This window comes from Nitrospirota bacterium, assembly GCA_040752355.1.
Lineage (GTDB): Bacteria > Nitrospirota > Thermodesulfovibrionia > Thermodesulfovibrionales > Dissulfurispiraceae > JBFMCP01.
Map to the genome: position 1 here is coordinate 115,344 of JBFMHE010000006.1, position 45,409 is coordinate 160,752.

Consider the following 45,409-nt stretch of genomic DNA (forward strand, 5'->3'; position numbering starts at 1 on the left):
GACCGCGAAATAACCGAAAAAGAGCTTAGGCAGCATTGCTCATCCCCCCTTGCGTCGTTTCATTGCCTTCCGGCCCGCCGGGACCGCCCGGCTCGGCATTCTTCGGTGAAGCCTCCCGGGGAGCGCTCCCGGCTCTCCTGAGCACCGGCTGATCCTCGTGGGACTGGAAGTCCTCGGACAGGGGGCGCCAGAAGTGCCTGAAGTACTCCTTACCCTTGTCGCCTGCCATGAACTTATCCCAGTTGGCGAGCAGTTTTTCCTTTGTCATATAGAGCGCTTCACGGGTGGTATCGCAGTATTCATAATGCGGGGTCATCACCACGGCCCCGAAGGGGCAGGCCTCGACGCAGAACCCGCAGTAGACGCACCGGAGCACCTCGATCTCATAGCGGTCGACGATCTTCGAGTGGTCCGAGCCCTCGCTGGTGTAAATCGAGATGCATTTCGAGGGACAGACGGCTGCACACAGGCCGCAGCCGACGCATTTCGCCTCGCCCGCATCGGTCCGCACGAGGGCGTGCAGCCCCCGGAATCCCGGGAAGGGCTCGCGCTTCTCCTCGGGGTACTGGCGGGTCACCGGCCGGGTCAGCATCATCTTGAAGGTGAGCGCCATACCCTTCAGTATCTCGAGCATGAAGACCTTTTTCGCTATATCCTTTAATCTCATTCTCCTCTTACCTCTCTGGGGGCGATAGAGTTTACTTACGCTTCAGCCTAACTGAAATAGTACACGAGCGACGTGACCACTATGTTTACCAGCGCCAGCGGAATCAGGACCTTCCAGCCCAGCGACATCAATTGATCGTAGCGGTAGCGGGGCACCGTCGCCCTTACCCAGTAGAACAGGAAGATATGGAGATAGACCTTGCCGAGGAACCAGACGATGCCCGGCACCGCTGCGAGCGCGGGGACGGCGTTCGTGAGCACCGGCGGGAGGGTCCAGCCGCCCCAGAAGCAGACCACGGCGATGCTCGACATCACGATCATGCCGATATACTCCGCCGCATAGTAGAGCGCGAACCGCATGCCGCTGTACTCGGTAAAGTAGCCCGCCACCAGCTCGCTCTCCGCTTCGGGCAGATCGAAGGGGGTCCGGTTCGTCTCGGCGAACATCGAGACGAGGAAGACGAAGTAGCCGAGGATCTGCGGGAAGAGATACATGCCGAACCAGTACTGCTGCTGCGCCTTGACGATATCGGTGAGGTTCAGGGAGCCGGAGAGTATCATGACGCCGACGAGGCTCAGCCCCATGGAGACTTCATAGCTGATGACCTGGGCCGATGACCTGAGGCCGCCCAGGAAGGAGTACTTGGAGTTGGACGCCCACCCCGCCATGACCACGCCGTACGCGGCGAGCGACGACATCGCGAAGAGATAGAGCAGCCCCACATTGATGTTGGCGATGACGAAGCCGTCGAAGAAGGGGATCACCGCGGTCGAGCTGAGCGCGGCGAAGATGATGATGACCGGAGCGAACCAGAAGACCGGCTTGTCCGCGTTCGCCGGGATGATATCCTCTTTGAAGAAGAGCTTGACCATATCCGCGACCGGCTGGAGGATGCCGTGGGGACCGACCCGCATAGGGCCGAGCCGCACCTGCATGTGGCCGATGACCTTGCGCTCGAAATAGGTTGCATACATAACGTGGAAAAAGACCGCGGCAACGACGACCATCATCTTGACTACCATAAGTACCATAGTGATGATGAAGTCGTAGCCTCCCCCGGCGATACCGGCTGATGCGAATGTCTCGACTATGTTCACGCTGCCACCTCCGCGGTCATCCGTTCACTCTTCTTGACGGCAGCTTCGACGCCGTCCAGCGCCGGAGCCTTGAGCGCCGTGTTCATGCGCCACGGCAGAATCCTGAAGAGCCCGCTCCCTTCGAAATTGTTCGGCGCCATCACCAGAGTCTCCGGCACATCGATAAAGGCCATCACCGGCAGGTCGAGCGTCCCTATCTCGGTCGCGATGGTCACGTAGTCGCCGTCGGCGACTCCGAGCTTCTGCGCCAGCTTCGTCCCTATCTTCACGTACGGTTTCGAAGATATGCTGTTCAGCGCCGCCGAATGCCTGCTCTGGCTCGCCGAATGGAAGAGGGGCTTGTCGAGGGCGAGATACACCTTGTTCGCCTCCGGCTTTTTCAGCAGCGTCTTGCCCTCGGGAAGCGCGATCCCCTGAATGCCCACATCGTGCCTGAGCGGCTCGCCCTTGTAGGGCCACATGCCGGCGCCCTGGTCCATGTCTTCGTAGGTGACGCCCTTGTGGAGCGGGGATATCTTCGCGATCTCTCCCAGTATATCCGATGCGCCTTTATAGCTCATGTCGACGCCGAGGAGCCTGCTTATCTCGGCGAGGATCCTCCAGTCCTCCATGGCGACGCTGTCCTGGGGTCCGTCGACCGCTTTATTGAGGTGCTGCATTCTCCGCTCGAGATTGGTATAGGAGCCTTCCTTTTCAGCCCAGGAGAGCGCCGGGAGAACGACATGCGCGAGCTGGGCGGTTTCGGAGAGGAAGATGTCCTGCACCACGAGAAGCTCCAGCCCGGAGAGCGCCTCCCTCACTACCTTCTGTCCCGGGACCGTGAAGGCGATATTCTCGCCCATTACATAGAGCGCTTTCACGTTCTTCGCCTGCGCCGCCTCGATCATCTCCATGAGGCTCAGGCCGGGAGCGGCCGGGACCGTGACGTTGAAGAACTCCTCGTACCGCTTCCTGAAGCTCTCGACCGCGAGCGGTCTTCCGCCGGGGAGCATGTCGGGCAGGCAGCCCATATCGACGAGCCCCTGCTCGTTCGGCAGCTCTGCGGAGAGATAGATGCGGCCGTTGAGGAGATGCACCAGGGCAGCGAGGAGGAGGAGGTTGGTATGCCCCTCCTTCCGCTGAATGATGTCCCTTCCTATGATTATTGCCGGGTTGGCGACGCCTGCAAGGCGCTCGACCGCAGCCGCGAGCGCCTCGACCGGAACGCCGCAGGTCTCTGAGGCCTCGCCGAGCGTTACAGGCTGGAGTTTCTTGATCATCTCCTCGAAGGCGGACCGCTCGCCGGAAAGCTGCTTCTTCTTCAGGAGCTCGGTCACCAGCGCCGCCAGCAGCGCCGTCTCGGTGTAGGGAGCGGGCACGAGGCTGTCGGTGCTGAACCGCTTCAGTCCCGCGGCAAACCCGACGGTGATGACCGGGACCTCTTTCTGCGCCGCCGCCCGTATCTGGAGGCCCAGAACCGGGTTGACGGCCGCAGGGTCGCCGCCGACCACGAAGACGCCGTCGGCATGCGTGATACCGCTGAGGGGGTTTGCGGTAACGCCCTGCCCGAATATCTGCTCGAAGAACTTCTGGGCAGGGGCAAAGGCGAAGCCCGCTGCAGAGTCGATATTATTGCTGCCGAGAGCGACGCGCATGAACTTCTGGAATACGTAGTTGTCCTCGTTCGTACACCGCGCCGAGGCGACGCCGGCGATCGCCCCGCCGCCGTGCTTTTCCTTTATATCCTTCAGCCGCTGGCTGATCACGGTGAAGGCCTCGCTCCAGGTCGCCTCCCGCAGCTCGCCCTCCTTGCGGATGAGCGGCGCCTTGAGCCTGCGGGGGCTGGCAATGTAGTCATAGCCGAAACGGCCCCTGTTGCAGAGGAGCCCTCTGTTGACCCCTTTTTCAACCTCGGGGACGACCCGTACGAGGGCATTCCCCCTCACCTGGGCGGTGACCGAACAGCCGACGCCGCAGAAGGAGCAGACGGTGTCCACATTCTTTTCTATGAACCACTGGCGGTAGGTATGCTTGTGCAGCCGCGACATGATGGCGCCCACAGGGCAGACGGTGAGGCAGTTCCCGCAGTACTCGCAGTTGTAGCGGCCGCCGGAGAAGGGCTCGACGAAGGTCTTGCTCGTCCTGTTCACCATGGCGATCGCAGAAGCGCCCTGCACCTGGCTGCACATCCGGACGCAGCGCGTACAGGAGATGCAGCGCTCCATGTTGCGCACGATGATCGGGTCGTCATAGCTCTCGGGATGGCGGCGCTTGCCTTCATCGAAACGGCCCGCCGTGGGGCCGTACTTCATTACCAGGTCCTGCAGGTCGCACTCGCCCGCCTTATCGCAGTAGGGACAATCGAGGGCGTGGTTGATGAGAAGGAACTCGAGCATCCCTTTCCGCGCCTCGACGACCTTTTCGGTCTCGGTGCGGACGACCATGCCGTCGGTGATGTTCAGGGTGCAGGCGGTCTGGAGCCGCGGCATCTTCTCGATCTCGACGAGGCAGAGCCTGCAGCCGCCGTAGGGATTGAGCATCTCGTGGTGGCAGAGGGTGGGGATCTTTATCCCTGCTATCTTTGCCGCCTCGAGGATCGTGACCGGCTTCTCGAGCTTGATCTGCTTATCGTTTATGGTTACCGTTATCATTACGCGACACCCGCCGTTCTCTTGGTAGTGGTAATTTTTGATTCGAACTCTCCCCTGAAATGCTTGATGAAGCTCTGGACCACGCCGGCAGCGCCGTCGCCGAGGGGGCAGAAGGTCCTGCCGAAGATGTTTTTCGCAATCTCGAGGAGGAGCTCGATGTCGCCCTCCCTCCCCGCGCCGCGGTCGATCCTGCCGAGAATGCTCCGCAGCCACCCCACGCCCTCCCTGCAGGGAGTGCATTTGCCGCAGGACTCGTGCTCGAAGAACTTTATAGCCCGGTAGCAGACCTTGACGAGGTCGACGGTCTCGTCGAAGACCATCACGGCGCCCGAGCCGAGCATGCTGCCGTGCTTGAGCATGGCCGAGAAGTCCATCGGGCAGTCGATCTGGTCGGCGGGAAGAATGGGGGTGGAGATGCCGCCCGGGATCACCGCTTTGAGCTTCTTGCCGCCGCGGATGCCGCCGCAGTGGGTATAGATGATGTCCCTGAGCGTCGTTCCCATGGGGAGCTCATAGACTCCCGGCTTGTTCACATGACCGCTGACCGAATAAAGCTTGGGACCGGGGCAATCGACGCTTCCGATCTGGGCGTAGGCATCGGCGCCGATCTCGATGATGAGCGGGAGGTTCGCCAGGGTCTCGACATTGTTGACCACAGTAGGCTTCGCCAGGAAGCCCTCGTTCACCGGGAAGGGAGGCTTGATGCGGGGCTGGCCCCGCTTGCCCTCGAGCGACTCGATCAGCGCGGTCTCCTCGCCGCAGATGTACGCGCCGGCGCCCTGGTGCACGGCGAGGTGGAAGCGCGTCCCCGTGCCGAGGATGTCGTCACCGAGATACCCTTTATCGTACGCCTGCCGTATTGCCCCGTCGAGTATGTCCTTCGCCCCGGGATACTCGCCGCGGAGATAGATATAGCCGTACTCAGCGTCGAGCGCGTGGCCCGAGATGACCATCCCTTCGATGAGCAGGTGCGGGTTCTTCTCGAGGATCGGCCTGTCCTTGAAGGTGCCCGGCTCTCCCTCGTCGGCATTGCAGACGACGTATTTCGGTTTCTTGGGATCGGCTGCGGCGAACGACCACTTCATTCCGGTCGGGAACCCTGCGCCGCCCCTCCCCCTGAGCCCCGCCTTCTTCACCGAATCGATGATTGCAGCGGGCTCCATGGCGAGGGCCTTGGCGAGGGCCTTGTAGCCGCCTGCCTTTGCATATTCATTGAGGTCCGCCGAGTTCGGGTTATCGATGTTGCGCAATAGATATTTTTCCATGGCCGGTCCCTATGTATAGCTTTCCAGGATTTTGGTAATGCTCTCTTCTGTCAGGTTCTCGTGGAAGTCGGTGTCCACGAGCATCGCCGGCGCCGTGCCGCAGGCGCCAATGCACTCCATGATGACCAGGGAAAACCTGCCGTCCGCCGTAGTCCCGTTGGGATCGAGTCCATACCTGGTCTTGAGCATCTCGACGAGCCGCTCCGCTCCCATGACCGTGCAGGCCACGTTCGTGCAGAGCTGGATGAGGTGCCGGCCCATGGGGCGGTGGATGAACATCGAATAGAAGGTAGCGACGCCCTTGATCGTCGCCTTGGGAACATTGAGCAGCTCGCCGATCGCCGCCATCGCCTCGGGGGCTATCCAGCCGTTCTCCCGCTGCACTACATAGAGGCTCGGCAGAAGACAGGACCGCGGGTCCTGGTACTTTTCTTTTATCCTGTTGATCTCCGCTACCGCGCTGTCGCTTAGCATATGAGCCCCCATCACCTCGTAATTTATACTCCTAGCGATCGCACTCCCCGAGCACGATATCGATGGTTCCTATGTTGGTAATCACGTCGGCCACGTACGCATCCTCGCAGAGCTTCGGCAGCACCGATACATGGATAAAGGAGGGGGCTCTCAGCCTCATGCGATAGGGTCTTCCGCTCCCATCGCTGATGATATAGAACCCGAGCTCGCCCTTCGGCACCTCGGTCGCCGCGTAGATCTCGCCCTCGGGAGCGGCGATGGGTCCTTTGGTGATGAGCACGAACTGGTGGATCAGCGACTCCATATCGCTCAACACCCGGTCCTTCGGCGGGAGCGTGAACTTCGGGGCGTCGGGCGCCATGATAGGCCCTTTCGGCATCTGCTCCAGGCACTGCCTGATGATCCGGTTGGACTGCTTCAGCTCTTCCATCCTGCAGAGATACCGGTCGTAGGCGTCGCCGTTCTTGCCGACCGGCACATCGAACTCGACCCTGTCATAGGCATCATAGGGGGCCGCCTTCCGCACGTCATACGGCACGCCGGAGCCGCGGAGGGTCGGGCCGGACAAGCCCCAGTTGATGGCGTCTTCGGCGCTGATGACGCCGATCCCCTTGGTCCGCTCGTGCCAGATCCTGTTTTCGTTCAGCAGGGTCTCGTACTGCTCTTCGATGATCTGGGGATAGGTCTCGGTAAACGCATACAGCTTGTCGATGAACTCCTGGCTCACATCGTTCCGCACGCCCCCGATTCTCGGATAGCTCACGGTGAGCCGCGCGCCGCAGGTCATCTCGAAGAGGTCGATCAGCAGTTCCCTGTCCCTGAAGGAGTAGAGGAAGAGGGTCATGGCACCGATGTCGAGGGCATGGGTCGAGACGCCGATGATATGGCTGCTGATCCTCGTCATCTCGGCCATGATGGTCCGTATGTACTTCGCCCGCTCGGGCACCTCGATGCCGAAGAGCCGCTCGACGGCGACGCAGTACCCCACGTTGTTCGACATGCTCGAGATATAATCGAGACGATCGGTAAGGGGGAGCGCCGAGAGGTAGGTCCTGTTCTCGGCAAGCTTCTCGACCCCCCGATGGAGGTAGCCCACATAGGGCGTCACCTTTACGACATTCTCTCCATCGAGATCCAGGACAAGCCGCAGCACGCCGTGCGTGGCAGGATGCTGGGGCCCCATATTGACGGTGAGCTCTCTCGTTTTCAGTTCTCGTACCGGAGCTGACATTATCTGACCTCGTATCCTTTGTTCTTTTCCGCTATCGCGATGACCTCTTTGAGGCCCTTCCACTCCCGGTCGCCGAGATCGCTCTTCAGGGGATAATCCTTGCGCAGGGGATACCCCTCCCAATCCTCGGGGAGCAGGATGCGCCTCATATCCGGATGACCCTTGAAGACGACCCCGAACAGGTCATAGCACTCCCGCTCGTGCCAGTTCGCCCCGGCCCAGATATCGACCACGCTGTCGATGACGCAATCCTCTTCGGGCACCTCGGCTTTCATCCGTATCATATGCTTATGCCGCAAGGAGTACAGGTGATACACCACCTCGAAGCGCGGCTCCTTCTTCCCTAAATAATCCACGCCGCAAAGGTCTTCCAGGTAATTGAAGTAGAGCTCCGGGGCATCGTGCAGGTAGCGCAGCATCTCCTTGATGCGGTCTCTCTTCACCACCACCGATACCTGCCCGCGGAATTCCTTGATCTCTTTCACCTCCGTGGGATACCGGTCCTTTATCAGCTCTGCGATATCTTTTGGATCCATTTTACCTCCGTGACGCCCTCCGGAAGGCGCGCGACGATGTTATCTCCACCTGCTCCACTTGAAATGCTCTTTGCGGATCTTCTCCTGCAGCTTGAGAATACCCTCCAGCAGCGCTTCGGGCCGCGGCGGGCATCCCGGGATGTAGATATCGACAGGCAGGAACGTATCAACCCCCTGAACAGTGCTGTAGGAATTGAATATGCCGCCGCTGCAGGCGCAGCTTCCCATGGAGAGGACGTAGCGCGGCTCGGGCATCTGGTCGTAGACCCTCCGCACGATAGGCGCCATTTTCTTGGTCACCGTGCCGGCGATGATGACAAAGTCTGCCTGTCTCGGCGATCCCCTGAAGATCGAGCCGAGCCGGTCCAAATCATAGTGTGACGATCCCGTCGTCATCATTTCAATGGCGCATCAGGCAAGGCCGAAGGTCATCGGCCAGAGCGACGACAGCCTGCCCCAGTTGACGAGCTTGTCGAAGCTGGCGATGATCGTATTGGCGCCGGGGATGATCCTCAATCCCTTTTCTATCTCGACCACTTCCGAGTCCGTGGTGGTCGGCGTTACGATATCCGTAGTAGCCATCCGCTGTTCACCTCCTTATTCTTGCGTTTATCGCGTCTATAGCGTTTATCGCGTTATAGCGCAAAGACGATTTCCGCAACGCGACAAACGCTATAACGCTATAAAGGTTTTTCAGTCCCACTTGAATGCCTCTTTCCGCCATGCGTAGATAAAGCCGACAGCCAGCACGACGATAAAGAGCATCATTTCCACGAGGGCGTACAAGCCGATCTTGCCGAAGACGAGCGCCCAGGGATAGAGGAAGACCGCTTCCACATCGAAGACCACGAAAAGCATGGCGATGATATAGAATTTGATGCTGAACCGGTGGCGCGGCTCGCTGACCGGCGGGTTGCCCGACTCATAGGGCATGAGCTTCTCCCGGTAGGGCCGCTTCAGCCTGAAGATTTCGCCCATGATCAACGCTCCTGTGCCTATGGCCAGGGCTATTATCATGAAGACCATTACGGGGAAATATTCGGTGGGTATATAGCTGCCGGGAGTTATCGGGTTCATAAACTACCTCATTATAATGTTTTTTTATAAGCCCAATCCTTTTATTTATAACTCAAGGTAAAGAGACTTGTCAAGAAAACTTTATAATGACTTTACAGCTGAGCGAAAACAGCCGGTTACAAACATTGCTGGCAAAAAGAATCAGCGACTTTTTTTATAACCAAAATTAGCAAGTCTTTTCAAATTAAAATATAAAATACCCCCTATAAACGGTTATGCTTGTCTTGAGGCAGGGCATTGCATTACAATCATCGTTCATGAGCATTCTCGCCGCCATAGTCTCGAGAAAGAGGGAGCGCCTTGCGGAGGCAAAACGGACGACTCCGTTTGCCGCGCTGAAAGGCATGGTCCGGGATGCCGAGCGGTCCCGGGACTTCAGAGCCGCGATAGCAGGAGAGCCCGGCGCCATACGGCTCATCGCCGAGCTCAAGAAGGCTTCACCTTCGAAAGGCCTGATCAGGAAGGATTTCGATCCTGCGCGCATCGCTTCCGTCTATGAAAGCGGGCCGGTTGCCGCGATATCCGTTCTGACCGAAGAGGACTTCTTCCAGGGGCAGCTCTCGTTCATTCCCCTGGTGAGGCAGAAGACGACGAAACCGCTCCTGCGGAAGGATTTCCTCTTCGACGAGTACCAGCTCTACGAGGCGCGGGCGTACGGCGCCGATGCCGTTCTACTCATCGCAGCCCTTCTCGAAAGAGGCCAGGCAGCGGAGTACTTGCAGCTCGCCGGCGAGCTGGGCCTGTCGGTGCTCTTCGAAGTGCACGACGAAGAGGAGCTCGAACAGGCGCTCTCTATCGACGCCCCCCTCATCGGCATCAACAACCGCAATCTGAGGACGCTCAGGATCGACCTCGCCACAACGTTCAGACTGAAGCGGGAGATACCTGCAGGCAAGATCGTCGTCTGCGAGAGCGGCATCAGGACCAGGGATGAGGTGCAGCGATTGATCGACGCGGGCATCGACGCGATGCTCATCGGTACCTCACTGATGGAGGCGCAGGACATAGGAAAGAGGATCGACGAGCTGATGCCCCCCGCCTGACCGGAGCGGCGCGTGCCGCCACCCCCGCTAGAGCTCTTCCGTCTGCCTCACGGGCAGGGTGATCGTGAACCGCGCCCCCCCGCTGGCAGCGTCATCGACCGCTATCGTACCGCCGTGCTGCTCGACCAGCCGCTTGCTTATGGCGAGCCCCAGCCCGGTGCCCTTCGCCTTGGTGGTAAAGAAGGGCTGAAATATCTTCGCCTTGATCTCTTCACTGACCCCCTTGCCGGTGTCGGCGATCTCCACCAGGATCATCTCGCCGGCAGGGACATACGAGGTGCGCACCGTAAGCGTTCCGCCTTCGGGCATGGCATCGGCGGCATTGAGCAGGAGGTTCAGGAAGACCTGTTTCAGCTGCATGGAGTCGGCCAGGGTCTCGGGGACGAGGGGATCGAGCTCCTTGACGATCCGTATGGAGGGGACGCCGCTCTTCGAAAAGGAAGGGCTCTTCATCGAGAACGTTATGGTGGTATCGAGAAGAGCATTGATGTCCGAGCTCATCAAGTGGGGCTTGGGCGGCTTCGCGAAGTTGAGCAGGTCTTTCAGGAGCAGCTCGATACGCCTGATCTCCTCCACCACCTTCAGGAGCACGTCGCGGTCCGCCTCGGCGACCGTCGGCTCCTCGGCAAGGACCTCCATCGAGACCTTGATCCCGGCAAGGGGATTCTTGATCTCGTGGGCAAGACCTGCGGCGAACTCCCCGCATGCCTTCATCTGCTCGGCGCGCTGCAGGCGCTCTTCGGCCTGCTTGCGCACGGTGATATCGCGGTCAAAGGCGAGGACATACTTGTGGTCCTTGAGCTCGAGGAGGCCGGCGCTCACCTCCACGGGGAACAGGGAGCCGTCCTTCTTCCGGTGCATGATCTCGTCCTTGATCCACTCTCCTCCGAGGATGCGCCCTATCCTTCTCTCGACCATTCCCGCATCGTCCGGCCCGTCGAGGTCGGCAATCGTGAGCGCGAGCAGCTCATCGACCGAATAGCCGTGCATTTCAGCGGCCGCCCTGTTCGCGGCAACGATCTGTCCCGGCCGTTCCCCTTCCGCCTCGAGGATGAAGATGGCGTCGCCGGCGCTTTCGAAGAGCATCCGGTACCGCTTCTCGCTCTCCTCGATCGTCTCCATGTTCCCTTTCAGCGTACCGGCCATGTCGTTGAACGAGGTCGCCACCTTGCCGAACTCGTCCTTCAGCCCCTCGATGCGGTAATCGAGGTCTCCTGCCTCGAGCCTCCTGGTCGCCTCGAGAAGCACCTTCACCGGCTCGGTGAGCCCCCTGACAAAGATAAAGGCGAGCCCCGCGGCGAGGAAGGGCCCGATGGCGATGAGAACATAAAGGATGCCCTTCGTACTGGCGATCTTGCTGAGCGTGGCCTGCGTCTTCTCTTCGAGCTTGGTGCTCGCCATGGTGATCATCGTGTTCGTCTTTGCAATGAGCGCCTCCCCGGTCGCGAAGGCGTGGTCCTCCTCGGCCTGGAGCCTGCTGTTGTTCGCCCGCATCGTGAACACCCTGCTCAAGGCGGCCTTGTACTGTTCGACCTGATCCTCCAGCTCCCGCAGCCGCGTATTCACCTCTTCGGTGTGATGGCAGCTGAAGCACATCCGCGCAACCCCCTCCATGCCCCGCACATGACTCACGATCGTATCGATACCCCGGGCGTGGCGCGTATTCTTGAGGGTCAGGTCCGCCTGCACCTTCTTGACCTGTATCAGGAGGTGCTCGCGCAGGATCTCGACCTGGTGGAGCTTTATGAGGTTGTCGAGCGTGGTGGTCGCTTTTTCGATCGTCACGACGATGTACATGCCGCCGATAAGGAAGAGGAGAGAGAAGAGGCTCAATCCTATGACGATCTTCTTTTTCACTACCGGTTCACATAGTCGTAGCTGGCGAGGTCAAGGCCGATCGATGCTGCGTAGGCATAGACCGCCTGGTAATCGCCATTGGAGGTCGCGATGAAGCGGCGCGCGCCGAACTTCTGGAGCACCTCTTTTCCCTGCGGATCGTAGTGCATGGTGAGGAAGACTTCCTTGAGCTTGGCCTTCAGCGAGGCATCGAGCCCCTTTCTCACGGCCAGGCCGTTTTCGGGGACATCGGGAGACTTCTCGAGGATGGTGAGCTCGGCGGCGATGCGGGGGTCTTCCTGCGCGAGCCGGGCAAACACCGTATTTTTTGCGACGCCGATATCGGCCTTCTTATTAAGAACGTCGTAGATGGTATCGTCGTGGGTGCCGGTGAAATAGGTTTCCTTGAAATAGGTGTGGTATTCCTTTATGGCGTTCTTCTTGAAGTACTCCAGCGGCAGGAGGTAACCGGCGGTGGTCGCCTTGTCGACAAAGGCGAACCGCTTCCCCCTCATGTCGCGGGCGGACCTGATGCCGCTGTCCTTCCTCACAAAGATGAGCCCGTGGTAGGTCGAGGAGCCGTCATTGCTCTCCGGCCTCACGAGGACCTGCACGCCGAGCTTGGCGTGCGCCAGGGCATAGGTGAAGCTCCCGAAAAAAGCGCCGTCCAGGCGTGCTGCGATAAAATTATCGATGATATTGCCGTAGCGGGGGAGTACGGTAAGCTTGATCTTTATGCCGACCTTGGACGAAAGATAGGCGGCAAGGGGCTCGTAGCGTTCCATCTGCTTGAAGATGTTCTGTTCGGGGATGAGCCCGATGAGAAGAACGCGCTCCTGGGCAGCCTTTTTAGTCTTCCCCTCCCGGGCTTCTGACACCGCTGCCCCGCCGCTGCCTGTAACGATTCCTAAAACCAGGAGTACAACGATGAGATTCCGCTTCATCTGCAATGAGCCCCTCTCGAAAAAGCGACCCGGTCCTCGTGGAACCGATGCCCTCCCGCCGCGTTGCCGGACCGCCTCACGCCGCCCCTCCCAGGCCCCGACGGCGTTTTTGTAATCGCGGAGGTCGGAACGGTGGGCGTCTTATAAGCTTAAAATACTTGCCTGCGTAAAGTAAATACATCCTTACCACGGCCGCCGCGCTGTTTCACGGCGGGGTGCTCTGAAGACAGCTGCGGCAGCGCTACGACAGGCGGGACCTACTCTGCAGCATCCAGGCGGGCGAGATACTCTTCCCATTCGACGGGGAGCAGGTATTTCTTGTTGCTGTTGCACTCCTTGCAGGCAGTGACGATATTGCTCTTCACCGACCTGCCGCCCCTGACCAGCGGGACGAGGTGGTCCATGGTGAGCTCCTTGGCAGGTACTCTGGAGTGGCAATAGAAGCACCTGCCCTCCGCGCACTTCCGCTTCCACCAGCCGCTCTTGCGAAGCTCCCGCGCGGCGCTCTTCTCCCGCTTCATATCCTGTTCGCTGACTTCCGGTACAAACATCACACGTTCTCTCTATTTCCTGCCCCGGCGGGTCTCTTCCTCTTCGAAATACTTCGTGTAGAGCACGTCCCACTCAGGGCTGCCCTCGACCGGCTTCTTCGAGAGGGTCTGTATCTTCTTCCGGACCGCGGCGTCCATGTCCTCTCCCACCTTGAGCTCGTTCATCACGGTCCTCTTGATCTCTCTCCGGAGCAGGCTGTCATCCTCCTTGAGGATAATCAGCTTCCGCTCCATGAGCCCTTTGAGGAGCACATGGGTCATATGGGTTATCTTGTCGTCCGAAAGCATCATAGTACAATATTCCGCTCCCTTACCAGCTTCTGCTTCGTCATGTCGAAGAGCCTTCTGAAGTCGAGCCGCCCTTTCTCTATTTCCGATTCATACTTTCTCAACAGCTGGCGCACCTCGTCGTTGAGCCGGTCCTCGACCATGAGCTCCTCGAGGAGCAGCTCCTCCGCTGCCGCCACGAGCTCTTCGACGGGAACCGCAGGCTCGATAAGGGCCTTGCTCGTCAGGTTGTCGACGATCTTTTTCGCGAGGAGCGGCACCCAGCTCTTCGGTATCCGCATACGGGCTTACTTCTCCATGAACGGCAGCAGGGCGATATGCCGGGCCCTCTTGATCGCCCCGGTCAGCTCCCGCTGGTGCTCGGAGCAGGTGCCGGTCATCTTCCTGGTCAGGATCTTCCCCCGCTCGGTCATGTAGCTCCGCAGCGTCTTGAGGTCCTTGTAATCTATAAAGGCCACCTTATCTGCACAGAACCTGCAGAACTTTCTTCTCTGAAATCTCTTTTGCGGCATTCCCATGATAGCTCCTTACCCGCATTACGCGTTATAAAAAATTGTATTATCTCTGCTCGCCACCGCTCAAGCGCACTGCGCCGAGCGCCGGAGCGCACTAAAACGGTTCCAGATCGGTAATCTCTTCCGGCGGCGCAGACTCGCCGAAATCGGTGCCCTCGCTCCGCGCCGGCCGCTGCTGCTGGTCCCTCCGGGGCAGGAACCGCACCGTATTGGCGATGACCTCCACCTTGCTCCGCTGTACGCCGTCGGACTCCCACTTCCGCTCGCGGAGGCGCCCCTCTACCAGCGCCGGGCTCCCCTTGCTCAGGTAATGCCCGCAGCTCTCCGCCTGCTTGCCGAAGACCACGGCGTCGATGAAGAGGGTATCGTCCTTCACGTCATCGCCCTGCTTGTACTTGGAGGTGACCGCCAGCCGCATGGTCGCTACCGGCGTCCCTCCGGGCGTGTACCGCACTTCCGGGTCCTTGGTCAGGTTGCCTATGAGGATAACGCGGTTGAACATCAGGCTTCCGTCTTCTGCTCGGTACCGGCTGCCGCAGCCGGCGCCGCAGCGCCTCCGGCAGCCTCTTTCGGGAGCGCCGCCAGCTGCCGTTTATCCAGCCTGACCACCATGAATTTTATCACCGGATCGAAGACCTTGAAGTAGCCCTCGAGCTTGCCGATCGCAGCAGAGGGGGCCTTGAACAGGAAGAGGACATAGATGCCCATCTTCTGCTTGTTGAGCTCGTAGGAGAGCTTCCTCCTCCCCCAGTTTTCGGCCTTCAGGACTTCGCCGCCCGCGTTGGTGACCACGCCGGAGATCTTGTCGATGGCTGCTTTGATTTCGTCTTCGTTGAGGGACGCGTTGAGGATAACCATGTTTTCGTAAAAATTCACGAAACACCTCCATCTGGATATATAGCCCCTTCAAAGAAGGGCATGGAGGATACACCGCTTTTCGATGAAAAATGGGGCACCCGAAGAATACTACTATATCACACTATCATCTTGCACTTCAAATCAATTTATATTCTCTCATCTTCTTGTTGAGCGTGTTTCTATTGATGCCGAGTATCCTTGCCGCCCTCACCTGGTTGCCGCCGGTCTCCTTGAGCACGATACTGAAGAGCGCCTTCTCGACCTCGGAGATGACATGCTCGTGGAGGTTGGAATTTTCTATGGCGGTCATTTTATCGATGAACCCGTTGAGCTTGCCCTCCAGAAACTCTTTAACGGAGAACGAATGGTAATCGCCGGCAAAAAGGTCCCTCCTCTCGATGAGGCTCCCCTTCGAGAGGATCGAGGCGCGCTTGATCGTATTTTCGAGCTCCCGCACATTGCCGGGCCAGTCATGGGCCAGGAGGGCCTTTTCAGCGTCCTTCGAGTAGTCCTTCGGCGGAAGCTCGAAGGCCCTGATCGATTCCTTGAGAAAGTGCCGGCTGAGGGGAATGATATCCTCCCTGCGCTCTCTCAGGGGCGGGAGCTTGATCTCGATCACGTTGAAACGGTAGTAGAGGTCCTCGCGGAAAAGACCGTTCCTGACGCACTCCCTGAGGTTCTTGTTGGTCGCCCCGATGATCCTGACGTCGGCCTTGACGACCTTGCTGCTCCCCAGCGGGCTGTACTCCCGCTCCTGGAGGAACCGCAGCAGTTTTGCCTGGAGGTCGATGTTGAGCTCCGCGATCTCGTCGAGGAAGAGCGTGCCGCCGTCGGCAGCCTGGATCTTTCCCGCGGTCTTCTCCACCGCGCCGGTAAAGGCCCCCTTCTCCCATCCGAAGAGCTCCGCCTCGAGCAGCTCGGCAGGAATGGAGGCTGCACTGATCGCGACAAAGGGGCCGAACTTTCTCCTGCTGTTGCTGTGGATCGCCCGAGCAACGAGCTCCTTGCCGGTGCCGCTCTCGCCCGAGACGAGCACGGTCACGTCCTTGGGCGCGACCCGGCCTATCTCCTTGAAGACCTTCAGGATGCTCCGGGACTTTCCGATGATCTGGAAAGGCCGCGCATCCTCCTTGCTCTGCCGCAGCGAGAGCAGCTCCTCCCGCATCGAGATATCCCTGAAGGCCCTCTCGACGACGATCTTGAGCTCCTCGATATCGAACGGCTTTTCCAGGTAATCGTAGGCGCCTTCCTTCATGGCATCGATGGCGCTCTCCATCCTCCCGTGAGCGGTCACAATGACCACCAGGGCATCGGGGTTGAATACCCTGATTTCCTTCAGGGCATCGATACCGTTGCCGTCGGGAAGCATGAGGTCGAGCAGGATCAGCTTGTAGGCATCGACGAGCTTGACGCCCCCCTTGATGGTCGATCTCGCCTCGACCTCGTAGCCGAGGGGCTCGAGCGCCTTCCGGACGACCCAGACGACGCTCTCGTCATCATCGATAATCAGGAGCCGTTTACCCATGTCCGTTGCCTCTCCCCTCCCCTTCAGCACGGCCTGCGGAAGGCAGGAGGGGAAGGTAGACGCTGACCGTGGTCCCGGAGCCTACCGTGCTCTTCACCTTGATGATGCCGCCGTGATCTTTTATGATCTTTTTCGAGAGGGCGAGCCCGAGCCCGCTGCCTCCCGCCTTCCTGGTGTAAAAGGGCAGAAAGATTCTCTTCATCTCTTCCGCGGAGATACCGGCGCCGGTGTCCTGGATGGTGATGACCACCCACCGCTGCTTCTTATACGCGGTCCTCTGTCCCGCTCTTTCCCCGTTATAGATAACCATATACTCGTTCGAGGGCCGCGTCGATATCACCAGCATCCCGGAGGCCGCCTCTGCTGCCGGCGCGGTCGCGACAGCAGCCCGCCCGCCCCGGCGTCCCCGGGCCACAGGACCCTTCGCTACGTGCGTCGTCTCCATGGCTTCAAGGGCGTTCTTGAGCAGGTTGATGAAGACCTGCAGGAGCTTGCTTTCATCGCCCCTGATCAGGGGGAGACTCGGGTCATAGGACTTGCTGATAGTGATACTCCGCTCCCTGAGCCCCGGCTCCATGACCCGCACCGCATGCTCGATCACCTCGTGGACGTTCAGCTGGTTGAAGACCGGTGTCCTCGTCATCGTCAGGTAGCTCTGGAGCACATGGTTCAGGCGGTCCGCTTCCTTGAGGATGAGATTGACGCACTCGACCGCCTCATCGTTTCGCGCGCTTCCCCGCAATATCTGGGCCGCCCCCTTTATGCCGCTCAAGGGGTTCTTTATCTCATGGGCGATCGAGCCGATGAGATAGAGCAGCGTATCGAAGTGGTAATCCTCCCTGCTCGCGATCGAGAGGTTTTCACGGATGCAGAGCAGCGCGCCCTCGAGCGTGCCGGCTGCATAGAACGGCGCTATATTCACGGTGACGTTCGCTGCCCGGCCCAGGTCGATTTCCATGTCGTTACAATTGAACGAGCGCCCCTCTCTGATCGCCTTCTGCACGAGCGGCGCGATATCGTGCGCGCCCGCAAACAGGTCCTTGCATTGGCGCCGCTCTATCTCCTTGAGGCTCTTTCCGAAGAACTCCTCGCCCGCCTTATTCGCAAAGGCCAGCCTGCCCTTCCTGTCAAAGAGAAAGATCGCCTCGTCGAGATTATTGATTACTGCTTCGAATACGATCATCGCCTTGCGTCACCGCATACAGGACCTCGTGCACCTTACCGGTAGAGGCCGTGTCTGTGTATATACGCCTCGACTGCTTCCGGCACCAGGTATCTGATGCTCTTCCCCTCCCTGAGGAGCCTCCTTATTTCTGTCGACGATACAGCGAGCTGCGTCACCTCGAGGAGGATAACGCTTTTTCCGGACTTCAGCATCCGGATGCCGGGGGCTGTCCCCTCTCCCACCGATTCCCCCCTAGAGGCGATATAGGGCGACGTTGCGATATCCGCAAAAGTGAACCCGGGCCTGAGCACCACGATAAAATCGGTCAGCTCGATAAGGCTTTCAGGCTGCCACCAGTGGGGGAGGTCCAGAAAGGCATCGATGCCGAGAATGAAGAAGAGCTCATCATCAGGATAGTGTTCGCGGAGCCGCCGGAAGGTTACCGCGGTATAGGACTTCCCGGTCTGGCGCAGCTCGATGTCGGAAACCAGAAATCTTGCATTTCCCCCTGCTGCGAGCGCCACCATCTCATACCGGTGGGCCGCATCGACCAGATCGGTCGCCTTGAGGGGAGGGCTTCCCGAGGGAATGAATACCACCCGGTCGAGCCCTGCAGCCTCCCGGACCTCCTCGGCAGTGCGCAGGTGTCCGAAATGGACAGGATTGAAGGTCCCGCCGAATATGCCGAGCCTCACCCCGCGCCCCGGGCACCTGAAGACGCAGCCCGGACCCGGACTCTAGCCCAGCCCCATCTTCTTGAGCGCTTCATCGGCCTGGCCTTTCGCCGCAGGCGCGTCCTCGGGCAGGTAGAGCATAACCCCGCCCTTGACCGGCCTGATGACGATCTTTCCTTCTGCTGCGAGCTGGTTCGTCACTTTGATGGGGTCCTCTCCCTCGAAGTACTTCTTGAACGCCTCGTTGAAGCCGGAATACACGGTATGGATCCCCTTATACCCGTCCTTCCTTAATGTGACGATAGCCTTCTTGACGAACTCCTCATAGCTCAATCTCTCTGACATGGTACCCCCTCCTTTATTCCCGTAATTGTCCGCTTCCCAGGACTATGAATTTGGTGCAGGTGAGCTCCTCGAGCCCCATGGGTCCCCGTGCGTGGATCTTGTCGGTCGAGATGCCGATCTCGGCGCCGAGGCCGAATTGATAGCCGTCGTTCAGGCGGGTCGAGGCATTCACCAGGACCGCCGAGGAGTCGACCTCCTTCAGGAACCGCATCGCCTTCGCATACGACTTCGTAACAACGGCATCGGAATGCGCCGAGCCGTACTGCGCGATATGGCTCATCGCCTCGTCCATATCGCGAACCACCTTGATATTGAGGACGAGATCGAGATACTCGTTGGAGAAATCCTCATCCAGGACCGCTTCCGCACCGGGGACGATCGCCTGCGTCTTCGGGCACCCCTTGAGCGCTACCCCTGCAGCCTTGAAGCGCTCCGTCATCCGGGGCAGAAATGCTGCGGCAACAGGCTCATCGACCAGCATCGTCTCCATGGCATTGCAGGTGCCCGGACGCTGCACCTTGGCATTGAGACAGATATCCTCGGCCATCGCCAGGTCGGCGTCCCTGTCCACGAATACATGACAGACGCCCTTGTAATGCTTGAGCACGGGGATCCGGGAGTTCTCCGTTACCGCCCTGATGAGCCCCTCTCCGCCGCGGGGGATAATGAGATCGATGAGGCCCTCGAGCTTCAGCATCTCCATGACCGCCTCACGGTCGGTACTGTCGATAAAGGTGATCGCCCCCTCGTGCAGCCCTTCGCTCCGCGCTGCATCGCGCAGCAAGGCGACGATCGCCCTGTTCGAATGCACCGCCTCGGAGCCGCCCCGCAGTATCACCGCGTTCCCGGCCTTGAGGCAGAGGGACGTGGCATCGGCCGTGACATTGGGCCGGGCTTCGTAAATAATGCCGATAACGCCGATGGGTACCCTCATTTTGCCCACGGTCATGCCGTTGGGGCGCTGCCACATCCTGATGACCTCGCCGGAAGGGTCGGGGAGCCGGGCAACCTCCCTGAGCCCCTTTGCCATCTCGTCGATGCGCTTTTCATTCAGCGTCAGGCGATCGATCAGCGCCTTGGAAAGACCCTTCTGCCCGGCAGAGGAGAGGTCCTTGCTGTTTTCTGCGATCAGCTCTCCGGTCCTGCTCTCCAGCATGGCAGCCATGGTGAGCAGCGCCCTGTCCTTCTGCGCGCTAGACGCCCGGGCAAGGTTGCGTGCCCCTGCCCGCGCCTCCTCGGCCTTTTCCCGCACCCACTGCCGCATATCCATAGAATCCGCTCTCCTCTGCCTGAAAGGCACAAAGCACAAAGGGAGCTGCATCTGTGCCCTTGTGCCTTTATACATATAGTAAATACTATTATAGACAACGTATGTAATAGCTTACCCTGAACAGGGGGTTCAAAATCAACATCTTTTCTCGCAGCCCCCTCCCTGGCGCATTGAAGAATATCTGGTATAATTAAACTAATTACCATCCCGAGGAGGTCTTTTATGGCGACACCGGTAGTGGATCACGATCTCTGTATCGGCTGCGGCTCTTGTATCGAGGTCTGCCCTGAAGTGTTCGAGCTGAGAGATGATAAAGCGTGGGTGATCGGGCCCGATAAATGCTCTACCTGCGATTGCGATGAGGCCGCGAATATCTGCCCGGTCGAAGCGATAAAGATGGAATAGCAACGGCGCCGGCAGCGGCGCAGGCCCTACCCGCCCGCTGCCTTCCGTTTCGCAAGCTCCACCAGGCCGTACACCTTCACGTCAATATAATCCCCTTGCTCCTCGCAGGAGGCGAGGAAGCGGTACATGTCATCCATTCGGACTCTATGGACCTCGATCTGCTCCGACTCGTCGGGAGGGAAACGGCGGAGGAGCTCCGGAGGGGCGGGGACAGCGTCTTTCGCCAGGAAGGCGCTCAATATCTCTGTCGACATGCCCGATGAGAGCGGTCCTCGCGCGAGGAAAACGAGCTCGCGGGCCGTATGCTTCGTCTCCTCGATCAGCTCGCGCCCGGCTGCCTCGACCAGGCTCTCCTCACGGTCGTGAAGCCCTGCCGGGAACTCGACGACAAAATTATTCACCACGGGCCTGAACTGCCGGGTCAGCAGGAATTCGCCCTCGGCCGTAAGCGGTACAATGACAGCAATCCCCCTGCAGTTGACCCGCTCCGCAGCCTCCCACGTCCGGAGGCGTCCTGCATGGTCCCGGTAGGTGAGGATCGATGCCCTGAGGAAGCTCCCCTCCCAGACCACTCGTTTATCAAGCACTCCCATAGATAGCCGCTCCGGCCTCCCCTCATCCCGGGGGCCAGTTCATCTGGCGGCCGCCGATCACATGAAAGTGGATGTGATAGACGATCTGCCCGCTTTCGGGGTTGCAGTTCGCGACCACCCTGAAGCCCCGCTCGGCTACACCTTTTTCTGCGGCGATTGTCGAGGTCACCCGGACAAGGTGCCCCATGAGCGTCACATCATCGTCCGCGATATCGTTGAGGGTAGGGATGTGTTTGCGCGGTATCACGAGCGTATGGACCGGCGCCTGCGGGTTGATGTCTTCGAAGGCGAGCACCCGGTCGTCCTCGTACACGATTTTAGCCGGAATCTTCCTCTCGACGATCTTGCAGAATAAACAGTCAGCCATGGATCCTCCGGAAAAGAAGAGTTGACTTCTTACTTCTTACTTATCTCTCTATAAAAGCAGGTCCGTTCGCCCGTGTGGCAGGCGCCGGTTCCATGCTGCTTCACCTTGATCAGGAGCGTATCGGCGTCACAATCGTAAAGGACCGCCGCAACCTCTTGCAAGCTCCCCGAGGTCTCTCCCTTTTTCCAGAACTTCCGGCGCGACCTCGACCAGAAGTGAGTATATCCCGTTTCGAGGGTCATTTTCAGCGACGCCTCGTTCATGTAGGCCATCATCAGCACCTCTCCGGTATCGCTCTCCTGGACGATCGCCGGGATCAGGCCGTTTGCGTCGTACTTCAGCTGCGGAATCATCATATCTCCTCTCCGCTCTCCGGTCCGGCCCCGGTCCGGAGCGGATACGCTGTTTTTCGGGGGAGCGCCTCATGGCCGCCTCAGCGTGACTCGACCGGCGCCACCGGGGGAGGCCGCCGACCATGCTTATAATACCATGTACCTGCTCGGTTGCGGCAATAGGCACCCCTTTACGCCCGTCCTCGATGAGGTACGGCCGCCGTACCCTCGGACGGGGGTATGCTATAATGAGAGCAATTAATTTCCAGACGATAGCGCAGTGAAGAGAATGCAGAGCACAGAGTATGGAATACGGAGCGCAGAGTCCCCGGGCACGAAACGGCGCGCGCTCTTTCCTGTTTCGATCCTTTTCTTTCTGAGCTCCGGGTCCTGGCTCCTGGCGTCCCTTTTTCTGCCTCTTCCTTCCGCTGCTGCGGAAATTTCGGATATCACGGTGCGGCTGGCGAATAACGAGCTCTATGTCGCCGCATCGGTAAAGCCCGACCCGAAGCTCCTGGAAGAGCTCAACGAGGGGCTGTCGAAGGAGCTCGTCTTTTACATCGACCTCTTCAGGGTCTGGAACATCTGGCCCGATGAGTTCGTGCTCGGCAAGAAGATCACCAGGATCATCAAGAGCAACCCGATCAAGCGGGAGCACCGCACGACCAGCACCGACGGCACGGTTCAGCTCGAGAAGCGGTTCAAGGAGCTCGATGCGATGGTCGCCTGGGCTATGGCTATTCCCGAAATGAAACTGACCAATGTGAAGGAACTCGATCCCGGCGTCTATTTTGTAAAGGTCACCGTGGAATCGAGGATCCGCAGACTGCCTCCTGTTGTAGGATACCTCCTGCCGTTTCTCCCTGAAAAGGAGTTCTCGCTCTCGAAGAATTCCCCGATCTTCAAGATCAACGGGCCCGAACGCCCCTGAAGGCCATGAAGATATTCAGACACCTCATCATCGTTTTCGGCCTGCTCCTCTTCATCATCGGCATCACGGCCGTCGAGCTCTACTTCATCAAGCTCCCCTCGGTGGACCTCACGACGAGGCTCCTGCTCATCGGGTTGCTGACCCTCAACTCCGTCGCCCTGCTCACCCTCATGTTCTTCGTCGGGAAGAACCTCTTCAGGCTTTACATGGAGAAGCGGCAGCGGGTGCTGGGATACAAATTCAGGGTAAAGCTGATGACCATCTTCCTGGTGCTGACGCTGATCCCTTCGGCGTTCCTCTTCGTGGCGGCGAGCGGGCTCGCGGCGAATTACATCAACCGTTTCTTTTCGCCGCAGATGAAAGAGCCCTACACCCGGTCGGTCGAGCTGGCGCGCTCCTTCTACGATTTCGAGCGCGACCGGGCATTGAAGGCGGCCCGCCAGAGCGCGGAGGGAGGAGCTCTTTTCTCCCCCGGCCTGACTGTCCGGAGGATCATTGTCCTGCCCGCCGATACCACCGAGATCATACAGGACGCCTTCAGCGGCAGAGAGGGAACAGAGGTCATCTCGCGCGATGAGGGAGATATCATCCGGGCAGCGGTCCCCGACAGATCTCCGGGCGGCCGGGGGATCGTCGTTGTCGAGGCAGTCCTGCCGAAGGGCATCACCGAAAAGACCGAACGGCTCAAGGAGCTCCACGACGACTATCTCAAGATGGAGTCGTTCAAAGAGCCCCTGCGGCTCAACTATATACTCACCCTCGGCTTCCTGACCCTCATGATCGTCTTTACCGGGCTCTGGGTCTCGCTGAAGATATCGAAGGGAATCACCATCCCCATCCAGAGTCTCGCGATGGCGACGGAGCAGGTCGCATCGGGAGATCTCAATGTCCGGGTCGACCTCGAGAGCGAGGACGAGATCGGCATGCTGATCTCGTCCTTCAACCAGATGGTGAAACAGCTGAAGGAGAGCAATGCCTCGCTCGAGCAGGCCTATCTCGAAGCGTACCGGAGGCGCCTCTATCTCGAGAACATCCTCGAGAACATCAACTCGGGGGTGATCTTTCTCTCGCCCGAGGGCGCAATACGCACCATCAACAAGGCCGCCTGCTCCATCCTGAATGTAAAGCAGGAAGACTGGGTCGGCAAAGACTACAAGGATTTCGTAGAGGCCCTGCATTCGGAGGATCTGACCGCCCTGGCCCGGGAGATGGAGGGCAAGGAGATACGGGAGATCAAGCGGGAGGCCAAGGTGAACATAGAGGGGAGGATCGCCACACTCAGGGTCTCGCTCTCGGGGATCAGGGAGTCTTCATCGGCAAAGGCCCTCGGCATGCTGGTGGTGTTCCACGATCTGACCGAGATCATCAAGGCCCAGAAGGTGACCGCCTGGCAGGAGGTGGCGCGGCGGCTGGCCCACGAGATAAAAAACCCGCTTACCCCCATAAAGCTCTCGACCGAGCGGCTCATAAAGAAGTGGCAGCAGAAAGACGAGGATTTCGACGCGGTCTTCGAGAAATCGACCAGGACCATTATTACCGAGGTGGAAAGCCTGAGAACGCTGGTGGATGTCTTTTCGCGTTACGGCAAGATGCCTGAAGTCAACAAGGCTCCCGTCGACCTGCTCGAGATGGTCGAGGCGGTGGCGGGCCTCTTCAAGGGCTTCAAGGATATCGAGATCAGGGTGAATGCTCCGGAGAAGATGCCGCCGGTCTCCCTCGATCAGGAGCAGTTCAAGCGGGTATTGATCAATATCATCGACAACGCGATCAAGGTGATGGAGAACAGGGGTGTGATCGATATTTTCATTACGCCCAATGAAAATGGTAAGGTAGTTATCGATATCGCCGACAGGGGACCGGGGATAAACGATGCGGAGAAGGAAAAACTCTTTCTCCCCTACTTCTCGGGAAGGAAGGGAGGGACGGGGCTCGGCCTGGCAATCGCCAACAAGATCGTGGCCGACCACGCGGGCCGCATACTGGTGCGGGACAACACCCCCCGGGGCAGCATCTTTACCATCGAGGTCCCGACGGCATGACCACCGCAGGATGAAGGAAGACCATGGTTAAAAGAACAGTACTCATTGTCGATGACGAAGAGGGCATACGGGAAAGCCTTTCCGGCATATTCGAGGATGACGGGTACCAGGTGCTCACCGCCTCCTCGGGAGAGGAGGCGCTCGAGATCGCAAAGGAACAGACGCCGGAGGTGATCCTCCTGGATGTGTGGCTCCCGGGTATGGACGGCGTAGAGACCCTCGGCAGGCTGCGGGAGCTCGACCGCGACGTCCCGGTCATCATCATCTCGGGCCACGGCAACATCGAGCTCGCGGTCAAGGCTACCCGCAGCGGCGCATACGACTTCCTGGAGAAGCCGCTCTCTCTCGAAAAGGTCCTGATCGTCGCCCGGAGGGCTCTCGAGCGCCGGAGCCTCGAGGAGGAGAACCGGCTCCTCAGGGCCGACCTGAGCAAGCGGTGGGTGCTGGTCGGAGACTCCCCGAAGATGAAACTCTTGCGGCAGCAGATCGAGATGGCGGCGCAGAGCAGCAGCAGGGTGCTGATCCTGGGAGAGAGCGGGACCGGGAAAGAGCTCGTCGCCCGGCAGCTCCATGAGAAGAGCCTGCGGGTGCGGGAGCCCTTCGTCGAAGTGAACTGCGCGGCCATTCCCCAGGAGCTGATCGAGAGCGAGCTCTTCGGCCACGAGAAGGGCGCGTTTACCGGCGCCACCGAGAAGAAGAGCGGCAAGTTCGAGCTCGCGGACAAGGGTACGCTCTTTCTCGACGAGATAGGCGATATGACGACGCAGACCCAGGCCAAGGTGCTGCGGGTCATCGAGACCCAGGTCTTCCAGCGGGTCGGCGGCAGCAAAAACATAAAGGTCGATGTGCGCATTATCGCCGCCACGAACAAAGACCTCGCCGATGCGGTGAAGAAGGGGAGCTTCAGAGAGGACCTCTATTTCAGGTTGAATGTGATCCCCCTTACCGTTCCGCCCCTCCGCGAGCGGCGCGAGGATATCCCCCCGCTGGTGCGGCACTTCATCGAGCTCTCCGCTGCCGAAAGCGGGCTGCGGCCGAAGGAGATAGCCTCGGATGTGCTACAATTATTGCAGGACCATGACTGGCCCGGAAATATACGGGAGCTGAAGAATATGGTCGAGCGGCTGATGATCATGGTTCCCTCCCGGGAGGTGACGAAGGCCGACGTCGAGGCGTTCGGCGTGCTGCAGTCCCGCAAGCTCTTCAAGGAGAGCGACTGCTTCTCACACAAGACGCTGAAAGACGCCCGCGATGCCTTCGAAAGGGACTTTATCGTCAGGAAGCTCGAAGAGAACAACTGGAACATCTCGAAGACCTCGGAAGCCATCGCCGTCGAGCGGAGCAACCTTCACAAGAAGATCAAGGCATACGATATTGCCGAACCCCACGAGTAACGCATGAGCGCGCTGGTCGCCATTGTGGGCCGCCCGAACGTCGGGAAGTCCGCCCTCTTCAACCGCATGATCAAAAAGGCGGGCTTCACCGCCGCGATCACCGAGAGCACCCCCGGGGTGACCCGCGACCGGAACTACGGCACCGCGGAGTGGGAGGGGCGAGCCTTCTCGGTGGTGGACACCGGGGGGTTCTATGCCGAAGGGCTGCCCCACGAGCAGGAAGAGATCGCCCGCCAGGTCAAGGAGCAGGCGTTCCTCGCCGTCGAGGAGGCGGATCTCATCGTCCATCTCCTCGACGGGAAAGAGGGGCTCACCCCGGACGACCTGGAGCTGTCGAGCATCCTCAGGAAGTCGGGGAAGAAGATCGTCTGGGCAGTGAACAAGATCGATGTCCCCCAGCGGGAGGACCGGATCGCCGAGTTCTACCGGATAGGAGCGGATGAGGTCATCCCTGTCTCCGCCGTTACCGGCCATGGGTTCGACGACTTCATGGATACGCTCGTCGCGGCCCTGCCCCCGGAGCAGCTCGCCGGGCCGGGAGCTCCCGAAACAGCGGACCTCCCGAAGATCGCGGTCGTCGGCCGTCCGAATGCAGGGAAGTCCACGCTGATCAATTCGCTGCTCGGAACGCAGCGCCTCATCGTCAGCCCGGTCCCCGGCACCACCCGGGACGCCATCGATTCCCTCTGCACCTACTATGGGAAAAAGTATCGTTTCATCGATACCGCGGGGATACGCAGAAAGGCCCGGGATTATTCGATCGAGGGGTTTTCGCTCCTCAGGGCGTTGAAGAGCATCGAGCGGGCGGATGTGGCGCTCATCGTCCTCGATGCCGCCGAAGGCATTGTCGAGCAGGACCAGCGGATCGCCGGCATCGTCCGGGACTACGGCAAGAGCGCGATCTTCCTTTTGAACAAATGGGACCTCATCAAAGAGCCCGAGGCAACCTACAAGCGGTTTTCCCAGGAGCTGAAGTACAAATTCTGGTTCATGGATTATGCCCCCTTCCTCACCATCTCGGGGATCGAGAAGAAGCGGACGGCAAAGATATTCCCCCTCATCGATGAGATCCTCGGGGAGCGGAGGAAGAGAATCCCGACCGGCGAGCTCAACCAGTTCCTCTCCCGGATGCTCTCGACAAAGCCCTTTCCCAAATATCGCGGCAGAGAGGTAAAGCTCTTCTACATGACGCAGGTCGGCACAGAACCGCCTACCTTCGCCCTCTTTGTGAACTATCCCGCAGCGGTCAAAGAGCAGCAGATCCGGCATATCGAAAAGGCGCTGCGCGACGCCTTTTCGTTCAAGGGCACACCCCTTAGGATCCAGGTAAAAGCCCGCTCACGGTAATACCTTACTGTAAGTCTCTCTAAATATGGTAAAATAAACGTTAGCAGTTGCAGCACGCAGCATCGGGGGCGCCTCGTTACGGGTGGGGATACGTCGGAGCTCATTAACGCTGTCCACGTGCAGACCAAGGAGGAAAGGCAATGCAGAAAATACTGGTGGCCCATGACGGGTCCAAATCTTCCGATAAGGCGTTGAAGAAAGCCATAGAGATCGCGCTCAGCCTTAACGCGTCCCTCACCGTGCTCGCCGTGGTCCCCGAGCTCTACCTCACCGAGCTCCCCGAGGCCGACAGAAACCGCATCTTCGAGTCCCTCTCCGAAGAGACGCGCGACGCGATGGAGAAGATACGGAAGTCGCTGTCGGGCAAGTCGATCGAGGTAAAGACGCTCATACGGCAGGGCGACCCCGCAGAAAAGATCATCGAGACGGCGCAGAAGATGAAAGTTGATATGATCGTCACCGGCTCGCACGGACGGCACGGCGCGAAAAAGTTTCTCCTCGGGAGCGTCTCAGCAAAGGTGGTCGATTACGCGCGCTGCTCCGTGCTGGTAGTCAAATAGCTCATAGCTGACAGCTGATAGGGTGACCATAATTGTGCGTCTTTGCTTTTGCTATGAGCTATCAGCTATGAGCTATTAGGTATCAGCTCGTCATGCCAGGCAGGTTCTGTTCTTTCCCGCCCTCTTCGCCCGGTACAGGGCCGCGTCGGCCTTCGTAATGAGCGCATCGAGGCTCTCTGCATCCATACCGTAGGTGGCGATGCCGAAGCTTGCGGTGACCTTCGTCCTCTTTGTCCGGCTTATCGCGATGACCATGACCTCGACCGCGGTCCTAATCCGCTCGGCTACGTCGAGGGCCGTCATCTTGTCAGTGTTCGGCAGCACGATGACGAACTCCTCGCCGCCGTAGCGCACTCCGATATCCGAAGCGCGGATATTCTTCGCGATCGCCTGGGCGAGGCTCCTCAGCGCCACATCCCCGGCGTCGTGCCCGTGGGTGTCGTTGAAGGCCTTGAAGTTGTCGATATCGAACATGACGATGCTCAGGAGCTGGTTGTTCCTGTCGGCTATGGCCAGCTGCTTTTCCATGAACGTCTCGAGGTACCGGCGGTTGTAGAGGCCGGTCAGGGGATCGATGAGGGCGAGCTTCTTGTTCGCTTCGAGGAGCCGCATCGTGTTGATGACCGGCGTCAGCAGGGCGATGAAATTGTCGATCGTCTCCTTGATGTCCTCGCTGAAGAACCCCGGCTGCGCGCTGTACATATAGAGTATCCCCGCGATGGAGCCGCCGATGTTGAGAGCGGTGCAGCAGTAACTCCCGGTCTTTGCCGCTGCGCTCTGGTACGGGCAGGCGTACTCCTTCGAGAGGTCCTTTATGAGGAAGGTGCCCGAATAGATATAGGATTTGCAGCGCTCGAGCCCCGGGAAGTGGTGGAGGTCCTTCACCCCCGTATCGTTGTGCTTCAGGATCTCGATGGTCCGGCGCCTCGCCGGATCGATGGCGACGAACGAGAGGGCGTTTATCCGCCCCGACCCTTTTCTGAGGGAGAGGAGGTAATGCCGGAAGATCTCGTACGCCTCCTCCTCGGTCAACGCCCTGGTGAGCTCCCGGGAAAAGGAGGCGATCGCGTTCAGCACGTTGTCCTTCTGCAGCGATGCCTTCCGCTCTTCATCCCGGTAGAGGATCAGCGAGATGCTCTTCGCCATGGTCTCGATCAGCTCGAGCTCGTGCTCCGCGTACCCGCCTTTCTTGTTGGCGAGGGCAATCAGCCCCATGACCCGGTCATGCCATAAGAAGGGGATTCCCAGGAAGGTATGGAGCGGCAGGTGTCCTTCCGGAACGCCCTTCCTCCGGGGGTCGTCCGGGTGGTTGCTGATCACCGCTTTCTTCGTCTGGATCACCGAGCCGAAGAGGTTATCCATGAAAGGACAGGGAAAGGCGCCGTCAGCGTCGAACCGCTGCATCGCCTTGTCATAGAGCTTCTTCCGGTGAGACCCCCGCCATTTCATGCCGCTCATGGCGATGATCTGGAGCGCCTTCTTTTCGCCGGCATCGCCGAGAGAGCCCACTGCACCGTATTCGCTGCCGGTCACTTTGACGGCGACGTTGAGGAGGTGGCTGATGGGGTCGCTGATGTCATCGGTTCGTATATATGAGACAATGGCCTTGTTTATGGCCGATATGGTGCTGTGCTGGCGCTCGATCTCCCGATAAGTAGCCCTCAGGACAGAGAGATCGGTGATGAAGGCGAACTCGCCGGTGACCCTTCCCGAGCCGTCGGCGAGCGGCGATGCTGACACCATGGTATAGATCTCCCGCCCGTTCCTGCTCCGGAAGGCTACGGGATAGCTCTCGGAGACGCCCTCGCGCCGCTTCTCAAGCGCCCGCCTCAGCGCCTCTCCCTGCTCTCCGTCCACCAGGTCGTAGATGCTCTTTCCCGGGAGTTCCGCCTCTTTGTAACCGAGGAACCGGGAGAGCGAGCGGTTCACCTTGCTGATCCTTCCTTCGAGATCGATCTCCCAGTATCCCTCTTTTGCGGTCTCGAGTATCCTCTGGTTTCTCTGTTCGAGGGTAAAGAGCCTCGTCACATCGGTCAGCACCAGGGCGATCTCTTCCAGTTCATCCTGTGCGCTCATAATAGGGGTGACGCTCGCATTCACCCAGAGCACTGTGCCATCGGCCTTTTTGATCCCCCTGATGATATTTCCCAGGGGCCTCCCGGTCTTGATCACCTGGTATACCGGCATATCGTTCCTGGCCACCCTGCCGCCGGACTCGTTGAGAAGGGCGAAAGGAGGCGCGTGGTACGGTTTGCCGACCATCTCCTCCCGGGTCGTCCCGAAGAGATCGAGCGCCGCCTGGTTGATCTCCCTCACCGTACCGGCCCTGTCGAACAGGATAAGGCCCTCGGAGAGGGTCTTCAGAACATTCCCGAGCCTGTTCCGTTCATGCCTGATAGCCTCGCTTTCGACGAACCGGTCCGTTATATCGTTGAAGACACCGCTCGCCGTAGTCTCTCTCTTTTTGAAAGCCCCCTCGATGATTTTATTCTTCAGATGAAAGATAAAGGCAGCCGGCTCCTCGCCGGCAGGGGTCTGCTGCACAAAGGCGGTCCATTGCTCCCTGCTCTTGAGCAGCCGGACAAAGGAGCTCCCCGCCGCCTGCTCGGCGCGCTCGAACCCGAGCTCCCGGATGCCGTGCCGGTTGACCCAGAGTATGGTGCCCTCGCTGTCGAGCTCCACTTCGATGAATCCTGCCTGCAGCATATCAAGAGACTCCTTGAAGCGTTGCAGCTGATCCACGATCATGACTCCTTTATGAGCGGCATGAATTTTTTCAGGGCCTCCCTGTAGGTGACAGGGGTAAAGCCGAACTGTTTGCTGATCGCATCCCGATCGCAAATATTATCCGCCTGGAGAAGCTCGAGCTGCTCGGCCGTGACCGTGGGGATCGTCTTTCCGAGCAGGCCGAAGAAGGCGCTCGAGAGCTTCGCGAAGGGGAGGCTCATTTTCACCATTTCCATCGGGATATGGCGTATCGGCTTCCTCACGCCCATCGCCCCCATGAACTGGGTGAGGAGCTCGTTGTAGGTCAGATGCTCCGGTCCGCCGATTTCGAAGATCTTCGATCCGGCGCTGCCGCGCTCGGGTGGATGCTCGCTGTCCGGGAAGACCGTCGCAAAGCAGCGCACCCAGTCATCGATCGAGAGGGGCTGGAACTTCGCCGTACCGCTCCCCGGCACCGGGACGAAGGGGCCCAGGGAGACGAGCGTCTTCAGCTTTTCGGTAAAGCCGTCGTCCGGTCCGATGATGAGCGACGGCCTGAATATGGTGGAGGGGATGCCGCTCGCCTTGACGATCTCTTCCGCTTCCGCCTTTGTCTTGAGGTAGCGCTGCCCGGCGCTCACCGAGGCGCCGAGGGCGCTCTGGTAAAAAACATGGCGCACCTTTGCGCGCTGCGCCTCTTCGACGAGATTGCGCGTACCTTCGACATGAACCTTCTCGAAGGTCACGGAGCCCTTTTCTTCGATAATACCGACGAGATGCACCGCGATACTGCAGCCTTCGAGCGCTCCTCTGAGGCTCTCCCTGTCGGTGATATCTCCGGCGATGGTCTGAAATCCTGAACTGCTGCAGAGGTCTGCTTTGTGTGGAGTGCGTATGAGGCAGCGGGCCCTATACGTGCCCTGCGTGAGAGAACGGATCAAGTGTCTTCCGACAAATCCTGTGCCGCCTGCGATAAAAAGCATCAGCTTATGGTTTCATCCCTCGCTCCCGGTACTCTAGCGCAAGAACCGCACCGATGTCCAGTGAAAAATACCTCTTCGCTACGTGAGCAATTCCTTGAGCGCGACCAGCGACCGTTCCTCGATCTCGCGGTGCAGGCTGTTGCCGTGCGCATCCATGGTGACGATCACCGGGAAGTCCGCCACCTCGAGCAGCCACATCGCTTCGGCAGCGCCGAACTCCTCTATTTTCCACCCGGTCACGACCCGCTGGATCCTGTCGGCGAGATACGCTGCCGTGCCGCTCACCGCGTGGAGATAAACGCAGCCGTGCTGCTTGAGCGCTTCCCGCGTGCCCTCTCCCATGCCTCCTTTGCCGATGATGCCCCTGATGCCGTAGCGCTTGATGACCTCCGGCTCGTACAGCTCGACTCTCATGCTCGTCGTCGGGCCGGCAGCGATGAGCCGGTAGGTATCGTCGGTCCTGGTGATGATCGGTCCGCAGTGGTAAATGACGCCCCCTTCGAGGCTGAACGGCATCTCGCCGCTCGCCGGGCGCTCCTGGACAAGAAACTTGTGCGCCTTGTCCCGGCCGGTGACGACAGGGCCGCTCAAGAGCAGCATATCGCCTACCGCGAGCTTCAGGACATCTTCAGGTGAAAGCGGTGTCGTTATCCTTCGGGCATCCATTCAGGTGCGCCTCCTCGTAAAAGACAAGTAAGAAGTAAGAACTGAGAAGTGGGAACTGAGAAGCAGGAAGTGAAGACAGGAGTCAGAATAAAGGATATCCCCTAAGCTCCCCCTTCTTCTTACTTCTTACTTCTTACTTCTTACTTCTTACTTGTCTTTTACCATATCAGCCGTCCCCTCCGGTTCGCCCAGCAGGCGAACGAGACATCGACGAAGTAGGATGCCGGGTGGCGGTGGGCGGCTCCCATCTTGACGCCGATCGCCGTGGTCTTTCCCCCGAACCCGAGGGGACCGATCCCGAGCCGGTTCAGGTCATCCAGCATGCGGGCCTCGAAGTCAGCGATTACCGCGTCGGCAGAGGTGTCGCCGAGCCTCCGCATCAGCTGCCGCTTCGAAAGCGCTGCGACCTGATCCTTGGCCCCTCCTATGGCAATACCGATTGTATAAGGAGAGCATCCCCTCCCCTGGGCCTTGAAGACAGCGTCGAGAACGCACTTCCTGACCCCCTCGAGGTCGCGCTCGGCCCGCACCTCGCTGCCGCCGATGGTGAGCACGGCGGGGAGCTTATAGACCTGTCCCAGGTTCTCGCTTCCCCCGCCCTTCAGCATGAGATCGACGGTCAGCATCTGTTCGTCGGTCTCGTCGATATAGATAAGCGGGAACGACGAACCGACATTATCGCCGGTGTTCTTTTCCGTTACGCTATCGACGGCATTGGCGCGGAGGGGGATCTTTTTGGTCGCAATACGGGTCGCGTCGATAATCACGTCCCGTATAACCCGGTGGCTCAGCCCGAGGGGAACCTTGACGAAGAAGACCGGGAACCCCGTATCCTGGCATATCGGGCGCGACTCGGTCCTCGCAATCGAGATATTGTTGAGGATAACCTCGAGCGACTCCCGCACACGGGGGTCTTCCTCGCGGAGAGAGGTCGCTCTCAGCGCCTCTTCGACATCGGTAGGGATCGACGTTGCTGCCTTCCGGTACAGCTCGACTATGCCGTCACGAAGTTTTAACAAGCTCTGCTCCGGATACTCTTTCCCTTCTCTTATATTAGGTGAAGTATATCAGAAAGACCCGGCTTTGGGAAGGATACCGAAGGGTTGCCGGCGCCGCGGCGCTCTCTCCGGAGTCGTCCCGCTATTGTCGCCGGCGGTTATGGTGGGGTCCGTTCCAGAGCGGTTTGCAGTATGAGTCCCTCAGGACTGCGGTCCGGCCGGTATCGAGATAGGTAATGCTTCTGCCTATGATATAGAGACTCCCGTCCCTGTCGAAGTATTTCGAGCCGCTCACTTCAAGGGCCATGCCCGGCTCGAACGTCAGGCCCTCCCGGGAGAGATACCAGGGAGGCGCCGTGATGACCTTATAGGGCCTGCCTCTCCCCTTCATCCGGACGACCACCGGCCCCCGCCGCTCCCGCTCTATGCCGACGACCCTTCCCCTGACAGTAATTTCGGTATTCTCGTCATACCCCTCCTTGATACCGGATTCAGCGCGGGCAGCGGAGAGGAAGAAGAGGAGCGGAAGAGCGGTGATCCATAAATACAGGAGCCTATGCTTGGTCATATGCCTATAGTATCCTTTGTGGATGAGGAGGGTCAAAGGCGAAAGCGGCGGCTCCTGCCCCTGACCCTCGTTCTGTCCGAATGCGGCGATTACAGGGCAGTTCTCCCCATGCCCATCATCCGGCCTCTGCCTGCTGCACCCATACCCATCTTTCCCATGCCGGCGCCACAGGCGCCGAGGCCGATGATGCCTGCCTGCTCCGCCTGCTCCCTGACCCGGGTCTTCAGATCGATCATGGCCTTCTGCTTGTCCCCGATGGCCTTCCAGTCGGGGTTCGACTGTGCCCTGAGCTCTCTCATTTCGGTTCTGAGCGTGAACATCTGCTCGCGAAGGGGAGCGATCTCCTTCTGGAACTGCTCCACCTTCTGTGCCTGTTCGGGGGTAAGAGCGGCATTCGCCGTCACGCATGCCCCCGGTCCCATGCCGTGGCCCATACCGCAGCCCATTCCCGGCCCCATACCGGCGCCGGGACCGATTGCGAGCGCAACCGATACCATCACCATGATGAGCGCCAGGGCAATACCAATACCTGCGACTTTCTTCATAACGAAACCTCCTTTTTGCTTTAGCTCACTACCCTGAAGCAAGCGCCATGCCACGAGGAGAAAGGACTGCTTTCCCTCGATTTAGCGAGCCGCGCAGCAGGAGCCCCGTGCAATTCATGCGCACGGAGGTGCAATCTTTGCAGGAGCAGAACCTAAAGGCCGTACTCTTTTATCTTGTAGTGGAGATTCCTTACGGATATCCCGAGGAGAGCGGCGGCCTCTTTCCTGTTTCCCCCTGTCTTTTCGAGCGCCCTCTCGATAGCGTGTTTCTTGACCGTTTCGAGGTCGCCGTCTTCCGGATGATGCCCCCCGCCGAGCCTCCGCCGTGCATGCTCCAGCTCGGGAGCGCGGCCGGTGATGACGCTCTTCTCGATCACGTTTTCGAGCTCCCGGATATTGCCGGGCCACGGGTACTCCGTGAACTGCGTCATCGTCTCCTCGGAGATCCGCGCGTCCTCTCTCCCGAGCCGGGCTGCGATCACGCCCGCCAGGTATGCTGCGAGCGCGGGGATATGCGCTCTCCGCTGGCGGAGCGGCGGGATCCGTACCGGGAAGACATTGAGCCGGTAATAGAGGTCCTCCCTGAATTTATGCTCTCTCACCAGGCTGTCCAGCTCCCTGTTCGTCGCCGCAATGACCCGCGCATCCGTCCGTATGGTGGAGAGAGAGCCGAGCCGCTCGAAGGTCTTCTCCTGCAGCACCTTCAGCAGTTTTGCCTGGAGCACAAGACTCATCTCGGAGATCTCGTCGAGAAAGAGGGTGCCCTGGTGGGCGCGCTCGAACTTGCCCTGCTTGCTCGCCACCGCGCCGGTAAACGCTCCCTTCTCGTAGCCGAAGAGCTCGGACTCGAGAAGGTTCTCGGGTATGGCCGCGCAATTGATATCGACAAAGGCGCCTGTCCTGCCGCTCATGTAATGGATCACTTTCGCGATGAGGCTCTTTCCGGTGCCCGTCTCTCCATAGAGCATGATCGTCGCGTCCGTGGGGGCCGCATCGCGGATATCGTCGTACACCCGTTCGATGCCCGCGAAAATGATATCGAGGGGCGGCAGCTCCCGGCCTCCCTCCGGAAGGGGAACCTTTGAGCCGGCACGGGTGCGCGCGAAGACCTTTGCCGCGGCCTCCCGCAGCTGTCCGGGGTCTCTGAGGGGTTTGGTTATATAATCGACCGCCCCCTGCTTCATGGCCGTTACCGCCGTATCCACTGTCGCAAAGGCGGTGATCATGACAAACTCTGCGGCGCTCTTCCTCCGCACCTCCTCCATGAACCGCAGCCCGTCCATTTTGGGCATTTTCAAATCCGTGATGACGAGATGGGGAGAGAAGGCGTCGATGTCCTTCAAGGCTGCCTCGGCATCGGACATGCCCTTTACCGTATAGCCTTCATCCTGCAGGATCCTGGTAAGGAGCAGTACGAATGACGTTTCGTCATCGACAACGAGTATTCTGAAGTCCGCTTTCTTCATATCGTTTCCTTGCGCCGCCCTTTATAGCAAAAAACGACGCACAGCCTTATTATATAAAATTCTTCGGCAGTGTTATGGTGAAGGTCGTCCCCGCGCCGGGCTCGCTCTCGATGGCGACCGTCCCTCCCATGGCCCCCACCAACTTATCGACGATAGCGAGCCCGAGCCCCGTGCCTCTCGTTTTTGTCGTATAGAAGGGGGAGAGCGCCTTGGCAGCGGTCTCGCTGTCCATACCGCACCCGCTGTCCCGGACTATGATGGCCAGGGTAGTGCCGCGGTCTTCGGCCTCGAGTGCAACGGCGCCGTTGCACTCCGCCGCTTCGAGCGCGTTATGGAGCAGGTTCAGCAGCACCTGCTTCAGCTTGTCCCTGTCCGCCCTGACGAGCAGTCCGGCGGGGATATTCTGGTGAAGAGCGCACGCAGCCGTTTCAGGCAGGGCTCTCCCGAGCGCCTGCATCGCCTCTTCCCCGAGCGCTCCCAGGTCGAGCTCCTGCGGCCGCAGCTCTACCGGCCGCGCATAGAGGAGCAGGTCCTCGGTAAGACGCTCGAGCCGTTCGGCCTCTGCAACGATGATATCCAGAGAGGCGTCGTTGTCGCCGCGGTCCGGCGAGCCGGTCTTCTCCTGCTGCTCTCTCAGGTACTGGGCAAAGCCCTTGATGCTGCCGAGGGGGTTGCGGATCTCATGGGCAAGCACCGAGGCCATCTCCCCGATGACGGCGAGCCGTTCCTTCTCCGCCATTGCCATCTTCAGCTCTTCGGAGCGCCGCGCGGCCTGCATGAAAAAGATCCCGACGCCCCAGAGCATGACGATGATCGCGGCGATGCTCAGCAGATGGTACCGGGCCTGGCGCACCATCTCTTCGACGGGGAAGGTATGCAGTGCTACCCTGAGGAGGCTCGCCCCGGGTCCGCTGTGCAGAGGATAGTTCATCACGAACACCCGCTCGCCGGTCCCGAGGGTAAGATAGCGGTAGACAGGCTGGTCCGCAGCGGCAGCTTCCTGCAGTTCACGGTCCTCGACCCTCCTGCCGACGAGATTCTCGTTCGAGTGGAGCAGGATGGCGCCGTCCTCGCCATACAGGGCGATATAGGCGATCCCCTCCCACTTCCCGCCGGCAATAATGTCCCTGAAGATAGTGCGCTGCACGAAAGGGGCCGGCCCTCCTCCCTGCGTGACTGCGGGGGGCTCTCCCAGCAGGGCTTCGAGGCTTGCGGCTATTCCCAGGGCCTGGAACCGGAGCGCATCCTCGGCAGCGGCGAGCGAGCGGCGGTAGTGCACCGCTGTGCTCGCTACCGTTATCGCCGTTGCCGCAACGAGGATTATGATGAACGAGAGACGATGGCGTGAGAGCTGCGTGCGCGGCGCGAGGGCCATGGATCGCTCCCCCTCTCTTCTCATGCCGCGCCCTCGCCCTCGAGAATGAACTGAACCAGCGCAACGGCGACGATTGCCGCTGTCTCGGCGCGCAGTATCCTGCTCCCCAGCGTCACCGGCACGATGCCCTGCGCTTCCGCTCGATGGACTTCGTCGATAGAGAACCCGCCTTCGGGTCCTATGAAAAGATGGAGCGGCGAGGAGCCGTAAGGATGAAGGGATGGATCGCCGGAAGAGGAGCCCGGTGGGAGGGCTATGCGAGAGAGCGCCTCCCTCAGCGGCAGACCGGTCCGCTCCCAGAAAATCATGCCCCTGAGCGATTCGGCGCGCTGCAGCGAGAAGAAAGCCGCGAAGGTCATCGGCTCGCGGACGAGGGGAATCACCGCCCGGCCGGACTGTTCGGCAGCCTCTTCAGCGATCTTGCCCCACCGCTGCACCTTTCTCGTCTCCCTGACGAGGCTCCGCTCGGCGATGAGGGGGACGATCTCCTTGACTCCCAGCTCCGTAGCCTTCTGGATCACCATATCCATCTTTTCGCCCTTAAGCACTCCCTGGCAGAGGAAAAGAGGCACGGGGGGCTCAGCTGCCGCCTGCCGTTCGCCCAGGATAGCGATGCGCACTTCCCGCTTTGTCATGCCGGTGATCTCCGCGTCGTACGCTTTCCCCTTTCCGTCGATCACCTCTATGCGGTCTCCTTTCGAGCACCGGAGCACGGAGAGAAGATAGCGGGACGTATCGGGAGGCAGGCTGATATCGATACGTTGTGCGATGGCTTCCGGAGAGAGCGCGATTCTCATAGCGCGGGCACCGGGGCTACATCGAAAAGAGATCCTTGATCTTGTCTTTGAATCCCCTCGCGTCGTCGTGGGCCTCCTCGCTGATGCGCGCGAACTCTTCGAGGAGCTCTTTCTGGCGGGGCGTCAGCTTTTTGGGGACATCGATGTACACGCTGACGACCTGGTCCCCCCGGTGATGACTGCCGATGCGGGGCACCCCTTTATTCTTCAGATGGAACGATTTTCCCGAGGGAGTCCCCGGCGGAATCTTGAGCGTTGCGGGGCCGTTGAGGGTGGGCACCTCCACTTCGCCTCCGAAAACAGCCTTCGGATACGAGAGCGGCATCTGGCAATAGATGTTCATGCCGTCCCGCTTGAAGAGCGGATGCTCGTCGACGCTCAGTACCACATACAGGTCGCCGGGAGGGCCGCCGAAGCTGCCGAAATCCCCCTCGCCGGTCAACCGCAGCCGTGACCCGCTGTCGACGCCGGCAGGGATTTTGACCGACAGCTCGCGCTGCTCCTTGACCTTGCCGTTCCCTTCACAGGTGCGGCAGGGATTCGTAATGATCTTCCCGGTCCCCTGGCACTTTCCGCAGGTCTTCGAGACGCTGAAAAACCCCTGCTGGAACCGTATATGCCCCGTTCCTTTGCACTGTGAGCAGGTAGTGGGAGGGCTCCCCGGCTCCGCCCCGGTGCCGCTGCAGACGGAGCAGGCTTGCCAGCGGGGGACCTTGATCGTCTTCTCGGCGCCGAAGGCGACCTCCTCGAGCGTCACCGCGAGATTGTAGCGCAGGTCGGCGCCTTTGGTGGCGCGGGTCCTTTTGCCGCCGCCGAAGGCGCCGAAGAAGCCGTCGAAGATATCCTCGAAGAGGTCCTCGAACGGCGCGCCACCGCCGAACCCGCCGAAGCCGTATCCCGCGCCGGCGCCGAGGCCTTCAGCAGTGCCGTACCGGTCGTAGTTGCCGCGTTTTTCAGGGTCGCCGAGGCAGGTATAGGCCTCGTTGATCTCCTTGAACCGCTCTTCGGACTCCTTGTCTCCGGGGTTTCTGTCAGGATGGTATTTTAAAGCGAGCTGCCGGAACGCCTTCTTTATATCTTCCTGCGTGGCATCCCGGCCAACGCCGAGAACGCTGTAGTAATCTTTCATACGTTTACTAGTGTACCACAGGGAGCGCCGGGGCGTAAACGCGTCCGGCGCTCCCTGTTATCATCGAACAGCGGTACTGCAGCTTACTTGTTCTTTTCTACATCCTCGAATTCCGCCTCCACCACTTCCTCCTCCGGAGACTTCGCCTGCGCCCCGGCGCCTGCGCCGGCGGCCTCGCCCGCCGCTCCCTGCTGGGCCTGCTGCTGCCGATAGATGTGCTCGGCGATCTTGTGCGACGCCTTGGTGAGCTCGTCGACCGCAGCCTGCAGTTCCGCGGCATCGGTGCTGGTATCCTTCAGCCGCTTGCACTTCTCGAGGGCGGCCTCGATCTCCTTCCTCTCGGTCTCGGAGAGCTTGTCGCCGTAGTCCTTCAGCGACTTTTCGACTGAATAGACGAGGGTGTCGGCGCTGTTCTTCGCCTCGGCGAGGGCTTTCTTCTTCCTGTCCTCTTCGGCGTGCGCCTCTGCATCGCGCATCATCTTCTTGACCTCTTCCTCGCTCAGGCCGCTCGAAGCGGTGATCCTGATCGACTGCTCCTTGCCGGTGCCAAGGTCCTTGGCCGAGACATGGAGAATGCCGTTGGCGTCGATATCGAAGGTGACCTCGATCTGCGGCACGCCCCGCGGCGCCGGGGGGATACCCACGAGCTCGAAGACGCCGAGGAGCTTATTGTCCGCGGCCATCTCGCGCTCTCCCTGGTGCACCTTGATCGTAACCGCCGGCTGGCTGTCGGTGGCGGTCGAGAAGACCTGCGACTTCTTCACCGGGATGGTGGTGTTCCGTTCGATGAGCTTGGTGAAGACGCCGCCAAGTGTCTCGATGCCGAGCGAGAGGGGCGTCACATCGAGGAGCAGCACCTCCTTCACCTCTCCCTTGAGCACCGCCGCCTGAATGGCGGCGCCGACCGCGACCACCTCGTCCGGGTTGACCCCTTTATGGGGCTCCTTGCCGAAAAAGCCCTGCACCGCCTGCTGGACCTTCGGCATTCTCGTCTGGCCGCCGACGAGGATCACCTCGTCGATATCCTTCTGGGAAAACCCCGCATCGGCGAGCGCCTTCTTGCAGGGCTCGAGCGTCTTCTGGACCAGGTCATCGGTGAGCTGCTCCAGCTTGGCCCTCGAGAGCTTCATCAGGAGATGCTTCGGCCCGGTCGCATCGGCAGTGATGAAGGGGAGGTTGATCTCGGTCTCGGCAGCGGTCGAAAGCTCGATCTTCGCGCGCTCGGCTGCTTCTTTGAGGCGCTGGAGCGCCATCTTGTCCTGCTTGAGGTCGATCCCCTGCTCCTTCCGGAACTCATCGACGAGCCAGTCGATGATCCTGAGGTCGAAGTCGTCGCCGCCCAGATACGTGTCGCCGTTGGTGGAGCGCACCTCGATGACGCCTTCGCCGATCTCGAGCACCGACACGTCGAAGGTGCCGCCGCCCAGGTCATAAACGATGACCTCTTCCTCTTTCTTCTTCTCGAGGCCGTAGGCGAGGGCCGCAGCCGTGGGCTCGTTGATGATCCTGAGGACGTTCAAGCCCGCGATCTGTCCCGCGTCTTTCGTCGCCTGGCGCTGGCTGTCGTCGAAGTAGGCGGGCACGGTGATGACCGCCTCGGTGACGGTCTCGCCGAGATAATCCTCTGCCGCCTGCTTCAGCTTCTGGAGGATCATTGCCGAGATCTCGGGCGGGGAGTACCGCTTGCCGCGGATCTCGACATGCGCATCGCCGTTCGACGCCTCCGCGATCTTGTAGGGGAGCCGCTTGCGGGCATGCTCGACTTCGGGAGAAGAGTACTTTCTCCCCATGAGCCTCTTTATCGAAAAAACCGTGTTTTCGGGATTGGTGACCGCCTGCCGCTTGGCGATCTGGCCGGCGAGGCGCTCTCCTTTTTCGGTAAACGCGACCACGGAAGGAGTGATGCGCGACCCCTCCTGGTTCGGTATCACCACCGGCTCGCCGCCCATAACTACCGCCACTACCGAGTTCGTTGTTCCGAGATCTATGCCGATTGCCTTACCCATCTTCTCCTCCTTGGTCACTAATGAGATATATAAAATTCCTTGCGCGTGGTTACGGTTTCTTCGAGACGACGACGAGCGAGGGCCGCAGCACCTTGTCCTTGTAGAGGTACCCCTTCCTGAACTCCTCGACGACCGTATTGGGCTCCTTATCCGCCCGCTCGACCTGTGTCATGGCGTGATGGTAGGCGGGATCAAAGGGCTTGTCGAGCGCCTCGATCGGCACGATGCCGAACTTCTCCAGCGTCCGGTGCATCTCCCTGAGCGTATTCTCTACGCCCTGTACCAGGGCCTGCAGCGATCCGCCGTCGCCCTCTGCCGCGTGTTTCAACGCCATCTGCAGGTTATCGACAACCGGCAGGAGCTCATAGGCCAGCGATTCATTGGCATATTTGTTGAGCTCCTCCCTGTCTTTCTGCGCCTTCTTCCGGTAGTTGTCGAACTCCGCATAGAGGCGCACATATTTATCCTTCATCTCTTCCAGCTCGTTCTGTATGGTCTCTACCGCTTCGGGCATCTTGTCTTCGACCTCCGCAGCGGCGCCGAGCTCGCCGGCCTTGCCGGCTGCGCCCCCGGAAGCTGCTGTCGTCCGTTCTTGCTCATTCATAGGCTTTCACCCCCTGTAGCGCTATCGCTCAAAGGTCTTGCTGACGCACCGCGCCATCGCATCGACCATCAGTATCGCTTTCGCATAATCCATGCGCGTCGGCCCGACAAGCGCGATAACGCCCATCGGCCGGTCGCCCTCCCTGTAGGGGGAGATCACGAGGCTGAGATGCCTCAGGTCCTCGATAGGGTTTTCATCGCCGATGACCACCCTGACCCCCTCCGCCTCCATGAGCTCGTCGAGGAGCTTCAGGATCATATGCTTGTCCTTTATCGCCCGGGACAGCTCTTTGATGCGCGCCATGTTGGAGAAGTCGGGCAGGTTCATCACGTCGTAGAGGTCCGAGACGAAGATATCGTCCCCTCCGAAAGAGAGCGCCTGCTCGTAGATCTCGATCGCCTTTGCAACCAGCTTGTCCCATACCGCCTTCTCGTGCTTGATCCGCCCGATCAGCATGCCCTTGATCTCGTCGAGCAGGTAGCCCGAGTACTCTTCATTGAGATAATCGGCTATCCTGTTCAGGTCGTCCTGGGTAAGCTGAGGATCTACCTCGAGCACCTTGTTCTTGACGACCCCCTCGTCGGTCAGGAGCAGGGCGACCACCTTTGCCCCCCTATACCGGATGAGATCGATCTTCTTGAACGTGCTCTTCTCGGGCTTGGGCGGAACGGCGATGCCCACATAGTTGGACATCAGCGAGAGGGTCGCGGTTACCTCCGAGAACATCTCGTTGATATCGCTCTTTACCGAATCGAGCTTGGTGGTAAAATGCTTCATGAACTCACCGGGAAAGTCGTTGTAGTTACTCTTCTTTTCCGCATTCAAGAGAGAGTCTACAAAGAACCGGTACGCTTTATCCGTCGGGATCCGTCCTGCCGAGGTGTGGGGCTGGCTCAGCAGCCCGAGGTCCTCCAGGTCGGCCATAATGTTCCTGATAGTCGCCGAAGAGCACCCCATCGAAAACCGCTTCGTTATGAAACGCGAACCGACCGGCTCGGGCGCCTCGATATAGCTCTGCACTACGGCGTAGAGCACCTGTTTGCTTCTTTTATCAAGCATATCAAATAACATCGACAGTTGCACCTCACTTTAGCACTCGCTGTGACCGAGTGCTAATAATTTAACAGTAGGAGGCCGTACCTGTCAAGGTACGGCCTGTTTTTCAAGGTGGTATCGATGTCAGGGGATATTCAGGATTTCCGGCTGCCGCGGTCCGCCGGGACTACCACTGCAGCTTCCGCTGCATCAGCCTCTCGTACATCTTGGGCGGCATGAACGCCTGCTGGTGAATCTCATCGCTGTAATAGCGGGTATCGATAGTATAGGGCTGGCGCATCGTCCTGAGGTCGTGCTTTTTCGAAGCAGCGGAGAAGGTCCACCAGTTGCCTGCATAGGTTGCGATCGGCGCGGTATAGAGATCCACGAGGGGGAAGATGAGCTTCATCGCCTCCTGCACCTCGATGACGATATCCTTGTGGAAATGGAGCGATTCGGAGAGGGTCACGAACATGCCCTCGTCCGTGAGGGAATCCTTTACCGACTTGAAGAACTCGACGGTGAAGAGGCTCTTCGCAAAGCCGATGATGTCGGTCGAGTCGACGATCACGACATCGATATCGCCGTCCCTCCCCTTCACGAACTCCGCTCCGTCCATGCACTTTATCTCGACGCGGGGGTCATCGACGCCGCCCGCTACCGTGGGGAAGAACTTCTTCGATACGTTGATGACCTCCTCGTCGATCTCGATGAAGTATACCTTCTCGACCGCCTTGTGCTTCAGCACCTCCCTGACCGTCCCGCCGTCGCCGCCGCCGATAACGATCACCCGCCGCGGATCGGGGTGGGCATGCATCACCATATGCACCAGCATCTCGTGGTAGAAGAGCTCGTCGCGCTCGGTGATCTGCACCACGCCGTCGAGGATGAGCATCTTGCCGAAGTGAGGGTTCTCGATCACCATGATCTCCTGGAATGCGCTCTTGCTCTTATGAAGAATGGTTCCTACTTCGTAGACATACTGTATCGGGGCATAGGGGTCCTTCTCGAAAAACTTGATCATGGCGCTCCTCCTTATATGCGTTATGGTGTTATAGCGCACAGCGTTTATCGCGCCACAACACGAAAAGTATAATAGTCTCTCTCGACGCTACAGCGCATTGCGCTATAACGCCCAACGCTAAATAACGATCGTCTTGGGAATGGAAAACCCGTTGAACTCGGAGGCATAGGATATGGTATACGCCCCGCTCGAGAGGATCAGGATACGGTTGCCGATGTCGGGTTCCGGCAGCTCCACCTCCCTGTCGATCACATCGAAGCTGTCGCAGCTCGGGCCGGCGACGGTCCAGGTCTTGGCGTCGCTCCTGCTGCCCACTACATACGTGTATTTGATGCCGCCGATGCTCTCCATGAGCCCGTTGAAGACGCCCACGTCGATATACAGCCAGTTCTCGTCGCCGCGCTGCGCCTTTCCCACGACGGTCGAGACGAAGATGCCGGCATCGCCGACCACGGCCCTCCCGGGCTCTATGAAGATCTCGACATCCTGCGGGAACTTCTGGAATAGGGCCTTGTTCACCTTCTTTTCTATCGTTTCGATATCGACCACGTTCTTCGTGTAGCGGATCGGGTAGCCGCCGCCGATGTTCAGTATCTTCAGCCGTATGCCGTTCTGCTCGGCCGTCTCCCACAACTCCCGCGCCTTTTCGATCGCCGTATTCCAGTTGTATACGTTATTGCACTGCGATCCGACATGAAACGTGATCCCCACCGGCTCGAGCCCTTTCTCCCGGGCATAGAGCAGCAGCTCCGCTGCCTCGTCCATCTCGACGCCGAACTTCTTGCTCAGCGGCCATTCGCTCCCCTCGTTCGGCACCGAGAGCCTGACATACACCTTGGAGCCCGGCGCATAGCGGGCGAGCTTATCCACCTCGACCCTCGAATCATAGGCATAGTACGCCACGCCGTAGTCGACCGCCTGTTCCAGGAACTTGAAGGTCTTCATGGGATTGCTCGTGATGATACGGCCGGGCTCGACCCCGATCGAGACGAGCATCTGGAGCTCGCCCTCGGAGGCGATCTCGAACCCGGTGCCGAGGGAGTTCATCAGCTTGAGCACCTCGATGTCGGGGTTGGCCTTCACCGCATAGAATACCTTTGCATTCTTTATGCTCTTCCCTATCTTGGCGACCTTCTCGGCGACCACTTCCCTGTCCATGAGCAGATAGGGCGGCGGCTCGTCGCTCAGGGCGATATAGTTGAGGACCTTGTTCCATGTCTTCCTGCTGATAAAATCCGACGGCAAATCCATGCTCTGCTCCACCATCCTGACATCCCGGGCACAGAGGCGCGTACCCGTTAAGCTCTCATCCTAAAAAGGAGAGAAATATTATAGTAAATATCGCCGCAATATACAAATTTCCGGGGAGGGGTAGTGAGCGGACGGCATGCCGCACTAAAGGCAGAGCGGTTTTAAAGCCGTTACCATGCAACACCGCTGAACATGCCCTGGAGCGATAGTAACCCGGGAGGTTGTTTGAGCGTGAGTGGACTCAAGGTGACCACAGGGGGAGATGAAACAACCAATGATCCTATCGCCGTAAGGGCA

At 59.6% G+C, this 45,409-nt stretch carries 47 protein-coding genes and 1 pseudogene (1 of these 48 running past the window's edge); 7 read left to right on the forward strand and 41 right to left on the reverse strand.

Annotated elements, in window-relative coordinates; translation table 11 throughout:
* The 10 genes and pseudogenes from AB1805_06190 to ndhC form a co-directional block, all read right to left on the reverse strand.
* On the reverse strand, positions 1-36 hold the start of the coding sequence (locus tag AB1805_06190) for an NADH-quinone oxidoreductase subunit J (GenBank protein MEW5745007.1). 498 nt of this gene lie to the left of the window's left edge; 36 of the gene's 534 nt are visible here — the first part of the coding sequence; the start codon lies at positions 34-36; its stop codon lies beyond the left edge, outside the window.
* Entirely contained in the window at positions 26-667 is a 642-nt protein-coding gene (gene nuoI, locus AB1805_06195) for an NADH-quinone oxidoreductase subunit NuoI (protein ID MEW5745008.1), read from the reverse strand. Before nuoI ends, AB1805_06190 begins: the two co-directional genes overlap by 11 nt.
* A 47-nt stretch (positions 668-714) precedes the next feature.
* Positions 715-1,698 (reverse strand): NADH-quinone oxidoreductase subunit NuoH, encoded by a 984-nt coding sequence (gene nuoH / locus AB1805_06200; protein MEW5745009.1) that lies wholly within the window; start codon positions 1,696-1,698, stop codon positions 715-717.
* 62 nt (positions 1,699-1,760) lie between these two features.
* A complete protein-coding gene (gene nuoG / locus AB1805_06205) occupies positions 1,761-4,394 on the reverse strand; it encodes an NADH-quinone oxidoreductase subunit NuoG (protein ID MEW5745010.1) in 2,634 nt (877 codons plus the stop codon).
* Complete coding sequence (gene nuoF, locus AB1805_06210) at positions 4,394-5,659, reverse strand: NADH-quinone oxidoreductase subunit NuoF (protein MEW5745011.1); 1,266 nt, start codon at positions 5,657-5,659, stop codon at positions 4,394-4,396. The genes nuoG and nuoF overlap by 1 nt, the downstream gene beginning before the upstream one ends.
* Before the next feature lie 9 nt (positions 5,660-5,668).
* Positions 5,669-6,133 carry an NADH-quinone oxidoreductase subunit NuoE gene (nuoE, locus tag AB1805_06215; GenBank protein MEW5745012.1) on the reverse strand — a complete coding sequence of 155 codons (465 nt, stop codon included), beginning with the start codon at positions 6,131-6,133 and terminating at the stop codon, positions 5,669-5,671.
* Positions 6,134-6,164: 31 nt separating this feature from the next.
* Complete coding sequence (gene nuoD, locus AB1805_06220) at positions 6,165-7,364, reverse strand: NADH dehydrogenase (quinone) subunit D (GenBank protein MEW5745013.1); 1,200 nt, start codon at positions 7,362-7,364, stop codon at positions 6,165-6,167.
* Positions 7,364-7,900, reverse strand: coding sequence for an NADH-quinone oxidoreductase subunit C (locus AB1805_06225; GenBank protein ID MEW5745014.1), 537 nt, complete (start codon positions 7,898-7,900; stop codon positions 7,364-7,366). Before AB1805_06225 ends, nuoD begins: the two co-directional genes overlap by 1 nt.
* A gap of 39 nt (positions 7,901-7,939) precedes the next feature.
* Positions 7,940-8,482: pseudogene (locus AB1805_06230) on the reverse strand (NADH-quinone oxidoreductase subunit B family protein).
* Between the two features lie 111 nt (positions 8,483-8,593).
* Positions 8,594-8,977: an NADH-quinone oxidoreductase subunit A gene (gene ndhC / locus AB1805_06235; GenBank protein MEW5745015.1), complete on the reverse strand. Its 384-nt coding sequence runs from the start codon at positions 8,975-8,977 to the stop codon at positions 8,594-8,596.
* A 257-nt stretch (positions 8,978-9,234) separates the two neighbouring features.
* Here ndhC and trpC point away from each other — a divergent pair, with 257 nt between their 5' ends.
* Positions 9,235-10,020, forward strand: coding sequence for an indole-3-glycerol phosphate synthase TrpC (trpC, locus tag AB1805_06240; protein ID MEW5745016.1), 786 nt, complete (start codon positions 9,235-9,237; stop codon positions 10,018-10,020).
* A 27-nt stretch (positions 10,021-10,047) separates the two neighbouring features.
* On the opposite strand, the gene AB1805_06245 is transcribed toward trpC, so the two are convergent.
* The 13 genes from AB1805_06245 to AB1805_06305 all read right to left on the reverse strand — a co-directional run bounded on the left by AB1805_06245 (position 10,048) and on the right by AB1805_06305 (position 19,991).
* The gene (locus tag AB1805_06245; GenBank protein MEW5745017.1) at positions 10,048-11,877 is read right to left on the reverse strand and encodes an ATP-binding protein; all 1,830 of its coding nucleotides are present in this window, start codon (positions 11,875-11,877) and stop codon (positions 10,048-10,050) included.
* The gene (locus AB1805_06250; protein ID MEW5745018.1) at positions 11,877-12,800 is read right to left on the reverse strand and encodes a phosphate/phosphite/phosphonate ABC transporter substrate-binding protein; all 924 of its coding nucleotides are present in this window, start codon (positions 12,798-12,800) and stop codon (positions 11,877-11,879) included. Before AB1805_06250 ends, AB1805_06245 begins: the two co-directional genes overlap by 1 nt.
* A gap of 257 nt (positions 12,801-13,057) precedes the next feature.
* A complete protein-coding gene (locus AB1805_06255; GenBank protein MEW5745019.1) occupies positions 13,058-13,351 on the reverse strand; it encodes an HNH endonuclease in 294 nt (97 codons plus the stop codon).
* A gap of 12 nt (positions 13,352-13,363) precedes the next feature.
* Positions 13,364-13,642 (reverse strand): DUF507 family protein, encoded by a 279-nt coding sequence (locus AB1805_06260; GenBank protein MEW5745020.1) that lies wholly within the window; start codon positions 13,640-13,642, stop codon positions 13,364-13,366.
* Complete coding sequence (locus tag AB1805_06265) at positions 13,639-13,920, reverse strand: DUF507 family protein (protein ID MEW5745021.1); 282 nt, start codon at positions 13,918-13,920, stop codon at positions 13,639-13,641. Before AB1805_06265 ends, AB1805_06260 begins: the two co-directional genes overlap by 4 nt.
* Before the next feature lie 6 nt (positions 13,921-13,926).
* Positions 13,927-14,157 carry a 30S ribosomal protein S18 gene (gene rpsR, locus AB1805_06270; protein MEW5745022.1) on the reverse strand — a complete coding sequence of 77 codons (231 nt, stop codon included), beginning with the start codon at positions 14,155-14,157 and terminating at the stop codon, positions 13,927-13,929.
* A gap of 91 nt (positions 14,158-14,248) precedes the next feature.
* On the reverse strand, positions 14,249-14,656 hold the full coding sequence (gene ssb, locus AB1805_06275; protein MEW5745023.1) for a single-stranded DNA-binding protein: 408 nt from the start codon (positions 14,654-14,656) through the stop codon (positions 14,249-14,251).
* Positions 14,656-15,030: a 30S ribosomal protein S6 gene (gene rpsF, locus AB1805_06280; protein ID MEW5745024.1), complete on the reverse strand. Its 375-nt coding sequence runs from the start codon at positions 15,028-15,030 to the stop codon at positions 14,656-14,658. The genes ssb and rpsF overlap by 1 nt, the downstream gene beginning before the upstream one ends.
* Before the next feature lie 118 nt (positions 15,031-15,148).
* The gene (locus AB1805_06285; protein MEW5745025.1) at positions 15,149-16,537 is read right to left on the reverse strand and encodes a sigma-54 dependent transcriptional regulator; all 1,389 of its coding nucleotides are present in this window, start codon (positions 16,535-16,537) and stop codon (positions 15,149-15,151) included.
* Entirely contained in the window at positions 16,530-17,720 is a 1,191-nt protein-coding gene (locus AB1805_06290; protein ID MEW5745026.1) for an ATP-binding protein, read from the reverse strand. The genes AB1805_06285 and AB1805_06290 overlap by 8 nt, the downstream gene beginning before the upstream one ends.
* Before the next feature lie 35 nt (positions 17,721-17,755).
* Positions 17,756-18,397, reverse strand: a complete 642-nt coding sequence (nadD, locus tag AB1805_06295; protein MEW5745027.1) for a nicotinate-nucleotide adenylyltransferase — start codon at positions 18,395-18,397, stop codon at positions 17,756-17,758.
* 42 nt (positions 18,398-18,439) lie between these two features.
* Complete coding sequence (locus AB1805_06300; protein ID MEW5745028.1) at positions 18,440-18,721, reverse strand: hypothetical protein; 282 nt, start codon at positions 18,719-18,721, stop codon at positions 18,440-18,442.
* Between the two features lie 13 nt (positions 18,722-18,734).
* The gene (locus AB1805_06305) at positions 18,735-19,991 is read right to left on the reverse strand and encodes a glutamate-5-semialdehyde dehydrogenase (GenBank protein MEW5745029.1); all 1,257 of its coding nucleotides are present in this window, start codon (positions 19,989-19,991) and stop codon (positions 18,735-18,737) included.
* 222 nt (positions 19,992-20,213) lie between these two features.
* Between AB1805_06305 and AB1805_06310 the strand changes: the two genes are divergently transcribed.
* Entirely contained in the window at positions 20,214-20,396 is a 183-nt protein-coding gene (locus tag AB1805_06310) for a ferredoxin (protein ID MEW5745030.1), read from the forward strand.
* 26 nt (positions 20,397-20,422) lie between these two features.
* Here AB1805_06310 and AB1805_06315 read toward each other — a convergent pair whose 3' ends face one another.
* Genes AB1805_06315 through hisI form a run of 3 tightly spaced genes read right to left on the reverse strand, consistent with a single transcriptional unit; the run spans position 20,423 to position 21,712 of the window.
* Complete coding sequence (locus tag AB1805_06315; GenBank protein MEW5745031.1) at positions 20,423-20,989, reverse strand: NUDIX hydrolase; 567 nt, start codon at positions 20,987-20,989, stop codon at positions 20,423-20,425.
* A gap of 22 nt (positions 20,990-21,011) precedes the next feature.
* Entirely contained in the window at positions 21,012-21,356 is a 345-nt protein-coding gene (locus AB1805_06320; protein ID MEW5745032.1) for a histidine triad nucleotide-binding protein, read from the reverse strand.
* A 29-nt stretch (positions 21,357-21,385) separates the two neighbouring features.
* Positions 21,386-21,712, reverse strand: a complete 327-nt coding sequence (gene hisI, locus AB1805_06325; GenBank protein ID MEW5745033.1) for a phosphoribosyl-AMP cyclohydrolase — start codon at positions 21,710-21,712, stop codon at positions 21,386-21,388.
* Positions 21,713-21,977: 265 nt separating this feature from the next.
* On the opposite strand from hisI, the gene AB1805_06330 reads away from it, so the two are divergent.
* The 5 genes from AB1805_06330 to AB1805_06350 all read left to right on the forward strand — a co-directional run bounded on the left by AB1805_06330 (position 21,978) and on the right by AB1805_06350 (position 27,959).
* The gene (locus tag AB1805_06330) at positions 21,978-22,619 is read left to right on the forward strand and encodes a DUF4390 domain-containing protein (GenBank protein ID MEW5745034.1); all 642 of its coding nucleotides are present in this window, start codon (positions 21,978-21,980) and stop codon (positions 22,617-22,619) included.
* A 5-nt stretch (positions 22,620-22,624) separates the two neighbouring features.
* Complete coding sequence (locus tag AB1805_06335; protein ID MEW5745035.1) at positions 22,625-24,658, forward strand: ATP-binding protein; 2,034 nt, start codon at positions 22,625-22,627, stop codon at positions 24,656-24,658.
* A 23-nt stretch (positions 24,659-24,681) separates the two neighbouring features.
* Positions 24,682-26,052, forward strand: a complete 1,371-nt coding sequence (locus AB1805_06340) for a sigma-54 dependent transcriptional regulator (GenBank protein MEW5745036.1) — start codon at positions 24,682-24,684, stop codon at positions 26,050-26,052.
* 3 nt (positions 26,053-26,055) lie between these two features.
* A complete protein-coding gene (der, locus tag AB1805_06345; protein ID MEW5745037.1) occupies positions 26,056-27,399 on the forward strand; it encodes a ribosome biogenesis GTPase Der in 1,344 nt (447 codons plus the stop codon).
* Between the two features lie 140 nt (positions 27,400-27,539).
* A complete protein-coding gene (locus tag AB1805_06350; protein MEW5745038.1) occupies positions 27,540-27,959 on the forward strand; it encodes a universal stress protein in 420 nt (139 codons plus the stop codon).
* Between the two features lie 90 nt (positions 27,960-28,049).
* Here the strand turns inward: AB1805_06350 and AB1805_06355 are convergent, their stop codons facing one another.
* The 15 genes from AB1805_06355 to AB1805_06425 all read right to left on the reverse strand — a co-directional run bounded on the left by AB1805_06355 (position 28,050) and on the right by AB1805_06425 (position 45,112).
* Entirely contained in the window at positions 28,050-30,701 is a 2,652-nt protein-coding gene (locus AB1805_06355) for a diguanylate cyclase (protein ID MEW5745039.1), read from the reverse strand.
* A gap of 2 nt (positions 30,702-30,703) precedes the next feature.
* Entirely contained in the window at positions 30,704-31,648 is a 945-nt protein-coding gene (locus AB1805_06360; GenBank protein ID MEW5745040.1) for a complex I NDUFA9 subunit family protein, read from the reverse strand.
* Positions 31,649-31,726: 78 nt separating this feature from the next.
* The gene (locus tag AB1805_06365) at positions 31,727-32,314 is read right to left on the reverse strand and encodes a FumA C-terminus/TtdB family hydratase beta subunit (GenBank protein ID MEW5745041.1); all 588 of its coding nucleotides are present in this window, start codon (positions 32,312-32,314) and stop codon (positions 31,727-31,729) included.
* A gap of 158 nt (positions 32,315-32,472) precedes the next feature.
* Positions 32,473-33,333: a fumarate hydratase gene (locus AB1805_06370; protein MEW5745042.1), complete on the reverse strand. Its 861-nt coding sequence runs from the start codon at positions 33,331-33,333 to the stop codon at positions 32,473-32,475.
* 121 nt (positions 33,334-33,454) lie between these two features.
* Positions 33,455-33,880, reverse strand: a complete 426-nt coding sequence (locus AB1805_06375; protein ID MEW5745043.1) for a hypothetical protein — start codon at positions 33,878-33,880, stop codon at positions 33,455-33,457.
* A gap of 89 nt (positions 33,881-33,969) precedes the next feature.
* Positions 33,970-34,425 (reverse strand): periplasmic heavy metal sensor, encoded by a 456-nt coding sequence (locus AB1805_06380; protein ID MEW5745044.1) that lies wholly within the window; start codon positions 34,423-34,425, stop codon positions 33,970-33,972.
* A gap of 152 nt (positions 34,426-34,577) precedes the next feature.
* Positions 34,578-35,891: a sigma-54 dependent transcriptional regulator gene (locus tag AB1805_06385; protein ID MEW5745045.1), complete on the reverse strand. Its 1,314-nt coding sequence runs from the start codon at positions 35,889-35,891 to the stop codon at positions 34,578-34,580.
* Between the two features lie 49 nt (positions 35,892-35,940).
* Positions 35,941-37,290, reverse strand: a complete 1,350-nt coding sequence (locus tag AB1805_06390) for an ATP-binding protein (protein MEW5745046.1) — start codon at positions 37,288-37,290, stop codon at positions 35,941-35,943.
* Positions 37,287-38,063, reverse strand: a complete 777-nt coding sequence (locus AB1805_06395; protein ID MEW5745047.1) for a 16S rRNA (uracil(1498)-N(3))-methyltransferase — start codon at positions 38,061-38,063, stop codon at positions 37,287-37,289. The genes AB1805_06390 and AB1805_06395 overlap by 4 nt, the downstream gene beginning before the upstream one ends.
* Before the next feature lie 16 nt (positions 38,064-38,079).
* On the reverse strand, positions 38,080-39,192 hold the full coding sequence (dnaJ, locus tag AB1805_06400; protein MEW5745048.1) for a molecular chaperone DnaJ: 1,113 nt from the start codon (positions 39,190-39,192) through the stop codon (positions 38,080-38,082).
* An 83-nt stretch (positions 39,193-39,275) separates the two neighbouring features.
* Entirely contained in the window at positions 39,276-41,198 is a 1,923-nt protein-coding gene (gene dnaK / locus AB1805_06405; protein ID MEW5745049.1) for a molecular chaperone DnaK, read from the reverse strand.
* 49 nt (positions 41,199-41,247) lie between these two features.
* The gene (gene grpE / locus AB1805_06410; protein MEW5745050.1) at positions 41,248-41,802 is read right to left on the reverse strand and encodes a nucleotide exchange factor GrpE; all 555 of its coding nucleotides are present in this window, start codon (positions 41,800-41,802) and stop codon (positions 41,248-41,250) included.
* A 21-nt stretch (positions 41,803-41,823) separates the two neighbouring features.
* Positions 41,824-42,861, reverse strand: coding sequence for a heat-inducible transcriptional repressor HrcA (hrcA, locus tag AB1805_06415; GenBank protein ID MEW5745051.1), 1,038 nt, complete (start codon positions 42,859-42,861; stop codon positions 41,824-41,826).
* Between the two features lie 163 nt (positions 42,862-43,024).
* A complete protein-coding gene (gene speE, locus AB1805_06420) occupies positions 43,025-43,861 on the reverse strand; it encodes a polyamine aminopropyltransferase (protein ID MEW5745052.1) in 837 nt (278 codons plus the stop codon).
* Positions 43,862-43,978: 117 nt separating this feature from the next.
* Positions 43,979-45,112, reverse strand: coding sequence for a type III PLP-dependent enzyme (locus AB1805_06425; protein MEW5745053.1), 1,134 nt, complete (start codon positions 45,110-45,112; stop codon positions 43,979-43,981).
* Positions 45,113-45,409 lie beyond the last annotated feature (297 nt).

What these genes read in the sequence shown, in the direction of transcription:
- AB1805_06365 (MEW5745041.1), bottom strand. Translation starts at nt 32,314, where the DNA reads ATGGATGCCCGAAGGATAACGACACCGCTTTCACCTGAAGATGTCCTG.
- trpC (MEW5745016.1), top strand. Translation starts at nt 9,235, where the DNA reads ATGAGCATTCTCGCCGCCATAGTCTCGAGAAAGAGGGAGCGCCTTGCG.
- AB1805_06360 (MEW5745040.1), bottom strand. Translation starts at nt 31,648, where the DNA reads ATGCTTTTTATCGCAGGCGGCACAGGATTTGTCGGAAGACACTTGATC.
- AB1805_06300 (MEW5745028.1), bottom strand. Translation starts at nt 18,721, where the DNA reads ATGTCAGAGAGATTGAGCTATGAGGAGTTCGTCAAGAAGGCTATCGTC.
- AB1805_06285 (MEW5745025.1), bottom strand. Translation starts at nt 16,537, where the DNA reads ATGGGTAAACGGCTCCTGATTATCGATGATGACGAGAGCGTCGTCTGG.
- der (MEW5745037.1), top strand. Translation starts at nt 26,056, where the DNA reads ATGAGCGCGCTGGTCGCCATTGTGGGCCGCCCGAACGTCGGGAAGTCC.
- rpsR (MEW5745022.1), bottom strand. Translation starts at nt 14,157, where the DNA reads ATGGGAATGCCGCAAAAGAGATTTCAGAGAAGAAAGTTCTGCAGGTTC.
- AB1805_06290 (MEW5745026.1), bottom strand. Translation starts at nt 17,720, where the DNA reads ATGATCGTATTCGAAGCAGTAATCAATAATCTCGACGAGGCGATCTTT.
- nuoE (MEW5745012.1), bottom strand. Translation starts at nt 6,133, where the DNA reads ATGCTAAGCGACAGCGCGGTAGCGGAGATCAACAGGATAAAAGAAAAG.
- hrcA (MEW5745051.1), bottom strand. Translation starts at nt 42,861, where the DNA reads ATGCTTGATAAAAGAAGCAAACAGGTGCTCTACGCCGTAGTGCAGAGC.
- hisI (MEW5745033.1), bottom strand. Translation starts at nt 21,712, where the DNA reads ATGATGATTCCGCAGCTGAAGTACGACGCAAACGGCCTGATCCCGGCG.
- AB1805_06310 (MEW5745030.1), top strand. Translation starts at nt 20,214, where the DNA reads ATGGCGACACCGGTAGTGGATCACGATCTCTGTATCGGCTGCGGCTCT.
- nuoH (MEW5745009.1), bottom strand. Translation starts at nt 1,698, where the DNA reads ATGGTACTTATGGTAGTCAAGATGATGGTCGTCGTTGCCGCGGTCTTT.
- grpE (MEW5745050.1), bottom strand. Translation starts at nt 41,802, where the DNA reads ATGAATGAGCAAGAACGGACGACAGCAGCTTCCGGGGGCGCAGCCGGC.
- AB1805_06425 (MEW5745053.1), bottom strand. Translation starts at nt 45,112, where the DNA reads ATGGATTTGCCGTCGGATTTTATCAGCAGGAAGACATGGAACAAGGTC.
- nuoF (MEW5745011.1), bottom strand. Translation starts at nt 5,659, where the DNA reads ATGGAAAAATATCTATTGCGCAACATCGATAACCCGAACTCGGCGGAC.
- AB1805_06340 (MEW5745036.1), top strand. Translation starts at nt 24,682, where the DNA reads ATGGTTAAAAGAACAGTACTCATTGTCGATGACGAAGAGGGCATACGG.
- AB1805_06350 (MEW5745038.1), top strand. Translation starts at nt 27,540, where the DNA reads ATGCAGAAAATACTGGTGGCCCATGACGGGTCCAAATCTTCCGATAAG.
- AB1805_06390 (MEW5745046.1), bottom strand. Translation starts at nt 37,290, where the DNA reads ATGAGAAGAGAGGGGGAGCGATCCATGGCCCTCGCGCCGCGCACGCAG.
- AB1805_06265 (MEW5745021.1), bottom strand. Translation starts at nt 13,920, where the DNA reads ATGCGGATACCGAAGAGCTGGGTGCCGCTCCTCGCGAAAAAGATCGTC.
- dnaJ (MEW5745048.1), bottom strand. Translation starts at nt 39,192, where the DNA reads ATGAAAGATTACTACAGCGTTCTCGGCGTTGGCCGGGATGCCACGCAG.
- nuoG (MEW5745010.1), bottom strand. Translation starts at nt 4,394, where the DNA reads ATGATAACGGTAACCATAAACGATAAGCAGATCAAGCTCGAGAAGCCG.
- AB1805_06320 (MEW5745032.1), bottom strand. Translation starts at nt 21,356, where the DNA reads ATGGCTGACTGTTTATTCTGCAAGATCGTCGAGAGGAAGATTCCGGCT.
- ndhC (MEW5745015.1), bottom strand. Translation starts at nt 8,977, where the DNA reads ATGAACCCGATAACTCCCGGCAGCTATATACCCACCGAATATTTCCCC.
- AB1805_06380 (MEW5745044.1), bottom strand. Translation starts at nt 34,425, where the DNA reads ATGAAGAAAGTCGCAGGTATTGGTATTGCCCTGGCGCTCATCATGGTG.
- AB1805_06375 (MEW5745043.1), bottom strand. Translation starts at nt 33,880, where the DNA reads ATGACCAAGCATAGGCTCCTGTATTTATGGATCACCGCTCTTCCGCTC.
- AB1805_06255 (MEW5745019.1), bottom strand. Translation starts at nt 13,351, where the DNA reads ATGTTTGTACCGGAAGTCAGCGAACAGGATATGAAGCGGGAGAAGAGC.
- AB1805_06250 (MEW5745018.1), bottom strand. Translation starts at nt 12,800, where the DNA reads ATGAAGCGGAATCTCATCGTTGTACTCCTGGTTTTAGGAATCGTTACA.
- AB1805_06385 (MEW5745045.1), bottom strand. Translation starts at nt 35,891, where the DNA reads ATGAAGAAAGCGGACTTCAGAATACTCGTTGTCGATGACGAAACGTCA.
- ssb (MEW5745023.1), bottom strand. Translation starts at nt 14,656, where the DNA reads ATGTTCAACCGCGTTATCCTCATAGGCAACCTGACCAAGGACCCGGAA.
- AB1805_06225 (MEW5745014.1), bottom strand. Translation starts at nt 7,900, where the DNA reads ATGGATCCAAAAGATATCGCAGAGCTGATAAAGGACCGGTATCCCACG.
- speE (MEW5745052.1), bottom strand. Translation starts at nt 43,861, where the DNA reads ATGATCAAGTTTTTCGAGAAGGACCCCTATGCCCCGATACAGTATGTC.
- AB1805_06305 (MEW5745029.1), bottom strand. Translation starts at nt 19,991, where the DNA reads ATGGATATGCGGCAGTGGGTGCGGGAAAAGGCCGAGGAGGCGCGGGCA.
- AB1805_06335 (MEW5745035.1), top strand. Translation starts at nt 22,625, where the DNA reads ATGAAGATATTCAGACACCTCATCATCGTTTTCGGCCTGCTCCTCTTC.
- AB1805_06315 (MEW5745031.1), bottom strand. Translation starts at nt 20,989, where the DNA reads ATGGGAGTGCTTGATAAACGAGTGGTCTGGGAGGGGAGCTTCCTCAGG.
- nuoI (MEW5745008.1), bottom strand. Translation starts at nt 667, where the DNA reads ATGAGATTAAAGGATATAGCGAAAAAGGTCTTCATGCTCGAGATACTG.
- AB1805_06395 (MEW5745047.1), bottom strand. Translation starts at nt 38,063, where the DNA reads ATGAGAATCGCGCTCTCTCCGGAAGCCATCGCACAACGTATCGATATC.
- nuoD (MEW5745013.1), bottom strand. Translation starts at nt 7,364, where the DNA reads ATGTCAGCTCCGGTACGAGAACTGAAAACGAGAGAGCTCACCGTCAAT.
- dnaK (MEW5745049.1), bottom strand. Translation starts at nt 41,198, where the DNA reads ATGGGTAAGGCAATCGGCATAGATCTCGGAACAACGAACTCGGTAGTG.
- AB1805_06260 (MEW5745020.1), bottom strand. Translation starts at nt 13,642, where the DNA reads ATGATGCTTTCGGACGACAAGATAACCCATATGACCCATGTGCTCCTC.
- AB1805_06330 (MEW5745034.1), top strand. Translation starts at nt 21,978, where the DNA reads ATGCAGAGCACAGAGTATGGAATACGGAGCGCAGAGTCCCCGGGCACG.